53 protein-coding genes and 10 tRNA genes (2 of these 63 cut by a window edge) are annotated in these 57,671 nt (G+C 37.0%); 51 read left to right on the top strand and 12 right to left on the bottom strand.

From position 1 onward, the window contains the following. From IW15_RS13700 to IW15_RS13685, 4 genes are all read left to right on the top strand, one after another. Positions 1-437, top strand: partial view of a DUF434 domain-containing protein gene (locus IW15_RS13700; RefSeq protein ID WP_034712259.1) — the 3' portion only. Its footprint begins 277 nt before the window's first position; 437 of the gene's 714 nt are visible here — the last part of the coding sequence; its start codon lies beyond the left edge, outside the window; it ends in the stop codon at positions 435-437. A gap of 1 nt (position 438) precedes the next feature. Beyond that, positions 439-1,089: a hypothetical protein gene (locus tag IW15_RS13695; protein WP_034712242.1), complete on the top strand. Its 651-nt coding sequence runs from the start codon at positions 439-441 to the stop codon at positions 1,087-1,089. A gap of 75 nt (positions 1,090-1,164) precedes the next feature. Continuing rightward, entirely contained in the window at positions 1,165-1,485 is a 321-nt protein-coding gene (locus IW15_RS13690; RefSeq protein ID WP_034712239.1) for a hypothetical protein, read from the top strand. Next, positions 1,482-2,267 (top strand): TatD family hydrolase, encoded by a 786-nt coding sequence (locus IW15_RS13685; protein WP_034712236.1) that lies wholly within the window; start codon positions 1,482-1,484, stop codon positions 2,265-2,267. Before IW15_RS13690 ends, IW15_RS13685 begins: the two co-directional genes overlap by 4 nt. A 59-nt stretch (positions 2,268-2,326) precedes the next feature. Here the strand turns inward: IW15_RS13685 and deoD are convergent, their stop codons facing one another. Next, positions 2,327-3,037: a purine-nucleoside phosphorylase gene (gene deoD, locus IW15_RS13680; protein ID WP_034712234.1), complete on the bottom strand. Its 711-nt coding sequence runs from the start codon at positions 3,035-3,037 to the stop codon at positions 2,327-2,329. A 257-nt stretch (positions 3,038-3,294) separates the two neighbouring features. Between deoD and IW15_RS13675 the strand changes: the two genes are divergently transcribed. The 28 genes from IW15_RS13675 (at position 3,295) to IW15_RS13555 (ending at position 26,205) form a co-directional block, all read left to right on the top strand. After that, positions 3,295-3,942 carry a hypothetical protein gene (locus IW15_RS13675; protein ID WP_228384367.1) on the top strand — a complete coding sequence of 216 codons (648 nt, stop codon included), beginning with the start codon at positions 3,295-3,297 and terminating at the stop codon, positions 3,940-3,942. 87 nt (positions 3,943-4,029) lie between these two features. Further along, complete coding sequence (locus IW15_RS13670) at positions 4,030-5,163, top strand: AAA family ATPase (protein ID WP_034712231.1); 1,134 nt, start codon at positions 4,030-4,032, stop codon at positions 5,161-5,163. After that, positions 5,136-5,879 carry a hypothetical protein gene (locus IW15_RS13665; RefSeq protein ID WP_034712228.1) on the top strand — a complete coding sequence of 248 codons (744 nt, stop codon included), beginning with the start codon at positions 5,136-5,138 and terminating at the stop codon, positions 5,877-5,879. Before IW15_RS13670 ends, IW15_RS13665 begins: the two co-directional genes overlap by 28 nt. Then, entirely contained in the window at positions 5,870-8,254 is a 2,385-nt protein-coding gene (locus tag IW15_RS13660) for a hypothetical protein (RefSeq protein ID WP_034712225.1), read from the top strand. Before IW15_RS13665 ends, IW15_RS13660 begins: the two co-directional genes overlap by 10 nt. After that, the gene (locus IW15_RS13655) at positions 8,244-9,938 is read left to right on the top strand and encodes a hypothetical protein (protein WP_034712222.1); all 1,695 of its coding nucleotides are present in this window, start codon (positions 8,244-8,246) and stop codon (positions 9,936-9,938) included. The genes IW15_RS13660 and IW15_RS13655 overlap by 11 nt, the downstream gene beginning before the upstream one ends. Next, positions 9,931-10,950 carry a soluble NSF attachment family protein gene (locus tag IW15_RS13650; protein ID WP_034712540.1) on the top strand — a complete coding sequence of 340 codons (1,020 nt, stop codon included), beginning with the start codon at positions 9,931-9,933 and terminating at the stop codon, positions 10,948-10,950. The genes IW15_RS13655 and IW15_RS13650 overlap by 8 nt, the downstream gene beginning before the upstream one ends. A 126-nt stretch (positions 10,951-11,076) precedes the next feature. After that, the gene (locus IW15_RS22355) at positions 11,077-11,205 is read left to right on the top strand and encodes a penicillin-binding protein (protein ID WP_084681434.1); all 129 of its coding nucleotides are present in this window, start codon (positions 11,077-11,079) and stop codon (positions 11,203-11,205) included. 558 nt (positions 11,206-11,763) lie between these two features. After that, a tRNA-His gene (locus IW15_RS13645) sits at positions 11,764-11,836 on the top strand. 8 nt (positions 11,837-11,844) lie between these two features. After that, a tRNA-Arg gene (locus IW15_RS13640) sits at positions 11,845-11,918 on the top strand. 69 nt (positions 11,919-11,987) lie between these two features. After that, positions 11,988-12,059, top strand: a tRNA-Pro gene (locus IW15_RS22820). A gap of 99 nt (positions 12,060-12,158) precedes the next feature. Next, positions 12,159-12,232: transfer RNA gene (locus IW15_RS13635), tRNA-Ile, on the top strand. A gap of 7 nt (positions 12,233-12,239) precedes the next feature. Then, positions 12,240-12,311, top strand: a tRNA-Asn gene (locus tag IW15_RS13630). 493 nt (positions 12,312-12,804) lie between these two features. After that, positions 12,805-12,888 (top strand) — tRNA-Tyr (locus tag IW15_RS22815). 85 nt (positions 12,889-12,973) lie between these two features. Beyond that, positions 12,974-13,045, top strand: a tRNA-Glu gene (locus tag IW15_RS13625). A gap of 193 nt (positions 13,046-13,238) precedes the next feature. After that, a tRNA-Leu gene (locus IW15_RS13620) sits at positions 13,239-13,312 on the top strand. A gap of 42 nt (positions 13,313-13,354) precedes the next feature. Further along, a tRNA-Phe gene (locus IW15_RS13615) sits at positions 13,355-13,427 on the top strand. A gap of 49 nt (positions 13,428-13,476) precedes the next feature. Next, positions 13,477-13,549: transfer RNA gene (locus tag IW15_RS13610), tRNA-Gln, on the top strand. Positions 13,550-13,676: 127 nt separating this feature from the next. Next, complete coding sequence (locus tag IW15_RS13605) at positions 13,677-14,162, top strand: ribonuclease H-like YkuK family protein (RefSeq protein WP_034712219.1); 486 nt, start codon at positions 13,677-13,679, stop codon at positions 14,160-14,162. Positions 14,163-14,179: 17 nt separating this feature from the next. Beyond that, positions 14,180-14,560 (top strand): cyclic-phosphate processing receiver domain-containing protein, encoded by a 381-nt coding sequence (locus tag IW15_RS13600; protein WP_034712217.1) that lies wholly within the window; start codon positions 14,180-14,182, stop codon positions 14,558-14,560. Positions 14,561-14,562: 2 nt separating this feature from the next. Continuing rightward, positions 14,563-15,585, top strand: a complete 1,023-nt coding sequence (locus IW15_RS13595) for an RNA ligase, Rnl2 family (RefSeq protein WP_034712214.1) — start codon at positions 14,563-14,565, stop codon at positions 15,583-15,585. 40 nt (positions 15,586-15,625) lie between these two features. Then, the gene (locus IW15_RS13590; protein ID WP_034712212.1) at positions 15,626-16,576 is read left to right on the top strand and encodes an MBL fold metallo-hydrolase; all 951 of its coding nucleotides are present in this window, start codon (positions 15,626-15,628) and stop codon (positions 16,574-16,576) included. 235 nt (positions 16,577-16,811) lie between these two features. Then, complete coding sequence (locus tag IW15_RS13585) at positions 16,812-17,384, top strand: metallophosphoesterase family protein (RefSeq protein ID WP_034712209.1); 573 nt, start codon at positions 16,812-16,814, stop codon at positions 17,382-17,384. Continuing rightward, positions 17,374-17,931, top strand: a complete 558-nt coding sequence (locus IW15_RS13580) for a 3'-5' exonuclease (protein WP_084681433.1) — start codon at positions 17,374-17,376, stop codon at positions 17,929-17,931. Before IW15_RS13585 ends, IW15_RS13580 begins: the two co-directional genes overlap by 11 nt. Before the next feature lie 23 nt (positions 17,932-17,954). Beyond that, the gene (locus tag IW15_RS13575; protein ID WP_034712206.1) at positions 17,955-18,506 is read left to right on the top strand and encodes a 3'-5' exonuclease; all 552 of its coding nucleotides are present in this window, start codon (positions 17,955-17,957) and stop codon (positions 18,504-18,506) included. A gap of 439 nt (positions 18,507-18,945) precedes the next feature. After that, complete coding sequence (locus IW15_RS13570; protein WP_034712204.1) at positions 18,946-21,195, top strand: hypothetical protein; 2,250 nt, start codon at positions 18,946-18,948, stop codon at positions 21,193-21,195. A 116-nt stretch (positions 21,196-21,311) separates the two neighbouring features. Then, entirely contained in the window at positions 21,312-22,124 is an 813-nt protein-coding gene (locus IW15_RS13565; RefSeq protein ID WP_034712202.1) for a DUF7825 domain-containing protein, read from the top strand. 28 nt (positions 22,125-22,152) lie between these two features. After that, positions 22,153-24,846, top strand: a complete 2,694-nt coding sequence (locus tag IW15_RS13560) for a DUF6493 family protein (RefSeq protein ID WP_034712200.1) — start codon at positions 22,153-22,155, stop codon at positions 24,844-24,846. Between the two features lie 6 nt (positions 24,847-24,852). Further along, positions 24,853-26,205: an SWIM zinc finger family protein gene (locus IW15_RS13555; RefSeq protein ID WP_034712198.1), complete on the top strand. Its 1,353-nt coding sequence runs from the start codon at positions 24,853-24,855 to the stop codon at positions 26,203-26,205. A gap of 85 nt (positions 26,206-26,290) precedes the next feature. Here IW15_RS13555 and IW15_RS13550 read toward each other — a convergent pair whose 3' ends face one another. Continuing rightward, on the bottom strand, positions 26,291-26,737 hold the full coding sequence (locus IW15_RS13550; protein ID WP_034712196.1) for a VOC family protein: 447 nt from the start codon (positions 26,735-26,737) through the stop codon (positions 26,291-26,293). Positions 26,738-26,823: 86 nt separating this feature from the next. Beyond that, positions 26,824-27,708, bottom strand: coding sequence for a helix-turn-helix domain-containing protein (locus IW15_RS13545; protein WP_034712194.1), 885 nt, complete (start codon positions 27,706-27,708; stop codon positions 26,824-26,826). A 159-nt stretch (positions 27,709-27,867) separates the two neighbouring features. On the opposite strand from IW15_RS13545, the gene IW15_RS13540 reads away from it, so the two are divergent. Together IW15_RS13540 and IW15_RS13535 are read left to right on the top strand one after the other, a co-directional pair. Continuing rightward, positions 27,868-29,331 (top strand): TROVE domain-containing protein, encoded by a 1,464-nt coding sequence (locus tag IW15_RS13540; RefSeq protein WP_228384366.1) that lies wholly within the window; start codon positions 27,868-27,870, stop codon positions 29,329-29,331. Between the two features lie 209 nt (positions 29,332-29,540). Further along, positions 29,541-30,197 carry a hypothetical protein gene (locus IW15_RS13535; RefSeq protein ID WP_034712191.1) on the top strand — a complete coding sequence of 219 codons (657 nt, stop codon included), beginning with the start codon at positions 29,541-29,543 and terminating at the stop codon, positions 30,195-30,197. 1,315 nt (positions 30,198-31,512) lie between these two features. Here IW15_RS13535 and IW15_RS13530 read toward each other — a convergent pair. Then, complete coding sequence (locus IW15_RS13530; RefSeq protein ID WP_034712189.1) at positions 31,513-31,860, bottom strand: hypothetical protein; 348 nt, start codon at positions 31,858-31,860, stop codon at positions 31,513-31,515. 12 nt (positions 31,861-31,872) lie between these two features. Further along, positions 31,873-32,298 (bottom strand): transposase, encoded by a 426-nt coding sequence (locus tag IW15_RS13525; protein ID WP_034712187.1) that lies wholly within the window; start codon positions 32,296-32,298, stop codon positions 31,873-31,875. 664 nt (positions 32,299-32,962) lie between these two features. On the opposite strand from IW15_RS13525, the gene IW15_RS13520 reads away from it, so the two are divergent. Continuing rightward, positions 32,963-34,501 carry a SulP family inorganic anion transporter gene (locus tag IW15_RS13520; RefSeq protein ID WP_034712184.1) on the top strand — a complete coding sequence of 513 codons (1,539 nt, stop codon included), beginning with the start codon at positions 32,963-32,965 and terminating at the stop codon, positions 34,499-34,501. 68 nt (positions 34,502-34,569) lie between these two features. On the opposite strand, the gene fusA is transcribed toward IW15_RS13520, so the two are convergent. Then, positions 34,570-36,636, bottom strand: coding sequence for an elongation factor G (gene fusA, locus IW15_RS13515; RefSeq protein ID WP_034712182.1), 2,067 nt, complete (start codon positions 36,634-36,636; stop codon positions 34,570-34,572). Positions 36,637-37,120: 484 nt separating this feature from the next. Here fusA and IW15_RS13510 point away from each other — a divergent pair, with 484 nt between their 5' ends. The 7 genes from IW15_RS13510 (at position 37,121) to IW15_RS13480 (ending at position 43,054) form a co-directional block, all read left to right on the top strand. Then, entirely contained in the window at positions 37,121-37,792 is a 672-nt protein-coding gene (locus IW15_RS13510; protein WP_034712179.1) for an HAD family hydrolase, read from the top strand. Positions 37,793-37,794: 2 nt separating this feature from the next. Continuing rightward, complete coding sequence (locus tag IW15_RS13505; protein WP_034712176.1) at positions 37,795-38,619, top strand: phosphoribosyltransferase family protein; 825 nt, start codon at positions 37,795-37,797, stop codon at positions 38,617-38,619. Then, on the top strand, positions 38,609-39,163 hold the full coding sequence (locus IW15_RS13500) for a TerD family protein (RefSeq protein ID WP_034712175.1): 555 nt from the start codon (positions 38,609-38,611) through the stop codon (positions 39,161-39,163). The genes IW15_RS13505 and IW15_RS13500 overlap by 11 nt, the downstream gene beginning before the upstream one ends. Positions 39,164-39,168: 5 nt before the next feature. Beyond that, positions 39,169-40,251 (top strand): toxic anion resistance protein, encoded by a 1,083-nt coding sequence (locus IW15_RS13495; RefSeq protein WP_051882043.1) that lies wholly within the window; start codon positions 39,169-39,171, stop codon positions 40,249-40,251. Positions 40,252-40,291: 40 nt separating this feature from the next. Next, positions 40,292-41,209: a hypothetical protein gene (locus IW15_RS13490; RefSeq protein WP_034712171.1), complete on the top strand. Its 918-nt coding sequence runs from the start codon at positions 40,292-40,294 to the stop codon at positions 41,207-41,209. Between the two features lie 74 nt (positions 41,210-41,283). Further along, positions 41,284-41,892: a TerD family protein gene (locus IW15_RS13485; RefSeq protein ID WP_034712169.1), complete on the top strand. Its 609-nt coding sequence runs from the start codon at positions 41,284-41,286 to the stop codon at positions 41,890-41,892. Positions 41,893-42,025: 133 nt separating this feature from the next. Beyond that, entirely contained in the window at positions 42,026-43,054 is a 1,029-nt protein-coding gene (locus IW15_RS13480; protein ID WP_034712166.1) for a TerC/Alx family metal homeostasis membrane protein, read from the top strand. 156 nt (positions 43,055-43,210) lie between these two features. Here the strand turns inward: IW15_RS13480 and IW15_RS13475 are convergent, their stop codons facing one another. Then, the gene (locus tag IW15_RS13475) at positions 43,211-44,209 is read right to left on the bottom strand and encodes a catalase family protein (protein ID WP_034712156.1); all 999 of its coding nucleotides are present in this window, start codon (positions 44,207-44,209) and stop codon (positions 43,211-43,213) included. A 186-nt stretch (positions 44,210-44,395) separates the two neighbouring features. Between IW15_RS13475 and IW15_RS13470 the strand changes: the two genes are divergently transcribed. From IW15_RS13470 to IW15_RS13445, 6 genes are all read left to right on the top strand, one after another. Next, entirely contained in the window at positions 44,396-44,830 is a 435-nt protein-coding gene (locus tag IW15_RS13470; RefSeq protein ID WP_084681432.1) for an FKBP-type peptidyl-prolyl cis-trans isomerase, read from the top strand. A gap of 134 nt (positions 44,831-44,964) precedes the next feature. Beyond that, a complete protein-coding gene (locus IW15_RS13465) occupies positions 44,965-45,915 on the top strand; it encodes a hypothetical protein (RefSeq protein ID WP_034712154.1) in 951 nt (316 codons plus the stop codon). Between the two features lie 66 nt (positions 45,916-45,981). Then, entirely contained in the window at positions 45,982-46,392 is a 411-nt protein-coding gene (locus IW15_RS13460) for an Rrf2 family transcriptional regulator (protein ID WP_034712152.1), read from the top strand. A 58-nt stretch (positions 46,393-46,450) separates the two neighbouring features. Further along, a complete protein-coding gene (locus IW15_RS13455) occupies positions 46,451-47,104 on the top strand; it encodes an NAD(P)-dependent oxidoreductase (RefSeq protein WP_034712150.1) in 654 nt (217 codons plus the stop codon). A 16-nt stretch (positions 47,105-47,120) separates the two neighbouring features. Next, on the top strand, positions 47,121-48,296 hold the full coding sequence (locus IW15_RS13450) for an MBL fold metallo-hydrolase (protein WP_034712148.1): 1,176 nt from the start codon (positions 47,121-47,123) through the stop codon (positions 48,294-48,296). 178 nt (positions 48,297-48,474) lie between these two features. Beyond that, entirely contained in the window at positions 48,475-49,155 is a 681-nt protein-coding gene (locus tag IW15_RS13445; protein WP_034712147.1) for a hypothetical protein, read from the top strand. A gap of 79 nt (positions 49,156-49,234) precedes the next feature. On the opposite strand, the gene IW15_RS13440 is transcribed toward IW15_RS13445, so the two are convergent. After that, positions 49,235-50,263 (bottom strand): M23 family metallopeptidase, encoded by a 1,029-nt coding sequence (locus tag IW15_RS13440; RefSeq protein WP_034712145.1) that lies wholly within the window; start codon positions 50,261-50,263, stop codon positions 49,235-49,237. 228 nt (positions 50,264-50,491) lie between these two features. Here IW15_RS13440 and IW15_RS13435 point away from each other — a divergent pair, with 228 nt between their 5' ends. Then, on the top strand, positions 50,492-51,532 hold the full coding sequence (locus tag IW15_RS13435) for an NAD(P)H-dependent glycerol-3-phosphate dehydrogenase (RefSeq protein WP_051882042.1): 1,041 nt from the start codon (positions 50,492-50,494) through the stop codon (positions 51,530-51,532). 80 nt (positions 51,533-51,612) lie between these two features. On the opposite strand, the gene IW15_RS13430 is transcribed toward IW15_RS13435, so the two are convergent. Genes IW15_RS13430 through IW15_RS13420 form a run of 3 tightly spaced genes read right to left on the bottom strand, consistent with a single transcriptional unit; the run spans position 51,613 to position 54,340 of the window. Beyond that, positions 51,613-52,389, bottom strand: coding sequence for a hypothetical protein (locus tag IW15_RS13430; protein WP_034712142.1), 777 nt, complete (start codon positions 52,387-52,389; stop codon positions 51,613-51,615). 11 nt (positions 52,390-52,400) lie between these two features. Next, positions 52,401-53,222 carry a hypothetical protein gene (locus IW15_RS22065; protein ID WP_051882040.1) on the bottom strand — a complete coding sequence of 274 codons (822 nt, stop codon included), beginning with the start codon at positions 53,220-53,222 and terminating at the stop codon, positions 52,401-52,403. An 11-nt stretch (positions 53,223-53,233) separates the two neighbouring features. Next, positions 53,234-54,340 carry a hypothetical protein gene (locus IW15_RS13420; protein ID WP_131368558.1) on the bottom strand — a complete coding sequence of 369 codons (1,107 nt, stop codon included), beginning with the start codon at positions 54,338-54,340 and terminating at the stop codon, positions 53,234-53,236. 552 nt (positions 54,341-54,892) lie between these two features. On the opposite strand from IW15_RS13420, the gene mqo reads away from it, so the two are divergent. Then, complete coding sequence (gene mqo / locus IW15_RS13415) at positions 54,893-56,398, top strand: malate dehydrogenase (quinone) (protein WP_034712137.1); 1,506 nt, start codon at positions 54,893-54,895, stop codon at positions 56,396-56,398. 76 nt (positions 56,399-56,474) lie between these two features. Beyond that, a complete protein-coding gene (locus IW15_RS13410; protein ID WP_034712135.1) occupies positions 56,475-56,876 on the top strand; it encodes a hypothetical protein in 402 nt (133 codons plus the stop codon). A 28-nt stretch (positions 56,877-56,904) separates the two neighbouring features. On the opposite strand, the gene IW15_RS13405 is transcribed toward IW15_RS13410, so the two are convergent. Next, a protein-coding gene (locus IW15_RS13405; RefSeq protein WP_034712132.1) for a GMC family oxidoreductase N-terminal domain-containing protein crosses the window boundary here: on the bottom strand, positions 56,905-57,671 show its end. 811 nt of this gene lie beyond the right edge of the window; 767 of the gene's 1,578 nt are visible here — the last part of the coding sequence; the start codon falls outside the window, past its right edge — the gene reads right to left on this strand; its stop codon occupies positions 56,905-56,907.

The following is a 57,671-nucleotide window of genomic DNA, read 5'->3' as shown; positions in this document are numbered from 1 at the left end:
TAGATGGGTTCAATATTTTAATACTGCTTGAAAGTCTGCTTTCAGAGGCATATATTTTTGAAGGCTCAGATGGTTGTTACCGTGATCTTTCCGGAGTTCATGGAACCTATAAAAGAGTGAATCAGACGCAGCAATCGATAGAATGGGTAGATCTTTTCTTTCAAAAAGCCCAGCTCCAAAAATTGATCTGGATTTTTGATAAACCGGTTTCCAACAGTGGAAGAATCAAACAGATCATTCTCGAATATGCTCAGGGAAAAAACCTCAACTGGGAAGTGGAACTGGAGTATAATCCGGACCGTTTTTTAGCAGAAAATGCATTCATTGCCATTTCTTCAGATGCCTGGATTTTGGACAATGCCAAAAATTGGTTCAACCTTGTGGAGTTTTTAATTGAGGAAGAGAAATTACACGTAAATTTGATAACACTGCTATAAAATGGAACTGTTGAAACCCTGTATTCCGTTCATTTCAAATGTCTGGAAAGAAAAGTACAAAGCCCTTTTAGCAGAGCAACATCTGGAAAGGCTGGAAAATAATATAGAAAAGTATAAAGAAAATACGCTGGATTGGGAACTGCCTTATTTTAATGAAGAGCTTCCAACAAACCGTGAACAAAGCTTTAAAACAATCATCACTATTCTTGAAGCAGATGATTCTGATCAGACTAAAGCGCATAAATTAGAGCAAATTCCTTTTGAATATTGGCTGGACCTATTGGGTCAACGTTTGACCTCTGCCAGCATTCGTGATGAAAATGCGATTCCCCCACTTAGAATTACTTTGATAGAAAGCTGTATGACACCTTTTAATCATGAAATCACTATTGCCCAGAGAGCATGGGAAAAGCATGTAGGGCGGATGGATGATTTGTATTGGGGGAAAATCAGCGAAAATAATCAACAGAAACAGAAGAAAGTGATGGCGAAAATCAATGAGATTCTCAATCATACCACCTGGTGGAATGTTTTTTATCATTATAAACATGGACTGGTGTATGAAGTAAGAGAAAAAGAAGGCCATGGCATCCGATGGAGTCATGGCGGTAAACAATTGATCGGCTTTCTTGAAGTTTTCATTAATGAATAAAAATTTTTTACTGCGTAAAAAGATTGCGTATTGCTGTTATAATTTTGCCAGCTGGTATACTAAAACCATTTTGGGATGAAAAATAACTATAATAAAGGACCTTTCAGAGCTTATGAATACGGAAAAATCCCTCCTTATCTAAAAAAATATGGTAACAAAAAATGGCGGCGGACTGCAACATCTGAAATAAAAGATCATCTAACAGAATCGGCGAAATTTAGAAAGAAAAGGCGAAAACGAATTTGGATTAAAATTACAAGAGAAATCAATGGAGTAAAGCGTTCTGATTATAGAAAATATGCAACAGAAAAATCATGTAAAGATTCCATCAACAGAGCCCATATCATCTCCTATTATACAATGAATAACAAACAAAAAAATAACAAACAAAAATGAATACCTATATTGATATTGGCATTAACCTGACCAATAAACAGTTCTTTAATGAACACAAAGAAGTCATCAACCGCGCTCTGGACAACGGAGTAGAACAAATGATCCTCACAGGAACCAGCGTGCGTGGCAGCAAAGAATCCGCAGCAATTGCTGAGGAATATCCCGAAATTTTATTTTCAACGGCAGGAATTCATCCTCACGATGCAAAATCTTTAAATGAACTGTCTATTCCCGAGCTCCGGAAGTTACTACAACTCGATCACGTGATCTCCGTCGGAGAATGCGGACTCGATTTCGACCGTGATTTTTCACCAAGATCCGTTCAGGAAAAATGCTATCAGGCACAGCTGGAACTGTCCATTGAAACCAATAAACCTCTTTTTCTTCATGAAAGATCGGCTTTTAAAAGATTTAATGAAATCACAGATAACTACCGGTCTCAACTTCCCGAAGGAGTTGTCCATTGCTTTACCGGATCGTTAGAGGAAGCAAAAATTTATCTGGATAAAGGATTTTATCTAGGTTTTACCGGAGCAATCAGTGATGATAGGAGATTTAAACATTTGGAAGACGTGATCAGATATGTTCCGCTTGACCGGATGATGATTGAAACCGACGCCCCTTTCATGCTGCCGAAAAATATGCCGAGAATGAAGAACCGGCGTAATGAACCTTCTTTTCTTCCTTATGTCGCCCAAACCATAGCGCATCTTAAGAAAATAAGTATCGCTGAAGTGGCAGATGAAACGACAGAAACCGCCAGGAAATTTTTCAGGTTATAAAAAAGAGCTCTACTGATAAAGTAAAGCTCTTTTTCTTTGCCGAAAATCTGAATTGTCTTTTAAAGACTCTTCAATGCTGATTCCAATGCCAGTTCGATCATTGGTTTCAAAGCCGTTTCTCTTTGGTCAGCTGAAATTTTTTCATGCGTAGGAATAATGTCAGTTACCGTAAGAATTGTTGCTGCATTTTTTCCCAGATGTTTAGCATTGGCATATAATCCGAACGCTTCCATTTCTACAGCCGGACAGTTATATTGTGTGGCAATAGCAGGAATATTAGGATCTTTTCTGTAGAAAATATCACTGCTGTGAACATTGATAGCTTTTGTTTTTAATGATAATTCTTCTGCCGTTGCATTGATGGTATCGAAAATACTTCCCTGGTGGGGCAGGATATCCCCTTCAATTTCCCATGCATATTTTGCATATGTACTTTCACTGGCTGCATTTTCAACATTTAAAATATCAAAAACCTTCAGATCAGTCGTATAAGCACCACAAGTCCCGATTCTGATGATCGTTTCTACTTCATATTCTGTATACAGCTCAAAAGAATAAATACCAATACTTGGGAAACCCATTCCACTGGCTCCTACACTGATTTCTTTACCTTTATAAAGTCCGGTATAATAAAAAATACCTCTTGTTTTGCTGACTAATTTTGCGTTTTCTAAAAAGTTTTCTGCAATATATTGTGCACGAAGCGGATCTCCCGGCTGCAATACTACTTTAGCAATTTCTCCTTTTTTTGCACTGATGTGAATACTCATAATGTTATTTTCAAAGAGGACAAAGATAATAACTTTTGCTGATACCCTTTTGGATAATTACAAACTAAAAAGTGTATTCTGTAGTTTCAAACCTGTCATTGCGACGAACGCAGCGATGAAGCAATCTTACATTGTATGCAGTCAAAAAAGTGATTTATTTACACCCTTACATTGAATTTTATCTCTATCCTGTTATTTAATTGTCAATCATTCCATTAAAAATTTCATTCTTAAAGAAATAATTTTATTTTTGTTAGATGATGGAAAATAAATCCCCATTTTTAGATACCCTTTTTCTGCTCCGCAAAGAAGAATGCATTACTATTTTTTCGGATATCAAAGTTATTTCCAACAAAGAAGAGATGGACGCTGCAGATTATTTTGAAGGAGAATTTGAAAAAGAAAGACTGGAATTTTTATCCGATCAGATGGTGTGCAACAGAGAAGCGGCCGTTTGGGCTGCAAAAGTACTCTACCACAGTGCACAACTTCATTTGATCCGGGAAAATACAGCCAAAGATCTGGGTACACTCATTCCTCAGTTCAAAGGAGTGAGAGATGTTACTTCCATAGTGTCAGCAGATCTGTCGCTACGGTTTTTACCGCAGGTGATTGAAGTGTTGCAGGCAGCAGATTCAGAAGATCCTTTGGTGAAAATGCTTGAACAGATTTTGCAGCAGTTTCATTACTCGGGAGTGGGATACACGCTGGAACTGGGAAACATCAACTGGGAAGAAGAATTAAAAGACAAAACCTACCGGAAATTATACCTGGAAAGGATTGTGGAAAAGAAAGCATATCAATGGGCGGAAATTCCTTACCTTAATCAATTACTCATTGCAGAGTTTGGAATGTACAAAGATCTGTTTTGGAGAGAACTGAAAATAGTTGATCATGGAAATTAATTTCGTTAGATTGATCATTTCTCCAAAATTGCTTTACCGTTTACTGTAGTGAATGAACAGACTTGTATTGTTAAGAAATAAAGACCAATGACTCAAAATATTATAAAACTCAATACCGTTCTTACCTATGTAAAAGAGACATTTGTAGGAAAAAATGATGTAGTAGATTTACTTGGAATCTGCCTGCTGGCAAGAGAAAATGCTTTTTTATACGGCCCTCCGGGAACCGCAAAATCAGCTATCGTAAGAACATTGTCCAGTGCTGTAAAAGACGGGAAAAACTTTGAATATTTATTAACCCGCTTTACAGAGCCGAACGAAATTTTCGGTCCCTTTGATATTAGGAAATTAAAAGAAGGTGAACTTCTTACCAATACGGAAGGCATGATGCCCGAAGCATCAATGGTGTTTTTGGATGAAATTTTTAATGCTAATTCCGCCATTCTGAACTCCCTTTTGATGGCTTTAAATGAAAAGATTTTCAAAAGAGGAAAAGAAACAAAACACCTTCCTGCGCTCATGTTTGTAGGAGCGAGTAACGTTCTTCCTGAAGATGAAGCCCTAAATGCTTTGTTTGACCGTTTTCTGGTCAGAATCAATGTAGATTACGTTCATCCTGAACTCTTACATCAGGTATTGCTGGCAGGTAGGAAACTGGAAAATGCATGTGAAAATGATATTCCGGAAATCCATGCAGACGAAATCCGTGAACTTCAGAACCTGTGCAGAACCATAGATTTGAAGCCCATTTATGAAGTCTATTTAAATACTATTATCAGCCTTCGAAATACGGGTATCGGAATTTCAGACCGTAGAGCCGTAAAATTGCAGAATTTAATTGCAGCAAGTGCCCTGATCTGCGGAAGAAATGAAGCAGTCCTTTCAGATCTTTGGGTATTGAAACATATCTGGGATACCGAGGAGCAGATTGAAATCCTAGAAGGAATTATCAACAGGACCATTGAAAAAGACGATCATCCGAAATCCCATCCTCAGGCATTTCAGAATAAAGCGCCCAACCCCGAAGAAGTGATGAAGGACGTAAAATTGCTGGTGGAAAAATGGAATAGCGGAACTCTGACTTTTGAAGAACAGAATGTCATAAAAGATAAATTAAGATATCTTCAGACGCGTTGCGACTGGATCAAAAATCCTGAACAGAAAAACTATATTCAACAAGAAATTGAAAGTTTATGGCAGAAAATCCTTCAAAGCGTGTAAAAGAATTTTGGGCAGAACTTCCCAGGTCGGATGAAGATTTTCTGGGCTCCATCAGAGACTGGAAAAATGTTCAGGTGGCTTTGGATAATGAGGTGATCTGGCTCAAAGACTTTACCGAAGAACAGGCAGTTTCTCCGGAAATACAGCAGTTGCCTGATATTCTGCTGTATGAACTTCGGGAAGGTCTTCTATTCCGGAAAGAGGCACTGGTTCCCAGTAAAAAAATGAGGACGGCACTTTTGTGGTCATCCATTGATAAGGCGATGCGCCTTAGTTTTCCGGCTTCCAATCAGAATTATTTTGGAATCCATGAAAAAATAAATATCCAGTTAATCCCTAGTGATGAAGAACAGCCTGCAGCCGCTTTGCTGTGTTCTATAGCTTCCATTAAAGAAGAAATTCCTGCATTACCAAAGTTTAAACTGGAACCAATCCACTGGATGGTGATCGATGATCACGCACTCTTTGTCGGAACCCCGCTATTAAGCCTCCCCGGGAAAAGTTTCTGGACAAAAAACGGACATCTTTTACCCGCCGGTTTTGATTTTGAATTTAAAAATACGAGTTTGATTCTTCAGCAAAAATACAATCCAGAACTCGACCATTGGCTGGTATGGAATGAAAGCGGAAGCTATACGGCCATCCTTACAAATGATTTCCGTCCTCTGTCTGTAAGCTCATTTCGTCTCACTGAAAAAGCAAAAGAATGGAATTGACAGAGTATTTCCAATCCTATGAACATTATTTCTGGGAATGGGCAACCGATGAAGATGTTCCGGACAGTTCCGGATATCATGACAATAATCTGGTCATCATTCCAAATGAAGGTGCAGTGGCCTATAGACCCTATGTCATAGAAGTACTGAAAGAGCTTCAGCCGCAGGGCTGGCCGCCTTTTGGAGCATTGGTGATGATGTTATATGCTACCCAGGATGGCTATACCAATTTTGCCGATCCGATTACTGCTACCACCGATTTTTACAACACAGGTAATTTTGATTTTCATGCAGATCGTGCAATACGCTTTCTCGACAACCTGAAATCATTAGGGAAAACCTATACATATGGGCAAAACAGGATGGTGCTCTTACAGACTTTGTGCAAAAATATCCATAACAGTGTATCCTCCGGAAATGCGGAACTGATATTGAATGTTTACCATAAAAGACCCCAGAAGCTTTCGGAAGCAGCTTATAAAATTAATGCTTCACCCTCTGCTTTAAACAAAGATATGGCTGCATTAGCGCTGCTCTTTGAAAAATTTCCGACCACGCAGTCTATTATTGATGCAATGAAAGGAATCATGGCGGAACCAGAACTGGCAGATGAGGTAGCAGAAGAAGCAACAACCGTAGAAACGGAGCAGGATTTTATTCAGGAATTGATTGAGGAACCGAAGACCTTTCAGGTAGGAAGCTTAATTAAAAGAATCTGGAGCGGACTTAAAATTCCTATGCGGCATCTGTCTCCGGGAGATCAGCCGATTGGCGGTATTTCTGATATGACCAATAAAGGAGAACTTCACAGAATGCTCCTTTCAGAATTTGCCAATGAAGATGAAATATTCATGAGCCGCATTGCCAATAATGAAGTCCTCTATATCCAACGTGAGATACCACCAGAAGAAAACGTTTTTGAACGGATTATTTTAATAGATACCTCCCTTAAGAACTGGGGAACGCCTAAAGTACTGGCTTTTGCGTCTGCACTTGCCGTGATTAAGCATCCGAAGGCGCATTCACAATGCCGCGTTTTTACGCTGGGACAGACCAGTACACAGATTTCACTGGATACAGTGGCTGATGTCGTTGAGAATATGAATCAGGTAAGCTCTATATTGGAAGTATCCGCTGCTCTTGAAAAATTTCTGGAAGAAGAGCATACAGAAAAAGATCTGGAAATCTTCTTTATAACCCATCAGGAAAATATATCCAACGGGAAACTTCAGAAGCTGATCTTTCAAAACAGAGACAGGCTGAAATTTCTGGTGACCACTTCCTCAGACGGCGAGCTTAATTTTTTTAAACATGATAAAGGAACCAGAAAGCATCTCCAGAAAATAATTCTTCCGCTTCATGAATTATGGGCCAATCCGCCACAAAGAAGACGGAAGAAGGATGATAGCGGTTCCGGGAACAGTAAAAAGACGGAAGTTCCTATGAATTATCCTCTGCTGTTTCCAACACCAAGCAATAAAATTGCCGGATTTTTATATGAAGGGGAATTTTTTATGTTGAGTACTAAAAAACAGCTTCTTAAAACCTATTTTTCAGATAATTACTATAACCGGGATTATTACGATTATTATAAAACCTACCACGGTTGCGAAGTATTGATAGATGATATTTCGGTGAAACCCAGAGGACAGTTTGCATTAGCAAGGAATAAACAGCAGCAGTACATCCTGTGCCAGTATCAGCCGGACAAACATCTGCTGTCAAAACTGAACCTGAATACAAAAGAATACTCAGAGCTTAATTTAACCGGTAAGCAGATTCCCCTGAATATGAAGCTGATTTATTTTGACAGAAATTTCTATCTGCATCAGGCTCTAGTTCCTTCTGTTTTTAAAATGAATCTGGAAGGAACACTATCCATAGAAACTGTGAAAAACGAACCGGAGATAGAGAAAAACCATATAAAAGCAGAAGCTGAGACGGAAAAGCTTACCCATAGCGGGATCAGGATTTTAAACAATTTTAATACAGTAGGAATCAATGCCAACGGTAATCTGGTAGTTTCCAACCATGAACTTAACCAGATGGATGATTCTATCCGTTTTTATAAAAATAGTTCGGCAATCAAAATTCCTGCGGAACAGAATAAAAATAAGTTTTCTTTTCCCGATGGAAGTGAGATCATTACAGATTCCCGGGGAATGCTTAGTTTTAGAAGCAGCAATAAGAGTATTCCTGAATTTTATATGCCCTCGTCGGAGCATGGATATCTGTCTTTGGCAACCTACACAGAATTTGGAGGCTCAGAATATTATCTTCCGGAAACAACTTTGCTGAAAGTGAAAAAAATGGATGAAATGTATACCCAGTATCTGAGGGCATTTATTGATCAAATTATGGAATATGGAGCTTAGAATTAAACCTTTTCCGAAAAATACCTATCCGAAAAAAGGACTTTTAATTAAAGGTTCTTCCCCAATGTTGTGGCTTCATGAAATGGAAGTTTTAGGCATTGATCTGGAACAGGTAAGATCCTATGCTGTTCCTGCAAACGAACCTAATATCTTATACGGTTGTTTTTTGATTTTCACTCATGAGGCTCCAAAGGAAATTGGAAAGAATGCCTATTTCCAGGGGATTGATGATAAGTTATTCATTCCCGAAAATACCATTTTTTATCCTAAAATAAATCCTGAAGACTGGCAGCAGATGGATGCAGAACTGGTCATTATGCATCCTGATTTTGGAATGGTGAAAGCAGAGGAGCCTATCGACTGGATCTCACTGATCCAACAGCCTGAAAAAACAGAAGTCTCTGTCCTCAAACCCGTAAACGGCGTAAAAATCCCGAAAACCATCGAGAGTTATACCGTTGAAATGGACGATGATAAAATATTGGAAGCCCTTCAAAAACCAAAAATGGAAGAAGAATGGATGAAAAATCTTCCTTTCGACCTTAAAAAGGTAATGGCCGGAAATAAAAAGGAGATTGAAAAATATTTAAAGTACATTGAAAAATATCCGGACAGGGCAGTAGATCTTGGGGTTCCTTTAGATATTATGGGAACTTCCAGAGGGAACGGTTTTGGAAAATTTTCTTTTGATAAAGGATGGTTTGCCGGTTTATTCGGTGGCGGTGATGAAAATAAAGCAAGAAAAAATTTTCGTTGGGTATTTGTGACCGTGATTATTATGGCGGTTATTGCCAGAATAGCTTTTGATTCAGATAAAAATAATACACAAAAACAACTCCCGGAAACCTCATCAGGCACTATTGAAAATGGTGTTAAAAGCCCGTCTGATCTGGTCGCTTTTCAATCCGGATTAACAGAGATTGATCATGTTATAGATTCCATATACTGGGGAGAAAGAAGACGTCTGTCTACGGAATATATCGCTGCCACAGCGGTAATGTCAAAAACTAAAGAAGAACAGGACCAATATAAGAAATCCGGAGGAAGGCCGGTAGGAGAAGTGGGTAATGATCTGGAGAAAACCCATGCTAAAGAAAAGCAGAGCAGGGATTCCCTTAAAACGATTTATAATAAAAAAATCGCTCAACAGGTGGAAAATAAATCGGAGCAGATGAAACGCAGGCTCTCGGATTCCCTGAAAGAATATGTCAGAGGAAAACCATTGAATGGGGATGTGGTAAAATATCTGCTGACCAAGAAAAAAGCATTGATGGCTGATTCATTAGGCCGTCTTTACGGAACGATAGGGGAACCGGAAATGCCGTCGGCTTCCAATAAAGATTCAGGAATCAAAACCGTAAGCTCAGGAAAAGAGATTCAGAAAGGGAATATTTCGTTTATGGATATCATGTTTCTGATCCTCTTTATGGTAGGTGCTGTAGCTGCTTTTTCTTTTGTATTAAGAAGGAAATCAATGAATATCGGAGGAGAAAATGTGCCGGCCGGGATCAAAATATTTTTAATGATTGTACTCGTTGCCATGCTGGTCTATCTGTTTTATCCCTTAATACAATCTTTCGGGTACAATTGGTTCGTATGGATCCTTATTATCTGTGTGATTCTTCTGTTGTACCGCCTGTTTGCAGAAGATAAAACCATCTTAAAATCTGATGACCATGAATAAGCAGAAGTTTATAGATAAATTTTTAAGATGTCTTTTCATACTGGCATTTTTCAAAATCATTGCTATTATTGCACAGCTTTTCCATCAGAGCTTTTGGAATGTGATCGGTACTTTGATCCTGTTTCTGATCATTGCCGCCATTATATTTTTTGTTATTGTCGGGTTGTCAGATAAAGAAAAAGATGCGAACCATGGCGGAAGAAGAGGAGCTGGAGGTAATAGTTCTTACATTGAAGGTTCCCTTTTCGACAGGATAAGAAGTAAGTACGAAGAGCTTGCCGAGAAGTACATTGCCGAAAATGATTATAAAAAAGCCGCGAAAGTATACATGAACCTCCTTCAGGATAATTACAGAGGCGCAAAAACGCTGGAAGAAGGAGAATTCTATAACGAAGCAGCGGTGATTTATCTTAGAAAATTAAAAAACAAATCCGATGCAGCCTCCTGCTATGAAAAAGCAAGACAGTATAAAAAAGCCATTGATCTCTACGTAGAAATGGGACAGAAAGAAAAAGTGGGCGATCTGTACAGAGAAATCAATGAGATAAAAAATGCCAATACCTATTATCAGATGGTGGTGGATGACTACACCAAAAACAACCAGATGGTGAAAGCTTCTCTTATCTGCCGTAAAAAAATGGAACAACCCGAAGCAGCACAGAAAATTCTATTGAAAGGCTGGGAAGAAGATAATGATTCCTTCAACTGTCTTAACAATTATTTTGCAAATATTTTTAATATGCCAACATTGGAAAAGGAAATTAAAAATCTCTATGATAAAACTCCTGAATATAAAAAGATAACTTATCTGCAGGCACTGAAGCATGAATTTAAAAAAGATCCGGCACTGCATACCACTACCAGAAATATCGCCTACGAGATTATCGCAGAAAAAGTATCCAACCGTTCAGAAATCATTAATGAACTGAAATATTTCAATCCTGATGATGAGGTCATCTTAAAAGATATTTCGAGATATAAAACGGGAAGGAATAAAATGTTTAGACATTGAAAAATTCAAAAAGGATCAAACTAAAAAATATCTGTATTTCCAGTTAAATTATCCCCTTTCTTAAGCTGGAAAATATTGTTTTCAATGTTGAAAAGCAATTTTTCATATCTTTGCGCCAATATAATTATGACAAAACAAAGAGCACATATCAATGTAAACCTATGCGAAAGCCCTTCAGTAGAGGGATTATTCGGATATGATGAACTGATGTGTAATGAGGCGAAATGTGCTGACTTTGGAAATTATTTACGTTAAACTTGTAAAAATTTAATCAAAATACTGCAAAACGCCTCGACTACCGGGGCGTTTTTTGTGTTTTTAGGGCAGAAATTATTTAGAATGAAAAAAAATAACCATAAAAGTGAAAATTTATTAATCAACAATGAATATTTAATACGATAAATAAGAGTGATAACTAACCCGATGAGAGACAGTCATTTAGGTAATTAAAGTATCTGCAATACATTGCGGACAGGAATTTCTATCTCTAAATTTTACATTTAAAATACTGATAATCAGTAATTTGTGTTTTAAATTTATTTGCAGGTTAAAAAAAATCATATTTACTTTGCAACCGAAAATTGAAAGCAACAGGTTTTCAGGATTCAAAAACAATTTAACAAGAAATATAATGAAACAATTACATAACATATCTAATCAGTTTTCAAGTGTATACGGGATTCAGCCGCAAGGACTGGTATGTCTTCTTGATCGTGAATTTATGAATGAAAGGTGCTTATATACGTGGGTCAGTTAATGATCTGATACGTCAAAATATATACAGCACCTCCCAAAAAGAGGTGCTTTTTTTATGGTTTCTTTAGCTTATTTGGTAAAGCGCCGGTCTGTGGCACCGGAGAACAGGGTTCGATCCCTGGAGATACCCAAAGTAAAGGTTCTGTAGCTCAGTAGGATAGAGCGTTGGTTTTCTAAACCGAAGGGTAGAGGTTCGAATCCTCTTAGGATCACAAAAGGTTCAGCAAAAATTTGGCTCCGACTGTCTCTCGGAAAAGAATAGGAAACTGAACCTGAAAAGACTGGAAAGATAACGGAGGTTGTTTACCCGCCTTGGACGCGGGAGGTCGCAAGTTCGAATCTTGCTTTCCAGACAAACGTGCAAAAAGTGAATGGTGAATTTTGTTTCACAAGTGAATTTTTATAATGATCAGAAAAGAAAATTGATTATTTACCACTCACAAATGATAAATGATTTCGTAGCTCAATAGGTTAGAGTGTCGGTCTGATACGCCGGAGGTTGAAGGTTCGAGTCCTTCCGAAATTACAAAAAAGATTTTGTAGCTCAATGGTAGAGCGTTGGTCTGTTAAACCAGAAGTTGAAAGTTCGAATCTTTCCAGAATCGCACATAATGATGTTAATTGTTTCAGGGAGAAAAGTACAAGTTTGTCGAGCGTAGAAGTTCTTATATCAAACTAAAAAAATTAAGACAAGCTTTTCCTTTCTCTAAAAATGTAAGAAAATACATATCAGATACTACAATAGGATTTTAAAAGTCTGACATCTAGAATCTGATGTCTAATAAAACAACCTGATGGTTCGCTGAAGTGGAAGAGTCGGGGCGGTCTGCAAAACCGCTGCATATGCTGAGTGGGTTTGAAATGTGAAATATTCGCGAATTCATTAAAAAAATAAAATTGGTTATGAGTAATCCCATAGCCATCTCAAATAACTAAAATGAGATTAGTTCCAGAGAAAAGTACAAGTTTGTCGAGCGTAGAAGTTCTTATATCAAACTAAAAAAATTAAGACAAGCTTTTTCTTTCTCTAAAAATGTAAGGAAATAAATATCAGATACAACAATAGGATTTTAAAAGTCTGATATCTAAACCAAAAAAGGAAGTGCGCCGGAGTTGGAGAGCCGGGGCAGACTGTAACTCTGTTGCTTCATTGCTGAGTAGGTTCGAATCCTACCACTTCCACGAAAATCAACTGATAATGTAATGTCAGCATGCAGGAAATATACTCTTGTTGTTTAGGTTCAATTCCTAATCAGTTGATTATAACGCTCTATTCGTCTAACGGTCAGGACGCCTGCCTTTCGAGCAGAAAACAAGGGTTCGATTCCCTTATAGAGTACAAAAAGTGAATGGGAAATTTTACAATGGGAAATAATCATTCATACAAAAAATAAGGAAAGAGAAAAGTTTGTCAAGCGCAGAAGATCTTTACAAACACTAGCAGACATAGTTTATTTATAGACAGACTTTCTCAAACCTTACATGATGAGTGAGCATGACGAATGCTGAAATGCTAATTATTCAATAAACCTGCAGGAATGGCGGAACTGGCAGACGCACTTGATTTAGGATCAAGGTATTGGGGGTTCGACTCCCCCTTCCTGTACTCATAATGAATAGATTATCAATAATCAATCATTATCAACCCGGATTAGTGGTGTAGAAGGTCTGCACATTTGTCTGAAAAACAAGAGGTAACCGTTCAATTCGGTTCTGATCCACACAGAATGAGTCATCCACATATGATGACAGATCATTCATACTTTATCCTGATTCATAGTGTAATTGGATAGCACACAAGACTTTGACTCTTGTTGTTCAGGTTCAAGTCCTGATGAATCAACAATAAAATCAAAAGATCATAGCGGGCTGGTGAAAGCTGAACAATCAGTAAAAATAGACCGTCGATACAATGAATAAGAAAATATGACGTATACAACAGAAACGTAGAATTTTAAAAATGTAAAAAAATGGAAACGCAAGAAGAAACCTGGCAGAATATGGACGGAAAATTTTTCCGTCAACCTATCACACAGTTGGTAGAAGAAGCTATTATTCGTGAATTGGCTAATGGGCACAAGCTTAGAGTATGTGTGGGTTCAGACTCTCATGTATATGGTGAGGCTATTAATTATGCAACGGCTGTAGTATTTATTCGGGAGGGGAAAGGAGCGTTTACCTTTATCAGAAAAGAGAGAGCAATACAAACGATCAGTATTAAAGAACGTATGCTAAATGAAGTCAATAAATCAGTTGAAATTGCCTATGCTATCGGATCTGTACTGGAAATGTACAACGTAGAAATGGAAGTACATGCAGATATCAATACCGATCCTGAATTCAAGTCCAATGTCGCATTAAAAGATGCAATGGGATATATTATGGGAATGGGATATATATTTAAAGCTAAACCTTATGCTTTTGCAAGTTCCAATTGTGCCGATATGATGGTGTAATAACAATATAATAAGCGATGGAACTCACAAAAAGGCTTTTATTTCTGGATGATATAAGATATCCTCATGAATTATATCGCTATACAAAACAGGATATTTTCCTTAGAAATGACTGGTATATTGTACGGGATTATGAGGAGTTTATCACACGGATTACAGAGAAAGAACTTCCAGAATGGATTTCTTTTGACCATGATCTTGCATACCAACATTATCTGAAGCCGGATTCTTCAGACTACACTGAAAGAACAGGCTCTGACTGTGCAAAATGGCTCGTAGAATATTGCCTGGAAAATCATACAGATCTTCCGGAATTCTACTGCCACTCAATAAATCCTGTAGGAAAAGAGGATATTCTCAGTCTGCTGGAAAATTTTAAAAAATTAAAAAACGAATAAAAATGATTTTCAAAACATATAACTCAATAGAAAATGCTTACCAGGCCCGGGTGATCGATCAGATCAGAATACAGGGTTTCGGGGATGAGGTTTTCATTGTACAGGAGAAAGTTCATGGTGCTAATTTCTCTTTTTTTACCGATGGAAAGGAAATTAAGATTGCCAAAAGAACAGATTTTATCAAGGAAGACGAAAAATTTTACAATGCCCATCATATGTTGGAGCAATACCGTGAAAAAGTAATTGGTTTGTTCCAGAAAGTGAAAGCCATTTTTCCTGAAACTGAAACGGTAGTCATCTACGGCGAATTATTCGGCGGTGGCTATAAACATAAAGATATAGAACCTGTAAAAGGTGCTGTGAAAGTTCAAAAAGGGGTTGAATATGCGCCTCAAAACGAATTCTATGCTTTTGATATCAAATTGAATGGGATAACGTACCTGGATACAGATGTTTCCAATGAGATTTTTCAGGAAACAGGATTTTTCTATGCTAAAATTATATTCCAGGGCACTTTGGAAGAAGCGTTACGATTTCCCAATGCATTCGAATCTAAAATTCCGGGTTGGTTAGGCCTTCCTGAAATAGAGGATAATATGTGCGAAGGAACCATTGTTAAAACTTTGAAAACAAAGTATTTTGGAAACGGATCCAGAGTAATTCTTAAAAATAAGAATGAAAAATGGACGGAAAAATCTAAGATGGTCAGAAAAGACAGAACAGCCCAAAAGGAAGTGCATTTCTCTGAAGCCGCTCACGAAATTTGGAGTGAAATTCAGCAGTATGCAACCACCAACAGATTGCATGCCGTAACCAGCAAGATTGGTGAATTTGAGCCTAAAATAATGGGTAAGGTCATTGGACTTTTTGCACAGGATATCTTAGAGGATTTTGAAAAAGATTTTCCTAATGTTTTCAATACCATAGAAAAAGAAGAGCAGAAAAGGATCAACAAAAAGTTGAATAATTTGGCGATCACTTGCATTAAAGAAGAGTTTATGACTCTAAAAGTTGAGTTTCGGTAATCCATTACCGAAACTTTTTTATATTTAAAAACTAAAAACCATGTTACAAGCAACAATAAAAAGTCTTCCCAATGAAGACATCAGCATACTCATCAAAGTTCCCAACTCCGGTACCATGTACCTGTGTGATTGCGGTGAAGCCAGTTTATTAACAGTTAAAGAAGCACAGTCGATATCTGCGCTATTCATCAGCCATACCCATATTGATCATTTTTCAAATTTTGACGGAATTTTCAGACATCAGATCGGAAGCGGAGAAAAAGTAGTCATTTGCGGACCTGAAAATATTCAGCAGCAGGTTCAGTCAAGGTTACAATCTTACACCTGGAATCTGGTTGATGAAAATGCCATAGAATATGAAATTCGTGAAATTATTTCTCCCAAAGAAATTAAGGTGTACACGATTAAGCCTCCTCTTTGGAATCTTACATGGGTGAAAAACCAGGATTTTCTTTATGAAGACCAGTTTCTCGATGTTGAATGTACAGTTCTTGACCATAAAACCAATTCTATTGCCTATCTGTTTAAGGAAAAAGACAGTATTACCTTTAAAGAAAATGCTTCCTTATTCAAAAGAGGAAAATGGATCGGAGCACTGAAAGCAGCTTTTGAAGAAAATGATGCAGACCAAAACATAGAGATAGAAGGAATTAATCATAGAGCCGGAGACCTGTTTCATCTGTTGTTACGAACGGAAGGTTATAAACTTGGAGTAATTATGGACCATGCTGCCCAGGAAGAAAATTACATTAAAATCAGAACTGTTTTTAAAGAAGCCGATCTGGTCTATATCGAAACATTTTACAAAGATACGGACAGGGAATTTGCGAAAATCAATTATCATAGTTTTGCCTCTGCATCAGGAAAAATTATGCAGGAATCCAAAGTAAAAGAAGCGGTACCGATTCATTTTTCAAGAAGATATACAGAATCCGATATTGCAGAAATTGAAACGGCTTTTTATGAGGCATTTCGCAGTGATGAGGTGTAGATAATTAAATTTTTAACAACAAAAGTCACAAAAGGATTAGACACTTTAAAACACATGAGAAGTTAAAAATGGTGCGCATAAAGATCACATAAGAGAAAATTAAAGATTTTCTGAAGCTAAAGTGCTCTGTTTTGTAATCTGAAATTAGTATAAATTTTATGTGTCTTAAAAATAAAAGTGTTGAAAAATTCTACACAGCTTTTGTGGTTCAAAACAATTAAACAAATTAAAAAAAATGAAACCAAATATATTTTTTACGGCCGATCATCATTTCGGCCTCCCCAATATTATAAAATTTTCCGAACGGCCCTTTGAGTCGATGGAACAGATGAATGAAGAAATGATCCGAAGATGGAATGATAAAATTGGTGTTAATGATACCGTCTATCATCTGGGCGATATCAGTCTGGGAAAACCGGATTTTACCAAAGAAGTGTTAGACCAATTGAATGGCAAGATCCATTTGATCAAAGGAAACCATGAAGGAGCTGCACTTACCCATACCAAAAGGTTTGAATGGATCAGAGACTATCATGAATTGAGAGTTGAAGAACCCGATAACAGTAACGGAAAACAGAAGATTATTCTTTTTCATTACGCCATGCGTACCTGGAACGGGTCACACAGGGGAACCTGGCAGCTGTACGGCCATTCTCACGGAACACTTCCGGATGACGAAATGAGCCTGAGCTTTGATGTCGGGGTAGACTGTCACGATTTCTGTCCAATTTCTTATGAAGAAGTAAAAGAAATCATGAAAAAGAAGAAGTGGACACCGCCTTTTGCACCAAGAAACAATGAAGACTAAGATGGAAACGACCAATGAAATATTAATTGTCGATCTGGAAGCTACATGCTGGGAAAACGACAGAATTCCTGTCGGACAAAAAGTAGATATCATCGAGATAGGAATATGCGAATTGAATCTGACCACAAAAATTATTTCCAAAAAGCAGAGTATTTACGTCATTCCCGAAAGATCGGAAATCAATAGTTTCTGTACAAAACTAACAGGAATTACTCCACAATTGATCGAAGAACAGGGAATATATTTTGACGAAGCCTGTGAAAAAATTCAGGATGAATATCAATCTGCGAACCTTACATGGGCAGGATTTGGAAATTTTGATAAAGAGCAGATTTTCGAGCAGTGCGATTGGCTGGGTATCGAACCCCCTTTTTCTTATGATTACCTAAATGTAATGGAAGAATTCAGAAACCATTTCAAACTTCAGAAAATGATTGGATTAAAAAGGGCACTGGAATATCTCAAAATGGATTTCGAAGGGAATCACCACAGCGGGGCAGATGATGCCTACAATACCGCCAAGATTGTAAGAACACTATTGGGGTAAATTTTAAATTAAGTAATAAACAAATGAAAACAACAGATACTATATTAATTATAGACCTCGAAGCAACATGTTGGGATGGCAGGCCGCCGCGAGGTCAGGAAAGTGAGATCATCGAGATCGGAGTCTGCATGATGGATGTAAAAACTGGTAAGATTTCTCAAAATGAAGGAATTTTAGTAAAACCACAATACTCAAGCGTAAGTCCGTTCTGTACAGAACTTACTTCTATAACTCAGAAAATGCTGGATGAAGAAGGAATCCTTCTCGAAGATGCATTGGATATTTTACGTGCCGAATATGATTCCGAAGAGCTTACATGGGCGAGCTATGGCAATTATGACCTGAATATGCTGCAGAGCCAGAGCCGCAGATTCAATGTAGATTATCCATTAGGTGATCACCATATCAATGTGAAAACACTATTTGGTGAGCTGCATCCGGGTATTAGAAAAAGTGTCGGCATGAGCAGGGCATTAGGTGAACTCAATATCCCATTGGAAGGGACTCACCACAGAGGAGTGGATGACGCCAAAAATATTGCAAAAATCCTTTACTGGTGCCTGCAAAACAGCTAGATACAGCATGTGGATTTAAAAGAGCTCTCTTGAAAAAGGGAGCTTTTTTGTTGAGCATAATTCTTCCTGTCCTGCGCGAAAAACTGCACTGAAGTATAAATAGAATCACTTTAATTCCAATAATTAATCACATAACTGAAGGTAATCCTTACCTTTGCTTATCTACATAAAAAAATAAGCATGCAGACGCAATAATGAGTCCATGCGATACATAATAAGGTAGATCATAAATGAGAATAGAAATCCTGTTTTCAATTCCCTGCAGCAGAAATTATTTCAGAAAGAAAAGGCGATCCATTCCAGAAAGCTTCCTGCTGCCCATCATAAGAACATCATGAAGTATGACGAAGGGAAGAGACGGTGATAACTATGGATGGAACCCATAAATCTATAGGTTCAGATCATTCTGAACATACTGATTTTTATTATTTACACTACAATGAAAAAAAAGATACGATATACAAAAAGAGATAAAAAAACGACTCTTGATGAAACACAGCTTCATGAGAACATCACCTATCTTAAACACATATATACCGGTGAAAGACTGGAGAAGACAGAACATTACCATAAAGGTGTGATCTATTGCATTTCTTTTTATTTTGCTGATGAAAAGATAAACGATGAAGAAATTCTATTTGAAAATATTTTTCTCAACGGAGTCAATATTATAAGAGAAAAGCAACTCGGAACCTGTAAGCTAGTCCATGAAAGATGCTACAATAAATTACTGCTTGAAAAAGATTTTTTCAGGGTGGAAGATGCTCAGAGACGTGTCATTTCAATGTACCATCACAGCAAAGAAGAATATCACAATCAAAAAACAGTATATTCAGATTCCAATGAAAAACTGAATTTTTATTATTTTGACACTGGAATACCATTGCTTAAAAAAGAGGAAATCGAAAGACAGCTGCAGGAATTTTCAGCCCTCCATCAATTGGAAGTTTCCAGCTCGTATTACCTGAATTTTTTCCCCTTTACCCCATCAGGTGATACTCCGGAAATTGAAACCTGCACTTATTACTCCGGTTTTGGAGAAGAAAGAGAAATTACATTACAGCAGGCTTTTTTTGAAAAAAGTTTCATTAAAAAAGGATATACTAACGGTACTTTAAAGCGTATTGAGCATTTTGTAAAATTTAAAATTTCGGCCATCAGTTATTTCATTGAGGAAGGTGAATCTGTTGCTCTGACAGAACAATATACCGAGCTTCATTATGTAGAAGAGAAAAAAAATGGCTTTACAAAATGGAAGATTGAGCAGTACAGGAATGGTGTTTTAAATGAAACGCTCATTAAAGTTGTGGACCTGCTGGGGAAATGCATTTTCCTGAAATGTACAGATCAGCATGGAAATATAGAGTCGTGTACAAAATATGCCTATTACTATGATTCCAAATATTCACCTCTGGACAGTTTTACCTATGATTCAACCGGCCGGTTAGCATCAGAAACGATTTATGAAGAAGATGGCTGGCATGGTACAGATCATACAATTCAAGACCTTAAAGATTCAGGCTTCTTTGATTCCGAATATGGAAAATACTTCCTCTCTGCATCACCGGAGATCCCGGAACTTTTAAATCCTGTGGTTTCTTACCAATTGGTGTACAAAAATCATCTGGATGAAATCATCACCAAATCCGAAACAGAAAATCTTTACGAATATTCAGTAGAAAGCTTCGAAAATGGAAAACTGGTCAAAAGAATAAATGCTAAGGCTGTTTCTAAAGAAGATTTTAAAGACAAACACTACATTGAATACATAGAAAGCTATCATGATGAAGTAAAAGAAATTACAGATCTTGCTCATTTTACGGACGGAAGAAATAAAATCTATTACAATAAAAGAAAGCAGAATAACTATATAATATACGATTTTATCGTACGAAATGATGATACCTGGAGTATAGTTAAGTTTACAGGCACAGCTGTTTATGACAATTATTTCAGGCTGGTAAGCAGCGTAACCTATGATGCCGCTTCCGGTAATCTTGTTTCCGGAACCAAGATATTTTACCCACATATATCTCCATTATTGGGCTCGGATGGGATCACCGTCAACTTTAATAACAGGGGAGAAGCAGTAAGTTATACAGAAAGAAGTCTTGGAAGGCCACGTTTTTTTTCAAGAGAGTTATTTGAGAAAGAGTATTTCTTCAATGTCAGCCCTGTCAATAACGAATACTACAGAAATATAGAGGACCTCATTCCCGGGAAAGAGGCATTTCCTTTTTTTGATTTTAAGCTGGAAAAAATACAGTACGCTCAGGAAGGATCACATCTGCAGACCGTAGAACTTCTCACTCATCATTCCAAACTGAAAGTGGCTTTTCTGGGAACTTATAATATGTACTATTTTTTGGAGGATGGAGAAAAACTGGAAACTTATACCAATACACTTCACAAAGAATTTTCAAATGTTTTTTTCTATCATATTGAAAAGAAAAAGGGAATTATTGAAGCCGACTGTTTTTATCCGATGGGAATTGATGCCCACTTTACCATAGATGTGGAAACAAGAGCCATACACTGCGACATCATAACCCCTAAAGATGAAGTACGATTTAGATTATTTAAAACTACCGAATTTTCGGAGCTTTACAGCTTTTGGCACGGAGAAGAGCGATTATGGACTCTTGATTTTGAAGCTGAAATTTTAATTGAATTATTGTTAAAAACGTAAATTCTTTATCGAACGCGTAAAACGTTATCCGTCAAAGTTTTAATGTTTTGTTAAAAACTCACTTTTGTGGGATATGTAAATTGATTTTTGTTATTTTAGTTGCCAAGAATCAATTTATGCTCATTGAAGGCGAATTTAAAGCGATTTATTTACACGATAAGATTAAGGAAATTATTCTTTTTCTGGAAAAGCTGATCCCCAAAGAGAAAGAAAAAATTATTGTTATCTTAAAAAACTCCCTGAAAAAAGATCGGGGTCATAATGCTGTTTCTGTTCTGGCCACGTTAGGCTGCAGTAAAAATAAAGGTACGATTGAGCATCGCAAAGTATTGAAGTTTTCTTTGAATGCAGTTAATCTTACCTTCTCAAAAAATCATAGCAGAGTTTTTTTTGAATTGTTTACCTATCTCATTCCCACAGTCCGGAAAATTAGGATATTGGTGTTGAGAGCGAAAAAGCAAACTATCCCCGAAGTTGAAAAAAAATATACATGGAATGCTGTACTTCCGGACGATTGTATGAAACTTGGACTTCCATTTCAGAAAATATACAGTTTATTTATTTCTGCGGAGCTTTTTAGTAAAGATAAACCCTTTTCTGGTACGGCTTTTGAAGCCTTTATCAACAGGGCAGTTGTAGCTGATTTCGACCTCTCCGTATTTGGATTATTGGTCGGGGAAAAGATCAGTTTTGGACTCGCTCAGGTTAAAAAAATAACAAGCGTGTTGTCTCGTTATATTAATCTGAATCCCGAATATAACCAAACTTTTGAAAAACTAATAATTTCTATTCTTACAGCCATCAAAAATCCGGTTTTTAACCTGAAAAAATTGCTGGAGCTTTATTATGAATTAATGAAGCTGAATCATTCCGCGCCTGACAAGGCACTGATTGAAAACCTGAAAGCATGGGAAAAGAAAATAACCTGAAAAAAATTATTCATCAAATTAAAGACTAATGAAAGAGAGACTTTATGAGATCCTTAGTGAGGAAAAAACACATGAGATTATTCCCTTTTTAAAAACACTGAAAGCAAAAGATAAAAAAGAACTTGTTCCGGCGATCAAGAAAATGGATAGAGAGATCAGTAAAATAGTGATGACTAAAAACTCCTATCATACCAGCGGATCTGCTGAGCAACACTCCATCATTGATATTGCTTCGTTTGTCTGTATGGACCGGAAGCATTACGGAAAAGATTACTGGAGCCTGTTCAGGAATATGGAACAGACCAATGAAATTTTGGAATGGGGCTGCCCTGCCTGGTTTTCTGATTTCATCAATGAATCAGTAGATGCTGAATACACCGCTTTCAACTATCAGCATATTATAGAATGGTCTGCGAAAGGATATATCCAGCCTTCTCCCGAACTTTTAGGGAGTCATTTAAGTGATCATCCCCGCGATTTAGAAAAATATCCTGAAACGTTAAAGGTGCATTTCTGGCATCTGTGCGAATTTCCGTCCAGATCCCTGCCGTTTTATAAAGAATGGCTTCCTTTAATTCAGAAACTCATTAACGAAGAAAAAATAGAAAGAAAAAGATTTTTGAAAGAATGCCTGCTGGCTTCCAACAGAAATTTCAATAAAAATGTAACAGGATGGTTCATGGATGCTTTTACAGCATTAAAACCGTCAGACGAAGAACTGATCGAACTGCAGGATGAACTTTTTGCAGGCCTTCCTTCTGTACAGTCCAAAGCCGTCAATACCATTCTGGCCCATCTGAAAAAGATTGTTTCAAGTACCGACTTTAAGAGTGAGGAATTTTCAAACTTTCTCCCGAATTTATTAAGCTCGGAAGTGAAGGCAACTCTGATGGCAAGTTTGGTCCTTACAGAGAAACTGCTGCACAAAGAAGAAACGGATACCGAAAATTTAGGAATGGCTTTAAGTGCTGCATTTGTGAGTAAAGATGAAAGTATCCAATTGAGGACAGCAAAAATCATTCAAAAATATATTCCTGCTTCCGATGGGGTAAAGGTGGCCATTTCTCATTATTCTGAAAATATGCTTGCCAATGCCAGACTGATTCTGGAAGATTATCTGAGTAATGAAGATTATGAACTTGAGGAAGTATCTGTTGAAAGAATGGAATTGATTCATCAGGAAAATGAAGTTCAGGAACCTCAAAATTTTGAAGACCTTATGTTTTTCCTGCCACAGGCTATTGATCATTCCGGAACATATTATTACGATCTTGCATTGTCGGGATTAGTCCGTTTTGCAGGAGATGCAGATTCCGGATCAGTAAAATTAATGGAACCTGTTTTTCAAAAAGCATGTAAAACCATTGCCAAATGGGAAGTAGCTCCTTACAGTATTATTCTTTGCAATATGATTATCAATTATGGATTGATGCTCATAGAGAAATTCCCTTATGAACTGAGAAATCTTGATAAGATCTATAGAAAGATCTTTGACGAAGAAAGTACGAGAGAGCAGTATAAACATTATGATAAAAAAATAGGCCCTATTGAAGGAATTTCTTTTGGAAGTTTTACGATGAGCCCGTATAAAAAAATAGCCGTAGATGTTTTTGATAAAATTAAGAAGGGAAATACGATTCCACTTTTATCAACAGTAACCCATGAACCTTGCTGGATCAGCCCTGCTGCATTGGTAGAAAGATTTGAAATATACCAGAACGAAAACATAGTACCTAATGATTATGATGTGCAACTGGCATTACAGCGTTGTGCGTTGGATAATACTGATGAAGCACTGAAGCAAGCCGAAGAAAAGCTAAAAGGAGAATATAAAGAACTGCTGGTTTTCTTTTTTAATAAGAAAAATACCCCGAAAGGACCGTTTACACATCCTTCATGGTGGATGACAGCAGGAATTACGCGCTCCCCTGAGACGGTTTTTGAAGAATTTAAAGATTTTGGATACACTACAATACCTAAGGAATTCTTCACAGGTAACTACAATTGGATCACCACAGATAATAAAAAGAATTCTTACTATCCGGTTGAATTAAGCATCACCATTCCCAAATACCACTTTGAGAAAAGACAACATCCGCTCTTTTTAGAATATTGTATTGCAGAACAAAAAGACTCTTCCGATATTCCTGCATTGCTGTGGAGTTTCCCCAATACTCCTGCTCATGTAATCGCTAAAATTATTAAAATTGGACTCTTTTATTCAGGACTGTCCGAAGTCTATGAAAGAGGGCTTACCTTAAGAACGGCGCAGGCTCTTCATCAGATAAAAAAACCTTTGGATAGTATGGGATATCTGTTTTTGGGAACCACCTTACTGGATGGTGATAAAACGATTCGGAATACAGCCTGTGAGATCTGGCTGGAACATGTTTCCCTTCAGATAATTGATAATGTCAGGCTTGGGGAAGTAATAGGGTTACATGAAAAACTAGAATGGGCACCAGTAAAACGGTTTACAGATCTGATCCAAAATAATATGATGAATGTAAGCAGAAACCACAACCTTGCGTTAGAAGTAATGATTTCCAGCATACTGTTGCAGATGGAAACGCCTATTACCAACCTGAAAAAGCTTTTGGAAATTTATCACGAAATCCTCGCATTGAATCAATCTAAAATAGATGCAGGGTTACAGGATAAACTCGACAGCTGGAAAGAAAACTCAACCCTAAAGAAAGTCTGTAGTCTTTTATTAAAATAGTTACCCATGGAAGATACACTCATTTATACCTATTCAAGACCTTCGTCTTTGACTAAAAAAAATTCTTCAGAGGAACTTTTTTTATCCAAGTACAGCGAAATTCAGAAAAACACAGATGTACCCTGTTTCTTCTGGGGAAATATTGGCCAGCCTTTCATTGTAGCCCGGTGCCTGATAACGCTTTCCAATATTGTTAAATCCAGTTTTAACCTGTCACCGTTTCAGATGTCGCTTCTTAAAGATCCGATTGTCACTGCTGGGAATGAAAGACTGCGCTTTGAAGGATTTTCTCACTGTGCAGGTGTGTATGCCCGGGTAGACATTCTTCCGGATGCTTTAGACGGTGAATTTCTTGATAACGGAACTACCAATGTAGATTTCAATCAGCCTATGATTACTGCACTGGGAAGCATTCGCCAGAACGAGAAAATAATGCTTTCCGTGGGTGAAAAAGAAGTAGGACTGTATCAGGAAGATCATAAAACAATCGAAAGAAAAGTACCATTGCCTGTAAAATGGATCAAAGGATTGGGTACGGTTCAGATATATCTTTCCGAATCAGAAAAACGGCACACGTTCAATAAAATCCAGACCCAGCAATTGTTTAGGGGTATACCCAAAGGACCCGTAAAAACAGATTATTACCTTATTATAAGAGGAAACAAACCCATGTTTTCTCCTGTAAAATCAAATGATGCCGTTTGCATCGGGGGATTAAACCGTCTGCGCCTGTTGGAACCGTTACTTCCTTATATTGATGAAATGAAAGTATTTCCTCACCCTACTATGCAGTCGACAACCTGGCAGCTATATATGGGAAATGTCCGTTTTAGTTTTTCGTTATCCAGAGAAAACTGGCGGGGATTTTCAGGAGAAGGAGCAGTGCTGGAGAGCCATATTGATGATGTTTCTGATGAATGGACCGAAGCATTGGACCAGTACGCCTATGCTAATCAATCTTTTAATACAGCTGCTTTGGTGCTGGAAGAAAAAATGAGCATTACAAATGTTGAAAGTCTTACAGGGAGACTTGCTGCTATGGGATTATTAGGATATGACCTTGACGATAGAGAATTTTTCTACCGCAGGCTGCCTTTCAAATCTGACCGGATTTCCGGATTGAATCCCAGAATGAAAAATGCAGAAAAGCTGATTGAAGAAGGAAAAGTAGTCATTTTACATGATCAGTATGACAGAACAGAAGCCAGAGTAGAAGGAACCGGTGTACATCATACGGTAATCTTGGACCATGAAAAAGAAAGATGTACCTGCGAATGGTACAGCAAATATCAGGGAGAACGCGGTCCGTGCAAGCATGTCCTGGCTGTGAAGAAAATGATGAACTTAGAAAGTAAATGATATGTTACTATTTAGAAAAAGGGCCAATCTGTTACCAAGTTGGCCCTATAAATTAAAAAATAAACGAGAGAATTGGGTGAATTAATTAATTATTATTCAACCATTCATCATAAGAAATGACACCCAGATTGGGTTGGGATTTTCCTTCCAGAATAGAAATAAATTCCAGTTGATTTCCATCCGGATCATTAAAATAAATAGCTAGAGCCGGCATCCATGCAAAAACCATAGGTTTGTCCATTCCGTCTTTTAAAAAGTTGTAAGGTTTTAAATTCCTGTTTTTTAGATATTCGGCAGAATAATCTAAAATATCCTGCAGATCACATGAAAAAGCGAAATGTCTCGGCTGTAGATTCTCCTTTTGTTCCCATAATCCTAACATAAAATCTTTATCTTCCCCAATCCATAAAAATGCAATAGGTCTGGTTTCATCGAGATGGGCGAGTTTTAATCCCAACACTTCCGTATAAAATTGAATGGCATTATTCAGATTGCTTACCTGAATATGGGTTTCGTATAATCCTTTGATCATGATGTTGTTATTTGAAATTAATACAACAAAGATAGACCAGTCCTTCAAAAGATAGAATAGACGGATTACGGTTTATACAGCCTATTTTACGGTTTTTTTCTAAAGTCTGTCGGAGTTTTTCCTGTATGTGACTGAATGAACCGTGCAAAATGGGCAGGACTCCCGAAGTTTAGTTCATTGGAGATCTCTTTAATGCTTTTTTCTGTATAGCTCAGCGAAATTTCAGCTTCCTGAAGAATCCTGTTCTGGATAACTTTTAACGCAGAATGGCCTAAATGTTCAGCCACACATTCGCTGAGGTATTTCGGGCTGATGTGTAACTGTTGTGCATAGTCGGCAACCATTTTATGCGTTTTAAACTGTTCATCCACCAATTTCCGGAAGCGGTGCATGATCTGAAACTTCCTGTTGATGGTGGTATCTGAGTTAAGAAGACATATTTCACAAATCCGGTTGTATTCATATAAAATCTGTAGCAAGTATAAACGAATCATTTCCATTCCGAAAGCTGCCTGTCTGCTGACTTCCTCAGCAACCTTACCGAATTGGTATACAAAATCTGCCACCTGTTTGCGCTTCAAAGGAAATGTAGGCGGGTAATGGGGATTGATAAACAGAAGATCATTAAGGATTTCATGATTGGCCAGACCTTTTTTAAGGAAATCCTGATCAAATAAAATAACCTGTGCTTCAAATGCTTCCGCGGTTTTTTCCATACCTATCCACGTAGCAGCCGGAATGATAGAAATGCTGTTGGCTTTTATTAAAAATTCATGAGAACCTGCTTTGATCTTACATCTTCCTTTGAGCCCTGCAATAATCATATAAAAGTGGATCTGAACACGTTCTTCCGGGAAAGTATGGTTTTCATCCAGACATAAAAACACAATTTCATCACCCTTCTTCGAAAGATCAGAAGGAAAGTAAGATGCCATGAAATTTTTAATGGAAAAATGTTTTTCGGTTTTCATACAAATAATCCATTACAAAAGTAAACAATAAAAAAATGAAAACTTTTTAGAAAAAATAAAACTGCGCAAAAAGACTGCGTAATTGTGGTTTTACTTTGCATCAGAAATCAGAGAGGAACGATAATCCTTATATGTTTAACAATAAAAAAACAGTAACTCATGAAATTTAATTTTTTAAGAAAAGAGAAAAATGTAGTAATGAACTACGAAGGTGCAAAAGCATATACAATGACTCCTGCAGAAGAACTATATACTGCTGTTGTTACCACAGGATTATCCAATACTACGTATGAAAAAGGGAATGAAAGACTGAACAGAATTCAATCTCTGATTACGAAGAATGATCCTGAATTCGTTGCAAAACTGGCCGTATATGCAAGAAAAGAAATGTATCTGCGTTCCATTCCATTGGTATTGACTACCGAATTGGCAAGACAAACCTCTGGTACCGATTTGGTAAGCAAAACTGTGGACGGAGTGATTCAAAGAGCTGATGAAATTACAGAATTGCTGGCCTATTACCAATTGGCCAACGAAAGAACGGAGGTGAAAAAACTGAACAGACTTTCAAAGCAGATTCAGAAAGGTCTGGTAAAATCTTTCAACAAATTTGATGAATACCAGTTTGCAAAATACAACCGGAAAGCTGAAGTAACCCTGAAAGATGCCTTGTTTTTGGTTCACCCGAAAGCAAAAGACGAAAATCAGCAGATCATTTTCAATAAAATTGTGAGCGATTCATTGCAAACGCCTTATACATGGGAAGTAGAGCTTTCTGTGTTGGGACAGACCCGGTTTGCCAGTGAAGCAGAAAGAAAATCCGCTTTCAAAAACAAATGGGAAGAATTGATCTTCAGTAACAAGCTTGGTTATATGGCAACGCTTAGAAACCTGAGAAATATACTGGAAGCAGGCGTTTCTCCGGATGCGATGTCCAAAGTCTGTCATTATCTGGCAGATGAAAAAGCAGTAAGAAACTCAAAACAATTGCCATTCAGATTTTTGGTAGCGTACAGAGAATTGAAAACAATCGATTCACCCTATCTTTCTACAGTGTTGGAAACATTGGAAGAAGCTGTATTGGTAAGTGCTAAAAATATCAAAGGTTTTGGTTTCGGTACTTCAGTGGTGATTGCGGCAGATGTTTCAGGTTCGATGCAGCAGCCGGTTTCCCCGAAAAGTAAAATTTTGCTGTACGATATCGGACTTTTGATGTCGATGATTCTTCAGTCACAATGCAAAAATGTAATCACCGGAATGTTTGGTGATCGTTGGAAAAGAGTTTCGATGCCTAAAAACAGCATCCTGAGAAACGTTAACGAGTTCTACAAACGCGAAGGTGAAGTAGGGTATTCTACCAACGGATATTTGGTGATCGAAGATTTGATCAGCAGAAGAGAAAATGTAGATAAAGTAATGCTGTTTACCGACACGCAAATGTGGAACAGCAATGGAAATACACATTCATTTGAAAACTCCTGGAACCGATACAAAAGTATCACAATCCCAATGCAAAATTGTATATTTTTGATTTGGCGGGTTATGGAAGACAGCCTTTGGATGTTAGAAAAAATGATGTATACCTTATCGCAGGCTGGTCCGACAAAATTTTCGATGTACTGAATGCCTTGGAAGACCGGAAATCAGCGGTACAAATGATAGAAAAAGTAGTGCTGTAAAAGGCACTGCTTTTAAATAAAAACGAATAACCATTAATTTTTTAGAAGCTATTTCCCGCTTTTCACTGTATCTTTTTCGCCAGCGCTTTTTCCAAAGCCATTGAGAAAAAGGATGCCGTTACAATCGGGGCTAGGAATATAAAACTGCATAAAATGATACAACTTTTTAATGTTATTGAAATTAGCCCACTGAAATATTCCAAAGAAGAGTATGGATTGCCAGAAGTTTCAGATCTACCAAATCCTGAAGAATGGTATAAACAGTGGATAAAAGCCGTTTCTACAATTGATCTTGATTTCCATACAATAGATGGAGAATCTTATTTTGTTGATATTGAAACAATTGATGATAGAAATTTAAAAATTATTTTGGAAGTCGATCTTCAAGGAATTGATTTAGATGATTTTAAAGATCAGATTATGCCATTTGATGGCGGGATTGTTTTAAAAGAAAATGATAAAATTTTAATAAAACCAACTTGTTGTGGAGATATTGGAAATATTAAAGAATGGCAAAGGATTTTAGAAAATGAATCAAAAGAATGGTCAGATCTATGGGTAGGTCACCCTTTTGTTTTCTATAAAAAAGAAAATGGAAAGATCCAATTTTCAGATTATTCAGATTTGAATTTAAATGAATTTTTAGATATAAAGCCAATTTTTGAAATTGATGAATCTAACTTGAGAATTGAATTCGAAAAAGTAAAACAACAACAAATAAAATTTAAAATTAAAATCTCAGAAATTCTAAAGAAAATGAAGATTGATGATTCAGAAAGAATTTCAGAATTAATGACAGGAGTAAAATAATCGACATAGGAAATGCAGGCGTTAAGAAAATAAGATATGCGAACGTTAAGAAAATTCTAGTGTCTGAGCGCAAGTGAAATTTTGAAAACAAACAACAATAGCTAATTTGCGCGAGTTTAGAATTTTTAGAGAGCATACCTTATTTTTAGCCGGAGTTTCCAAGTCTTGAATTTTTGGTTCTTTTGCTTCAAGGCAAAACGAACAAACATAAAAAATTGAGATTGCTTCGTCACTGCGTTCCTCGCAATGACCTAAAAAATAAACCGATGCCGTAAGAAAAGAAATCCTTCGACTTTTAATTGAATATGAGTCTTTTCGCTGAGTTGCTCGGTTTTAAATAACCAATGTCGTTAGCATAAGAGTTTCATCGTCAAACTTCCAATTTGAATATCATTCAAAACTCTTATAACCTGTTACTTGGTTTTTTAATTAAAATAATTTCAACTGCGTAAAAAGAATGCGTACTAAAGCAATAATTTTGCTGTAAGAAAAAACAATAACCATAAAAATTTAAAAAAGTAAGTGTCGTAAAATAGAATTTCTTCGTTTAAGGGGTGGCGATACAGGTTCAAATCCTGTTCTGCAGAAGCAGATGGTGTAAAAAGTAGCACGCTACCAGCAAGTCTCTGTTTGATTTTTTACCTTACTTATAATCTATCGATGCCGTAAGAAAGAGTTCCTTCGAATCCAAATTGAAAAAGCCTCTTTCACCCAATTGCTCGATTTTAAATAAAATACATAACAATAAAAATCAGGTGTCGTTATAGAATCATACCTCGGGATTTGAACATTGGGTCGCAGGTTCGATTCCTGCCCATTCCCTCGAAAAGGAAAGGTAGCTCAGCTGGATAGAGCAAATGCACGGAAGATTCTGCTATTGTTACCTTGATTTATATACAAAGAGTGCCGTAGATAAGGCGTACTTCGGTTATCATTGGTTCGACTCCAAAAATAGATCTGAAAATGATCTATAGTTAACGTCTTCTCGCATTCGCCTCTTTAAAAAACAAACAAGTGCCGTAGGATAATGCTACTTCGCTCATCACGACGCGGTCGCGGGTTCGAGTCCCGTCTCTTCCACAAAAAACACAAAACCAATCGGAAGAGTAGCTCAGCAGGTAGAGCACGATTGCATTTTCAGTATATTGCCTTGTTTTTAATTTATTAAGTGTCGTAAGGAAAAGTTCCATCGTCACCATATTGGGGAGGAACAGCGCAGTCGGTATTACCGGCAAGGCTGTCCGGTTCGACTCCGGCAAAGACAAAGCCCCGCTCTTTTCCTGTTTTTTACCTTATTATAACCAATGCCGGTACATTATGTATCGGCATTTTTTGTTTCATTGATCTCTTCTTCAAACATCTTTTTCCATTTCGCAAGCGTCGTTCGGCTTATTTTATATTTCCTTGACATATAACTTGTCGAAAATTCATGTTTTTTTTGATACTGAAGAAGCTTAAGCATTGTTTTTTTATCGTACGTTTTCAGTTTCTGATTATTTTGTTGGCTTTCTCTCGACTGCTCAAACAATTTATCATTAAACTTCAATACGTCTTCAGTGGTATTCAGCTTTTTGAGAAGCGTTAAGATTTTAGGATCTTTTAATTTGTCCGGGTAATCCTGCTTCAGCATATCCTCATAAATTTTGGTGTAATTGGGGCGCATGATAGAATAGATTTATCCGTTATTACTGTTTTTCTGAAGCCATCGGTGAAGTGTACTTTTAGGAATAGAATACTCCCTGATAACATCATTTTGAGTCATTTCACCGGAATGAATCTTTTTCATAATGAATTCTTTAATCTCCTGAGTATAAATATTTTTCCTGAAGTAAGGAACCTTTTCAGATTTCTGCTGATTTTTGTTAACTGCCGCCGGCGGGGCATACAAGATGAGGTGAGAGCTGTAGGGTCTGAAAAAATCATACTCCAATAATTTGCTCCATCTTAAAAGAAGATCTGTATCTAATGATTTGCTGGTATATACATTTTCAATGAATTTTTCATCCTTATTCAGAAAATTGCAGATCCTTTCCATAGGGATTTCTTTTTCATCAACCCTCTCCTTAATTAATTGCCCTATATATATATCTTTATATAACATGTGTTGAATACTGTTTTTATATTAAACTTTGCACCAAAGAAAAATAGAAGATATATTATTCCTGACGGGAATAACCTTGCTTACCAAAGTAAAGCGTGGTCAGAAATTTTGATAGTAGAGTAAGTAATCACCGGTATTGTAATGATAGCAACATTGTGCTCATTAACCAGTTTTTTGATACAATCATTGATGGTGTCAGATCTTTGTCTGACAATGGCCCTTATTTCAGGTTATTTTATAAAGGTTTCCCTCTATTTTCATCCAATCCGTTTACTAAAACCCATATTTTTCAAACTTTCTATTCGGTTGTCAAGTATGAATAACATATAACCTATTAAAGCTCTCTCATGCCATTTTATTTTGTAATTACTAATTAGTAACCTAATGATGAGTGTATTAGATTACGGTACTTCTAACTATTTAATTATAATAAATAATTGTCTTGTCTGTTTTCAAATTTAGAGAAAAAAAATAGAAGTTAATTCACAAAATGGGTTAAAAATTTCATTATAAACGTAAATTAAAGAAATATTTACGCAATAACTATATGAATATGTGAATTATTTCAACGGTGTTTTGTTTGATAAATAGCAATATAAATAGCAAAAGAGTATGGATAATAAAAATTGTGTACCATCGTACAAGTGCCTACCTTTGTGCTTCAATGAAAAATACGATCAGCTTTTTCGACCTTTCGAAAAAAATAAATTATAAGAATGAATTGCTTGCAGGCTTTACAGTAGCCATGACAATGATTCCGGAATCTCTTTCCTTTGCTATTCTGGCAGGACTTTCTCCGTTGATAGGATTGTATGCAGCCTTTCTGATGGGAATTGTGACGGCTGTTTTAGGTGGCCGCCCGGGAATGGTTTCCGGTGGAGCAGGAGCAACCATCGTTGTACTCATAGCCCTGATAAAATCTCATGGTACTGAATATCTTTTTGCTACAGTAATTCTTGCAGGAATTTTCCAGCTTCTGGTAGGAGTTTTTAAGCTTGGGAAATTTGTGAGGCTCATTCCGCAACCGGTTATGTATGGTTTTTTGAACGGGCTTGCGGTGATCATATTTATGGCACAGATCGAACAGTTTAAAATTACAGACAGCAGCGGAACCGTAAGCTGGATGCAGGGAACTACCTTATATATAATGGCTGGTCTGGCAGCGCTTACAGCAGCGATTGTTTACTTTTTTCCTAAAATAACAAAAGTGGTTCCTGCTTCTTTAGCTGCTATTCTGATTGTCTTTGCTATTGTTGTAGGCTTTAATATCAATACCAAAACTGTGGCCGATATTGCTCATATCAGTGGTAGTTTGCCAAGTTTTCATATTCCTAAAATTCCTTTTTCACTGGAAACATTACAGATTATTTTTCCCTATGCCTTAATTATGGCAGGAGTGGGCCTTATAGAATCACTTCTTACTTTATCGATGGTAGATGAAATTACCAACTCTAAAGGAAATACAAACCGCGAATCGATTGCGCAGGGAGTTGCCAATATGACGAACGGCTTTTTCGGAGGAATGGGCGGATGTGCTATGGTGGCTCAAACGCTGGTAAATCTTAATGCAGGTTCAAGAGCCCGTTTATCAGGGATTATTGCATCAATCACCATTCTGATAATTATCCTGTTTGGTGCCCCTTTTATAGAAAAAATTCCGATGGCTGCGTTGGTTGGGGTAATGATGATGGTTGCCATCAGTACTTTTCAGTGGGTATCCATTAGAATTGTAGGTAAAATGCCGAAATCCGATATTTTTGTAGGGGTTTTAGTCGCCTTGATCACCATTGTTCTGCATAATCTTGCATTAGCTGTTTTGGTGGGAGTTATTATTGCCGCTTTGGTTTTTGCCTGGGACAATGCCAAGAGAATCCGTGCGAAAAAATATATTGATGAAAATGGAATTAAGCATTACGAAATATCCGGTCCCTTATTTTTTGGATCTGTAATGGCTTTTTCGGATAAATTTGATCCTATCAATGATCCGGATGAAGTCCTGGTAGATTTCAAAGAAAGCCGGATTGTAGATATGAGTGCTGTTGATGCTTTGGATAAACTTTCGAAAAGATATCAGCAACACAATAAAACCATTCGTTTACGCCATTTGAGTGAAGATTGCCGTGCTATATTAAAAAATGCAGAAGCAGTTATTGAAGTGAATATTCAGGAAGATCCTACCTATAAAGTGATGCCTGAAAAATAGAAAAATAGAAATAACATAGAATATAATAGCCAAACGAGGACTGTAAATTATTTTACAGCCCTCGTGTTTTAGGTTATTATTACATTGGAAATGAAATCAGGTACTATAACATAGTGTGATAATTTCATGCTGAGCGTAGCTCTTCCGCTCGTCAGCGTTCTCAGATCCGAAATATATCCGAAAGTAGAAGCTAAAGGAACTTCTGCAGTGAATATTTTTCTTCCCGATTTTTCATCAATAGAATTGATGATTCCTCTTCTTTTGTTGATATCCGCAGTTACAGCGCCCGTATATTCCTCTATACTCTGAATTTCAATCTGCATAATCGGTTCCAATAGTTTTGGCTTACAAGTTTTAGCCGCCGCTTTGAATCCGTCTCTTGCCGCCAGTTCAAAATCAAATGCTGCAGAATCCTGAGCATGTGCAGAACCATCAAGAAGCGTAATTTTCATTCCTTCAAGAGGGTAGCCGTTCAATGGACCATGTTCCATCGCTTGCCTGAATCCCTTTTCAATATAAGGAATAAACTCGCCAGGAACTGCACCTCCCTTAATGAGATTAATGAATTCCAGTCCAGGCAGATTATTGTCACTGGGACCTATTTCAAAAGTGATATCCGCAAACTGCCCATTCCCTCCATTTTGTTTGGAAAGCTTTTCTCTATGGATTCTCGTTTCTGTTAAAATCTCTTTGTAAGAAACTTTAGGTTTGCCCTGATTAATCTCAATGCCATGGTTCAACCTGATCTTTTCCAACGTAACTTCAAGATGCAATTCTCCCAAGCCACTCAACAAAGTTTCGCCTGTTTGCTTGTCTCTTTCAACAACCAGCGAAGGATCCTCTTCCTGAATTTTGGCTAGCACCAACCCGAAAGACTTTTCGTCATGATTCGTTTTGGGTTCTATGGAAACCCGGATCACAGGAGCAGGAATCGTAATAGATTCAAGGAGGATAGATTTTCCGATAGCAGATAAAGAATCCCCTGTCTTGGCATCTTTTATTCCGGTTAAAGCTACGATGTCCCCTGCTTTTCCTTCATTCATAGATAACGTTTTGTCAGACTGCATCTGTAAAATCCTTGACACTCTGTGAGTTTCCCCTGTTCTTACATTTACGATCATATCCCCGGATTTTATGTTTCCTGAATAAATTCGCAGCATAGCCAGTTTTCCCATATGTTTATCGATAACCACTTTAAAAACCAATCCTGCAAAAGAAGCCTCTTCATTTCGTTCCAGTTCCATGGTTTCTCCTGTCATCGGATTTTTCCCTTGTATGAAAGGAAGCTGGTCCGGAGACGGCAGATAATTAACAATAGCATCGAGCAGCGGCTGAACTCCTTTATTTTTAAATGCAGATCCGCATAAAACGGGAACTACAGCTCTTGACAAACAAACTCTCCGGATACTTTCAAAAATAAATTCATCAGAAACTGTATTTTCAGAAACCATACATGCTTCAAAAAATATCTCGTCAAACTCTGCTAATATTTCCATCAGTTTCATTCTGTATTCATCCGCTTCTACTTGGTAGACTTCAGGAATTTCTTTTTCAAGGATTGTTTCTCCATTTTCATTGGCCCAATACAGCGCTTTTTGAGTAAGCAGATCAATTACACCTTCAAAACTGTCTTCAGAACCCATGGGAATTTGTAAAGCCAGGGGTGTAGTATTCAGCTTCATTTCAATCTCTTTCAGAACGGCAAAGAAATCGGCGCCTATCCTGTCCATTTTGTTGATAAAGCAAATTTTTGAAATGCTATGTTTTTCAGCCTGAAACCATACATTTTCAGTTTGTGGCTGAACGCCTGAAGAAGCACAGAACACCGCTATAACGCTGTCTAAAACTCTTAATGAACGCTCAACTTCCACCGCAAAATCAATATGCCCGGGAGTGTCGATAATGTTGATATTATACACCTGCTGATCCTTTTTCCATTGCGTAGAAATAGCTGCCGATGAAATGGTAATTCCTCGGTTTTTCTCCTGAATATCTTTATCCATCGTTGTATTTCCATCATCTACGTTTCCGAGTTTATGAATTAATCCGGTGTAATACAGTAAGCGTTCCGTTAAAGTTGTTTTTCCAGCATCTACATGTGCTATGATCCCTATATTTCGAGTATTATATTTCATTTTTTTTAATTAAATAGTTGATTTTAAGATTCCTGGAATGGAATCCCTTTAATGTGAGAATCGGGAAATAGGGTAGCAAAAAAGACCTATCTGGATAGAAAGGCCTTCAATATATTTTTGGATGTATAAAGGTCGATTACTATTCAGATAAATATTCAGTGCTACCAAAGTACACAGCTCTGATAGGATTGTTTAAAGTAATAATATTTATCATTTTTGTTGACATTGTTGATTTTTAATCGGTTGCGAAATTATAAAAAAAAATGAAATAATCAAAAAAAATATTTTTTTTGAAATAAAGGAAATAATGGACACGATCCGTCTTTATCTGTGAAATCATAAAATATCATAAAACAAAGGATGAACCCTGTGACGTAATGATAAAAATTTTATCTTTGGGAGGAATTGTAAAATTCAACGAATTGATGATGAAAAAACTAAACTCTTTTTAAAGAAAGAGTTAAAACTTTTAACCTATACCGTTTTGAAAGTAGATATTGACATTCATAACCACTATCATTTTTCTTTTGATCTGTGGCTCACCTTAATAAAATCTCATCCTGAATTTAAAGCAAAAAGAGTTGGGCTGTTTGCCTCGTTTTTTGATATTGACAAACCTGTTGAAGAGGTTGCGAAAGTCGTAAAATATTACGATGATTTGTGTAATACCATTAATGAGGTTGTCGGAGGTAATATAGATACCTTTGAGATGTATTTATTAATCTTAGGTTCATTGAATGTAGATGTAAAACAATTAGATAAACAAAAATTAAATCAGTTTTACACAAAAAGCGAAGAGCTGTTTTTAGAATACAAACCGGTTGTTATTTTTGAAGATATTCACCAGTTTTTTGAGGAAATAAAAAATCAGGGAAAAACGATTAATATTCTGAGTAATACAGGATTTATCAAAGGAAGAACAATGAAGAAATTTCTGATTGAAGAAAACCTGGATCAGTACATTGATTTTCATATCTATTCTGATGAAATTAATTGTTCCAAACCCAATCCTCTTGTATTTCAGGAGGTAAGAAATAATATGAAAAACCAGGATCTTCCGATGCACCAGATTCTGCATGTAGGAGATAATCCCATTGCGGATTATAAAGGGGCAAAAGATTTTGGATTCAGTGCACACTTATTAAAATACCAATAACGATGAATAGAAGGTACAGCTTACATCACATTCATTCGGCGGATGAATTTACTTTTTCACCCACAGAATACAGCTATTTCAAGTACGGAGATAAGTCGTACGCTGAGAAATTTGCTAAAGAGCTGTTTGATGGATTTGTTGCCAAGCATGCAGATCTTTTACATACAGATAAAGAGATATTAATTCTGCCGAGTCCGTATATGGCGATTCCGACAGCTTCCAATTTTTTATGTTTTTACTTTAAAAAACATCTGGATTATTATTTATTTCAGAAAGGAAGAAAATCCACGGTGTTGTCAAAAATCAATAGAAATCACACCTACATTACAGATTATGGAAATCTTAGTTTTGAAGACCGTAAAAATCTGATTGCCAATGATACCTATTATATTGATAAAGATTTTTTAAAGGAAAAACTTTGTATTTTTATAGACGATATAAAAATCACCGGAAGTCATGAATATACAGTGAATAAAATTTTGAATCAATATGAGGTCAATGCGGATTTTGTTTTCCTGTATTATGCCGAACTGATGAATTTTGAACTTGATCCCAAGATTGAAAACTTTTTTAATTATTATGCGGTAAAAAACGTGGAACACGTCGCAGAAGTAATGCTGAAGCCAAGTTTTCAGTTCAATACAAGGATTGTGAAATATATTTTAGGCCTGGATTCAGAAAAATTTGATTATCTTAACTCAAAAGTTGGAAAACAGCATATGGATGACCTTCTGGAGCTTGCTATCAGCAATAATTACCATTTAATAAAAGAATACGAAAACAATATAAACACTTTAACGAAAACCGAATTATATTATGGCTATTAACTTACAAAAAGGACAGAGAGAAAATATTAACGCCCCTAAATTTACTGTAGGTTTAGGGTGGGATACCAATAATACTTCTACAGGAACTGCTTTTGACCTGGATGCTTCTTTATTTTTATTAGGAGAAAACAAAAAATTGGTCTCAGACAACCATTTTATTTTTTACAATAATCTTGAGTCGCCTGATAAAGCGGTGATTCACACAGGGGATAACCTAACAGGGGAAGGTTCCGGAGATGATGAGCAGATCAAAATAGATTTAACGAAAATTGATCCTGCAATCCAGGAAATCACTGTGGTAGTAACGATTCACGAAGCGGATGCAAGAAAACAAAATTTTGGACAGGTAAGAAATTCTTTCATCAGAATTTTCAATACAGATACGAATGAAGAGATTTTAAAATATGAATTAGACGAAGATTTCTCCATAGAAACAGCAGTAGAATTCGGAAGAATCTATAACAGAGGTGGAGAATGGAAATTTGAAGCGGTAGGAGCAGGACAGAGAGACGGTCTTGAGAAATTTGTAGCAATTTATCAATAATCAACATGTCAGATATCATCCCAAATACAAACATGACGCTGGTAGATAAAGACGGAAACGTCAATCTGACCCAGCTGCAGGTAGAAGAACGCCAGAAATATGAAGTGCTTGCCAATTCCATCGATGAAACCAATCCTGGTTCTATCGTTAATTATGGTGCTGAGCTTCAGAAAACACTTTCTAACCAGAGTGACAGCTTCTTAGGAAATGTAAGAAGATCGAATTCCGGTGAAGTAGGAGAGCTGATCAATAATCTATTGGTGGAGCTTAACTATGTAGACGTAGATGAGCTTCAGGGCAATAAGATGAAGAGCTTTTTAAGTAAACTGCCTTTCATGAAGAAAATCATGACGCAGGTGGAAAACCTGTTTGCGAAATATGATAAAATCATCAATAATATCGATCAGATTTCCCATAAAGTAAATGCGGGAATCATTACTTCTACGAAAGATAATGCTGTTTTACAGACTATTTTTGAGAGTAATGTAAATTCTATCAAGCAGATTGAAGATCTTGTTATTGCCGGAAATGTAAGAATGGAAAGAGCTTCTGCAGAACTTGCAACAATGGAAGCTGCCCCGCAGAATTACCAGGATTACCAGATTGCCGATAAAAGAGATTTTATTGCGAGATTAGACAGAAGAATGGCTGATCTTAAAGTCGTACGTGTGATCATGATGCAGTCACTTCCGCAGATCCGTTTGGTGCAGAATAATAACGTTTCTATTGCTGAAAAAGCGCAAACCATCCTTACCACTACATTACCGGTTTGGAAAAACCAGCTTTCACTGGCGGTGGCGATGTATAGACAGCAGCAGAATATTGAGATCCAGCAGAAAGTATCTTCTACGACAGAAGAAATTCTGAGAAAAAATGCAGAACGTCTGGGACAGAATTCAGTGAATGTAGCTAAAGCCAATGAGCAGACTATTGTATCGGTAGAAACATTGAAAGAAACCACTTCAATGTTGATCAACACGCTGAACGAAGTGAAACAAATCCAGAAGCAGGGTGCAGAAAACAGAAGAAAACTGGATCAGGACTTACAAACATTGGAAAGCGAATTAAAAGCAAACGTCAGAGCATAATTAATAGGATATAAAGGTGGATGATGAAGCTGTAGCCATAATGTCTCAAAGCAAAAGAAGAGTAACAAAGCTTAAACTTCTTGCTAATTTTTTTGAAAATATTGATATAATATCCATTTACATCAAAACCGATATTATACACAATCTCTTTCAGGAAAATAAGGCTTTGGATTACAGTAAACTTGAACTTTTTCACCTTCAGTATACAGACAGTCTGATAGAATTGCTGACAAAGATTAAAAGGCAGAAAGAAAGTGATATGCTGGCGGTGATCAATGAAATTGATGTCAACAACAGATACGTCGTCAATTTTGAAGAAAGAAGGGTCGACAGTTTTGAGACAGACCGGAAAATGTACAGTGGTATATTTTCCCAACATCTTGCCAATCTGTATAAAGATCTTACGGAAGAGCGCTTCACCATAGATTGGAATAATGTCCTGTATTTTAATAAGAAATATGCGACTGAATTTTACCGGGAAGCAGATGAAGAACTTTTGAAATCTGGTCCTTTGCCGTCTTATCACTATCAGGACTATGAAATAGAAAGGAAACTGTTGGGCAGGCTGAATATACAGAACTTTAAAGTACGTTTTGTATGCGGCTATCTTATCGGGAGAAATGAATATGAGCTCTTTAAAATTTTTCAGTCGGATGACCATTTTATTTTTAATGTAGAAGAAAAAAAGATGTACTTAATAGATGAGCAGCTTGAGAAACTGGATATTTCAGAAAATCAATCCAATCAGACGACAATCATTAATCAGTTGAAAAAGAAAAATGAATATCTGGAGCAGACTATGAATGAAAAAAAACGTACCCTGCCGGCTGAAGTAGAATCTGTATTAAAAGATTATCTTCGGAATCTGGAAAATATGGATATCATGAGCAAAATATTCGATTTCAATGAAGAAACCAATATCCTTCGGGCAATGCTTAATCTGAATTTAAATAATTAGTGAAAGAGAAATAGGAGCAGATGAAGTGCTTATTCTTTTCACAAAAATGAATAATAATAACTAAACATAAAAAAATGGCTATTAACTTACAAAAAGGTCAAAGAATTAATCTGAAGAAAGAAAACGGTACAGACCTTACGCAGGCTTGTGTTGGGATCAACTGGGGTGCAATTGAGAAAAAAGGTCTCTTTGGAACTAAAAAAGAAGCGGTAGACTTAGACGGAAGCTGTATTCTTTACGATTCAAATAAAAACGTTACCGAAGTAATCTATTTCGGTAACCTGAAATCTAAAAACGGCTCAGTAAAGCACAGCGGAGATGACTTAACAGGTGATGTAGACGGAGATGACGGTCTGGATAATGAAGTGATCACGGTAGATTTTAGTCAGCTTGATGCTAACGTAGAACATGTTGCGATGGTATTGAACAGCTATAAAGGACAGGATTTTGGAACCATTCCTTTTGCCTCTATCCGTATTTATGAAGGTTCACCTACCAATGTAAGAGAAGTATTTGCAAAGTATGACATTGCTAATGATGCGTCTTTCAAAGGACATGTTGCAATGGTAATGGGAGTATTTTATAAGAGAAACGGAGAATGGAAATTCAACGCTATCGGAGATCCTACAGCAGACAGAAAATTAGAGCAGACTATACAGACCGTTCAGCAAAATTATCTATAAATAAACTGATAATCAGTCATAATGGGCTTTATACAAAAATGAGTAAAGTATCATTTAAAATTAAATACATACAAAACAGCAATAGCCGTACCCCGTACAACTATTGCTTTTGTTATAATAAAACATAGCTTACGTGGAAAAACATCAAGGTATTTTAGACCTTCACCCTGGTTTGGTGGTAGGATTTGCGATAACGGTCGTTATCATGTTACTTCTGGATTTAGGAGTATTCAATAAAAAAAGTCATGAGGTCTCTTCCAAAGAAGCGACGATCTGGTCTATCGTATGGATTTCATTATCTATGATATTTTCAGGAGTCGTGTACTGGGTTTTCAACACCGATGGATCTCCTGAGAGTCATCAGATAGCGATTGAAAAATTCACGCAGTATCAGGCTGCATATTGGGTGGAGAAAGCACTTTCAGTAGACAATTTATTTGTATTCATCCTTGTTTTCGGATTCTTTAAAGTACCGAAATATCTGCATCATAAAGTTCTTTTCTGGGGAATTATTGGAGCGTTGATATTTAGAGCGGTATTCATCTTTGCCGGAGTTGGACTGATCAATTTAACCTATTTACCGGAAATGACTGTTTTCGGAAAAGCTGTTCAAATCAATATTGTGATGGCTCTTTTCGGATTGTTCCTTGTGTACGCAGGAATCAAATCCTGGGGCGGTGGTGATGAAGACGAAGACGAAGACTTCAGCAATACAGCCGGAGCGAAGCTGGTAAAAAGTTTCTGGAAGGTTTCCGATAACTACGACGGAGATAAATTCTTCACCATTCAGAATGGAATTAAAATGGCAACCCCACTTTTAGTGGTAGTAGGAGTTATTGAATTCACGGACGTTTTGTTTGCGGTAGATTCTATTCCTGCAATTTTTGCCATTTCAAATGATCCTTTCATCCTGTATACATCGAATATCTTTGCTATTTTAGGTCTTAGATCATTATATTTCCTTCTGGCCAATTTCATCCATATGTTCAGCAAACTGCCTTATGGTTTAGCCATTATCTTATCTTTCATCGGAGTTAAGATGTTAATTGCACCTTGGATTCACATTTCATCACCGGTTTCATTAGGAATTGTTGGTGGGGTATTGGTAATCTCGGTTCTTTTATCCATCCTATTTCCGGATAAGAAAGAAGAAGCGGAATAAAATATTACATACAATTACAAAAGAAAGGCTTTACAGATGTAGAGCCTTTTTTTATTTTCAGTTAAAATCTGCTATTTATTTCTTTAATTTCCCCATCTATCTATCTCAAATATTCACTAAACACCAAACAACCATAAACTAGCAACCATCACCCAATCACCCATGCAGCAGCTTATTAATCTTAGTCCTCGTCTGCATAGAAACCTTGTAGGCTTCCTCCCGAAGCTTTTGGATCTTCCCTACAGGATGGAAAAACGGTTTGCTTTCAAAAGGATTAAATGAAAGAAGCTCATTGCTGCAGTCACGTGGATTCGGTAAAGAATTTTTTTTAATGTTCACTTCTCCGATTTTAATAAAAGGAGCATTTTTCCATTCCGTATTCAGTGTATTGATCGGCTGATCTTTGATATCACTGCAAAACTGGATCAGGACATCTGCGGTATAATCATTTGTACTGAAATACTCTTCCAAAGCTTTTCGGGTGGTAAACTTCTTTCCAAAGTTCTTTTCAACAGACTGCGGTTTTAGCTTGATCTTAATCATATAATCACCCATTCGGTAAGCTCCCACAGAATAATAATCAAAAGACAAAAAGAAATCATTTCTTTTACCAATAAAATGCAGGGTACTCTTTATAAATGAACCGTTAAGAACAGAAGGAATAACTTTTACCATCTGAGCGGCTAAAGAAGGAAGATGACTCCATTTTTTAATATAAAACTGGTTAATTGAAGTAAATAATTTCAAAAACGTGCTCACAGAATTTACCGGAAACAAAGGAAAATTCACCAATGGATAATTGGCAATTAAAGACCCTTTATCATCTATTATTTTCACCGCAAATCCATAAGCGGGAATCTCTTTTTTTGATGAATTAATAACAGGTTTTGCATTCGAAAACCGGATTACCAGATCAAATTTCTTTTCCTCAAAAAAGGGCTGTAGTTCGTGTGGAAGGGCATTTGATACCACAAATTCGCCATTGATTACGGCATAGGTTTTGGCGTGAACATTTCGAGTGGCATAATTTACGTCACTCAGCAAAGAGGACTGTTCAACAAAATCGGCGATGCTTTTTTTGTTAATCTCGAGAAGTATTTTTTCCTCTTCATTGAGTTCATCGAACTTCCTGTGGTATGGTAATGGATTTGGCATTTAGTTTTTAAATTCAATTATAACGCCAAGTTTTGGATCCTGTGTTAAAATAATATTAAGCTTATTTGAATTTTTAACCGAAATACTAAGGATTGATCTAAGTGTATGGAAAGTAGTGCTTTAAGTCGGGACTTATTGCGGCATACTTAAAAAGGTAAAATTGTATCTTTGCAAAAAAAGAATACTATGGGAGTAGCAGATATGTTATTTAAACGTAAAAAAGAACTGGCAGAAAAAAACCTTAACGATGGGAAGGAATACATGGAAGAGTATGGGAAAAGAGAAAGCGTAGTGCAGTTGCCAAGCGGTTTGCAGTACGAGATCATTACCGAAGGAGACGGTGAAAAGCCGGGTCCTAAATCTATGGTAAAATGCCATTACCACGGAACGACCATTGGAGGTAAAGTTTTTGACAGCTCTGTAAAAAGAGGAACACCAGCTTCTTTTCCTTTAAACAAAGTAATTAAAGGATGGACGGAAGCATTGCAGCTAATGCCTGTTGGAAGCAAATGGAGATTGATCATTCCTCCTCATTTGGCATATGGAGAACAGGAAATCAGCAAAGAAATAGGTCCAAACAGTACCCTTGTTTTCATCGTGGAATTGTTAGGAATAAAATAAATCTTCTTCCTTAAAAGATTAAAAATTTACTTGATTTCAGGTAAATTTTTTTATTGGAAGTAAATTAGTATTTTAGAGTGAAAGTTAGTTGAAAACCTATTTCAGCTACCCGGATTCTATCAAAATATGACTGAATGAAAAAAATATTTTACCTTTTTGCTGTCCTTTTACTTCTGGTTTCCTGCGTTTCCAAAAAAAATCAGGTGATTCAGCAGAATATCCTGACGCTAAAAGACAGCTATTGTAAAGCCCCTTTTAAATATAATTATGCCAATAAACTGCCGTCTTACAATTCAGATTCTATATTGGCGGCCAATAAAGAACTGAGAGGGATGTTTTCGGACCAAAGTATTTTGATTTTAAATGCATTGGAGAACCTGGACGAAGTCCATAAAATCATTGATCTTAAAAAAGATTCATCACTGACATCACAGGTGAAAGTGTTACAGCTTAAAAGCATCATTAATAGTAAAATAACCATCTCCCTCACAGAATTGGATGCGGTAGCCGCAGAATTCGATTGTGAAGGCGAGCGCGTTGCACAAATCGGTAATTATGTGGATAACCTAAACAGTTCCAGAAATAATAAACTGATCCTGTATTCCATTGCGGCAGGAGCCATGGCTTCCATAGCAGGAGGAATTGTGAGTGATAATGCCTGGAGTAACGCAATAGATATCGGCGGTGGAGTATTGGGAGCCGGTTTAGGACTGGCCACTTTAAATCCGAAAGGAAAAAAAGTTGAATTTATCCATCAGAGAAATTTATTAAGAGATATCTGGCGGGAAAAACTGGAATCTCCAAACTTCCCACCATTTATCTGGTATATGTACACCGAGAAGAAATTTTCGAACAAAGAAAATCATTCCATTATCCAGAGCATGAAAGAAAGATGGCTTCATTACCAGTTTGATGACAATAAGGTAAAAGCAGACCAATCCGTTATTTTTAGTGATGGCGGATACTACAGGGCAGACGATCTGCATAACCGGGCTGCAATGCTGAACCAGATGCAGTCGGCGACCAGAACAATTAATCAAAATATCAATTATCTTCTCCTGGATCTGGATAAATTAATTCTTTAAGAAAATTTTAACTGTAATAAAATTTGTTACATTTAAAATTTATTCTATCTTTGCGGAGTAATTATAATGAACAATACACGATTTGCTACGGCAGTACATATTATGACCTTATTGGCTAAAAGTCCTCAGGAGTGGCTTACTTCTGAATGGATTGCCGGAAGCATTAACTTAAATCCTGCAATGGTGCGTAAAGAGATCAGTGTATTGAGAGAAGCAGGTTTGATCGCAAGCAAACAGGGAAAAGAGGGTGGAAGCCAGCTTGGGAAAGATGCAGAGAATATCAGTATTTCTGAAATGTATGCAGCCGTAAAAAACACGGAAGTATTAGGAAAGAAAAACAATAATCCCAATCCTGCGTGCAGTGTAGGAAAAGAAATTAATGTTCATTTAAATACATTATTTGAAGAAACAGATCGCTTGGTGATCAACTTTTTAGGAGATAAATCATTGAAAGAATTCAGTGAACAGTTCGAATAAAATTTTTTAGCTACAAATGTAACAAAAGTTATTACAATTAATTAAAATAAAAATTATTATGAAAAAAGTAGCAGTAATCGGTGCAACAGGATTTGTAGGGGCACAGGTAGTAAAAGAACTTACCAACAGAGGATATGCAGTAGAAGCTATTGTAAGAGATGCTTCTAAAGTAGAGCAGAATAATAACGTTACAGCAAAAAGTATTGATGTAAACAATGTAGCGGAATTGGCAGATGGATTGAAAGGAAACGATGCCGTAATCAGTACATACAATGCAGGATGGACAAACCCAAACCTTTACCATGATTTTCTTACAGGTTCTGAGAATATTGAAAAGGCAGTTGAAGAATCTGGCGTGAAAAGATTAATCGTTGTAGGAGGAGCAGGAAGTCTGTATACACCGGATAATATTCAGATTGTAGATACACCGGATTTCCCCGAAGCTTACAAACCTGGAGCCACAGCAGCAAGAGATTATTTAAACAAAATTAAAGAGAATACCACCTTAGACTGGACATTCTTCAGCCCTGCGATTGAAATGAATCAGGCCAATGTAGGAACCAGAACAGGAGCATACAGAACTTCTCTGGAGACTCCGGTTTTTGATGAGAACGGAAGAAGCATTCTTTCTGTAGAAGATGTGGCAGTAGCATTGGTAGATGAATTGGAGCAGAATAACCACATCCGTGAACGTTTTACAGCAGCATACTAATTAAAAATAATATCTGATGATCAGAAAAAAAATAATAGGGTTAATGACTTTACTGGGTTTCGCAAGTGTTGTATGGGCGGGAACTCCAAAAATTAAAGTATATAATCCTGGAACGAAAGCAATTTTCCCTATCACTTCAACCATAATTTATGGTGAAAAGGATGCTGTACTTATTGATGCACAGTTTCAGAAGCAATATGCGGAACAGCTCGTTAAAGAAATTAAAGCAACCGGAAAAAATCTGAAAACCGTTTTTATTTCCCACAGCGATCCCGATTTTTATTTTGGATTGGATGTTATTAAAAAAGCATTTCCAAATGTGAAAATCATATCAACTGCTCAGACTGCTTACCTTATTTCAGCATCTAAGGATGAGAAAATGGCAGTCTGGAAGCCTCAGTTGAAACAAGATGCACCTTCAGAAATTATCATTCCGGAGGCTGTGAATTCTATTCCCGATCTGGAAGGAAATACCATAGAGATCAAGCAGAATCCTGAAGATCCGGCACACAGTTTCCTTTGGATTCCTTCATTGAAAACCATAGTGGGAGGAATTTCAGTTTCAGTGGATTCGCATCTCTGGATGGCGGATACAAAAGATAAAGAAGCGATAAATAAATGGATCGCGCAGATTGATGCGATGAAAGCACTTCACCCAACACAAGTAATTCCTTCTCATTTTGCAAAACAGTCTTTCGCTCCGGCATCCCTTGATTTTGTTAAGAATTATCTTGAGAACTATAAAAAGGCAGTGACAACAAATTCCACTTCGGAAGGTATTGTGAAATTGATGGTTCAGCAATATCCGGATCTTCCGGGAAAAGATGAGCTGGCAATGGGCGCTAAAGTTTTCCTAGGAGAAATGGACTGGGAATTAAAATCTCCATACCCAGCGATCGGTCATAAGGTTGAAGTGGATTTTGGAGGTGTAAAATTCCTTCTGGATTTTAAAGATAATAAGACAATGACCTTTACCGGAACAGCCGGAAGTTCAAAAAACAGCACTGATACCGTAGAATATACTGCTGTAGAAGTTGCAAAGAATGTTTTTATGGTATACTGGCATGAACCCAATCTTGGCTTCAATGTAACCCATATTCAGGATTATAATAAAAATATAGTATATTCAAATATTGCAGGTTCTGACGGTACGTTTACCCATCCGAAAGGAACTCTTAAGATTTTGAAGTAAAATGATAAGAACCAAAAGTACATGTAAATTTCACATGTACTTTTTTTAGGTCTATCAATAGAACTAAGGCACAGAAAGATTTTTTATATATCCATTTTTGTTATATTTGGCTTTGCAGAAATCTTCTTTTATGAAGTTAAGAGGATCTGTGATTTATTTTAAAATCAAATAATAACCAATGAAGTCAATTAAAATTCTGCCCCTTCTTTTGCTCCTGTTTTTATGCAGCTGCGGTAAACTAGCTACAACACCCGAAGATAAAAAATCTGTCGACGAAATTCTTAAGTTTTATGGAGGCTATGTTGAAACGATGAAAGGAGTGCAGACATTGAATGGAAAAACCAGTGATTTTTTTGAAGTGGAGATTAAAGAGAGTAAACTCATTAATAATCAGCCTCAAAGAGCGATATCCAATGCCGCTAATATTGCATTTATAGTTTTTCAGAATCAAAAGCCTGGAGAATATGATGTTATCAAAACAAAATTACTTTTATCCGATGGTGCCAGTTTTACAAAATCATTCACTCAAAAAGAACTGCAGGAAGTAAAAGACATCTATCCGGAAGTAGAGAAGATCAATTCATTTCTACTTAATAAAAACTACAGTGGAATTCTTGAAATGTTTGATCCTAAATTTAAACCTAAGGAAGAAGTGGCAAAAGAGGCACTTTCTGGAATGGATTCCAAAGGAGGATCGATAACAAAAATACAGTTTCAGGGATTTGAATTTATTGATGATGCCAATTTAGGGAACATCGTTGTAATAAGAGAAGTCGGAGTAAGAGATCATGTTTTCCCTTTTATCAATATCGCATTCGACAGAAAGACAAAAAAACTGTTGAATATTGAATTCCCATAAAATATAAATACATCAAGAAATTCCCATAATTTATGAGGAGTAAAATAAAAAGGCCGTTCCATGTGAACAGCCTTTCTTTTTATAAATTCATAAACAATTTCGGATTCACCGGCGTATTGTTTTTGTGTACTTCATAATGAAGGTGAGGTCCTGTAGAACGTCCGGAATTCCCGGATTTTGCAATAACCTGTCCTACTTTTACTTTATCATTTACTTTCGAAATTAATTGTGATAAATGGCCGTACAATGTTGCCAGCCCGTTTCCATGAGAAACAATCACACAGTTTCCATAACCTCCTTTTTGCCCGGAAAAGATGATCGTTCCCGCAGCAGCAGCTCTTACGTCAGAACCAAAAGCAACGGCAATATCCAGTCCTTTGTGGAACTGCATTTGATCAGCTTCAGCAGGAGGATTATTTCTTTCCATCGGTGTTTTTGAAGTGGTAGTACCTGAAACAGCTTTTGCAGACGCCATTGCAGGAGCTGGAGCAGCAGGGGCAGCTTTTGGAGTTACCATCACTTTTACTTCTCTTTTATTTCCGTAACTATCAGTTAATTCAATGATTTTTTCAACCGGTTCAGCTTTTATTTCCGGTTTGGGTGCCGCAGCAACGGCCGCAGGTTTGGCATCTGATGATCCGGTAGATTTTACAGAAGCATACACCGTTTTAAAAGGAATAGGATTTTTTCTGATGCCGAAATTTGAGGAAATATATCCGTCGGTAGGCATTCCCAGTGGGACCTGCATTAATTTCTTTTGAAGATTCATCAGATACTGGCTGTATCGGTTAGCCTGCTTGGCAAGATATACAGAATTGGAAATGCTGTCTTTGCTTAGAATCATCAGCTTTTCATTGGCGATATCTTTAGATTTCAGGAATGAATTAAGCTGTGCTACAGTTTGATCTACCAGGGTAAGATCTGTTCTCATTTTTAAATAATCTACACTGTCTTTTTCAGTGTTTATTTTTACAAGGTTCACTTCATACGTCTTGTCATCTTTTTTAGAAAATAACGTGGCGATAAAAATCCCTTGTGCAAAAACTACTAGTAAAAGTCCTCCTAGAAGAATGTTTACGTTCTTTCTGCTGTTTAGAAATTTCTTCATTTTTCTTCTCTTAGTATATTAAAAAAACGGTTTTAAGCTTGCAAATTTAACTAAAAATAGGATTTAGGGGCAGTTTTTAACGAAAAATTTAGTTATTTCTGTATTTAACGTATAATTAGATATTTAATTGTATTGAAATGTTAATTTTTTCAGAAAAAGAGTTTTATCATCATTTCAAAAGTGTGGCTAAGCCTTTGTTTTAATATATTTGTAGTTCATTTTCTCATTATGGCTAAAAAGAAAACAATTTCAGAATCTCCCCATCCAAAAAAGAATAAAAAGGACATTTCTGTAGGAGTTGTAGGAAGCGGAAGTTTTGCGACCGCTATCGTAAAAATGCTTGTTGAAAACTGCAAGGTAGTACACTGGTGTGTACGAAGTGAGTTTGTAAAAGGAGCCATAGAGCTTCGCGGACATAACCCAACTTACCTTACTGCGGCTCATTTTAATCTAAAAAGTTTAAAACTGACAACTGATGTCAATGAATTAGTATCGGCCTGTGATGTAGTGGTGCTGGCAACACCTTCCATTTATCTTTCCGACACGCTGGATAAAATGACCTGTGACTATTCGGATAAGATTTTTGTTTCGGCAATTAAAGGGATTATCCCTAAAGTAAACGACGTGGTAGCGCATTATCTGAGAGACGAATTCAAGATAGGATTCAGAAATCAGGCAGTAATTGCAGGGCCTTGTCATGCCGAAGAAGTAGCCATGGAAAGACTGTCTTACCTTACGATTGCTACCGTAGAAGATGAAGTTTCTGATAAGCTGCAGAGCATATTCAATTCAGACTTTATTAAAGTACATTCCAGTAAGGATGTTTTAGGGAATGAGTATAGTGCTATTCTTAAAAATATTTTTGCCATCGGAGCAGGGATTTCCAGTGGATTAGGCTATGGTGATAATTTTACCGCAGTTTTTGTGTCGAATGCGATCCGTGAAATGGAAACCTTTTTGGAAGCTATTTATGAAGCGCCAAGAGATGTCAATGAAAGTGCTTACCTTGGAGATCTTCTGGTAACAGCGTATTCTCTTTTCTCAAGAAACAGGAATTTAGGAAATCTTATCGGAAAAGGATATACGGTAAAATCTGCCATCCAGTCTATGAATATGGTAGCAGAAGGATATTATGCTGCAGATTCCATCTATAAGACGGCCAAGCAGAAAAACCTTAAACTTCCCATCATTGATACCATCTACGGAATTCTGTATGAAGGGAAAAATGCTGAAAAGCAATTCAAAAAACTAACAGCAAAACTGAATTAATAGAAAAGAAGGCTTTACTCATGTAAAGCCTTGTCTTTTTAAATATAAATTGAAAACTTAAGTCAAAAGCTTAAGTTTTTTTATTGGCTCATTTTAGTAATAAGCAATGCAAATGAAGCTCTTACTGTCAGATTACTGCTCGTAAATCCGTTACCCGTGTCGAATTCAAATTTTTGTCTGATTGTAGTGGGAGCAGCCAGCTTCAGATAAAATGTTCCCTGAAAAAATGTGAAAGAACTCGACAGCTGGCACATTCTGTTAACCTCGGTGATGGTAGCACTCGTTGCTGAATTAATCAGATAAGACCGGGTACAAGTGAAATTTTGAGATAAATATTGTGTGTTGGCCGGGCCCGTATTATTGTTGGCATTATTAGTATCCACAGAATATCTTAGCATATAGGTTCCTGCAGGCAGTGTAATAGTAGAGTTATCAGCCGCCAGTGAAGCTCCTGTGATTTTATTGGATGCCACTGTGAAATTCGCAATAGTATTATTGGTGCTGTTTACAGGAATTAAAACGCTGGGAGCGATAACCAAAGATAGAGTCTGTGGCTCCGATCCTGCAAGAATAGTGCGCTGCCATTGATTGCGCACCCATATGTAATATCCTTTGGAATAAGTGGATGCTCCTCCTTTATTGTAGATGATTAATCCATCAGCAGGATTTACGACAGGAGTCGAGGTGCTGTTAAGTACCGTAAGATCGTACTGTGGAAAAATAACCCCTTTATTGGATGAATTGATATCAAGAATACTGCTCGCGTTAGGATTTGAAGTATTAATACCCACTTGCGCTTTTGTGAATGTACCTAATGAAAATAGAGTCATGCAGGTGATATAGATAAGCTTTTTCATTTCTTTGGTTGTTATTGATTAAGGGCAGATCGTTGAATATCAACTTTTGCATTTGTAATAATAATTTCTCCGTTATTAGGAGCATTTCCGCCAGCTCCGGACTGATAGGTACCTCCTGCATCATGAGCAATGGAAGGCATCAGGTTAATGGGAGTTGCTGAAGTTGTAACGAAAGAAAAACTCAGGTTCAGCGTATGCGTTTTGTTGCTTGCTATAGATTGGGCATTCAGGCTGATCGTTTTCCCGTATTGGGTTCCTGTGGCAGGATCAATCAGTTTCACAAGATACTGATGAAGATGGATCTGGGTTCCGCCAATACCGGCAGTGGTACTTTCAATGGCCGTTCTTATATTTAAGCATACATTCACAAGGTAGCCGCTATTTCCCGGCAGGGTAATTACCCCCGTTGCAGTATTATAAGAAGCACCAATATCATTGGAAACCACATTAAATGCTGCATCATTGAAATTTTTGAATATACCGTTGGCCAGTCCTCCCAATATAGTATAATCGGTAGTTCTCTGGAGCATCAGATAACTTGCCAGATTATAGGTGTCAGCAATCTGGCTCCAACGGTTGTTTTTCCAGATATACAGCCCGGGGCTGATAGAATTTCCTTTATTATAAACCAGAAGACCTTCAGTAGGATTGCTTACTGGAGTAGTGTTGCTTAAAATGTCTATAATATCCACTCTGGGAAGCAGGACCCCTTTATTGTTGGATTCTGAAACCTCTAGTATAGCAGAGCTGTTCATCGTTGATTTCCCAATAGCAACCTGGGCAAAAAGACTATTAATAATGCATAATAACAGCAGAATATAAGTTTTTTTCATGATTTGTTTTTTTAAAGTTTTGATATTTTGATATAAGAACCCGTCGGAATTACATTCACAAGATCATAAAATGTACTGTTCTGCATTCTTCCAAGGTTTAACCTTAGCCCTCCGATAATATTGGAATTCGCGTTGGTGGGGACGGTATAGTAATACGACCACGTAGCAAGATGGTTGGTACTTACTTTAGAGACAATAGGAACCTCTTTTCTTGAAGAGGAGACCGCTGTAAAAGTATTGGTGGAATTATTATAAGTGTCATTATAGAAATCTATAAAATATCCCATCAAATAATAGGTGCTTCCAGGTAAGGGAGCCGTTCCACCTTGTCCGGCAGGGCTTTCCTGAGGCGAATTAAGATTAAGGTTTACTTCAACTAAATAATTTCCCTGCGGTAAAATCAGTGAATATCCTCCGGAAGAACTGTTAAACTGCACCTTAAAGCCGTTGATATTGGATACTCCGGATATGGAAGGCGGATTTACCAGCAGCGGAGAACTGGCTCCTGCTATTGCATTGTCTAATAATGACAGAGAACCGGTAAAATCCAGATATCCTACTTTTGGGGTATCTTCAGCGTCTATTGTACTTTGCCACTGGCTAGTTGTACCGTTGAAAAAATGCAGGGCTTTATTATTACTGTTGGTCCCTCCATTATAGCCAATGAGGCCATCGGCCGGAGAAGCCACAGGGGTCGTCGTACTGCTGAGGTTTGCAATATTCAGATTGGGAAATAAAACTCCTTTATTTCCTCCGGATATTGTTACCGTAGGTATTGATGTATAGCCCGTTCCACCATTATTAATGGTAATACCGGTAACAACTCCGCCTGAAACAGTCGCAGTAGCTTTTGCTTTGGTACTTCCGTTGACGATTGAACCTCCACCATAAAAATTCACAGTAGGTACCGTGGTGTATCCACTACCTCCATTGGTAATCGTAATTCCTGTGATAGCCCCTCCTGATATGGTAGCTGTAGCCACAGCAGGGATCCCCTTGAAGTTTTCAATATGTAAAATTGCACTGGGGTCCGGATTGGACGTGTTAATTCCTACACTTCCGCTTTGGGCCAAAGCCACTGTAGCGAATAGTGTACTCACGATGTTGAAAATTTTCATCTTTAGTATGTTTATTCGAAATATTTTGAATTAATAGTTATTGGAATATGTATTAATTTCATACCAAAGTAAGGAAAATATGCGTAGAATAATAATATTAATTGTAATTTTTTAATGTTTTATTTGATTTATTTTTATTTAATTTCACTTAATATTGAATATTATTCATAATTATCACTATTAATTGATAAATAATATTATGGCTAGCAACTACTGTTGCGATATTCTACATGGCCAACTTAAAAAGACATAAATAAACTTAGATTTAGAAAAAAATAAATGTGTTGAAAATCTTTGATTAATTTTTTTAATTAAAATTTTAAAATCCTAAATTTTACTCGTAAAATGAACGTAATTACTGGCAAATTTTGAAAATCATAAACAAAAAAGTAATTTCAATACCGAGTATCGATAGTATAAGATTGATAATTTCCATGATAAATGATGAAGAATTTATTAATTTATTTTGGACCAAAAATTAACGTGTTAAAATCGTTAAAGAGGGCAGAGGTTCTAAAAACTTTTCCCGAAATTTGAGTAAAATTTAGAATTATGTCACAATCCCTTACAAGCAGAACGCCAAAACCAAAATACGACGTTGTACTGATAGGTGGCGGAATTATGAGTGCCACTTTAGCTACATTGCTTCATGAATTTAACCCCGATCTGGAAATTGCCATATTTGAAAGGCTGGGAAGGTTTGCCAAAGAAAGTACGGCAGCATGGAACAATGCAGGAACCGGACACTCAGCCTTTTGTGAACTTAATTATACCCCGGAAAAACCCGATGGCTCCATCGATATCTCTAAAGCAGAAAGTATTGCAGAGCAGTTCGAAATGTCTAAACAGTTTTGGGCCTACCTTATTAAAAAAGGCTATGTAAAAGATCCTAAGGAATTTATTAATTCATGTCCCCATATGAGCTTGGTATTTGGTGAGAAAGATGCCGAATACTTAAGAAAGCGCCACGAAAAAATGTCAGGATCTGTCCTGTTTTCAGGAATGAAATATTCTACAGATCATAATCAGCTGAGAGAATGGATTCCGCTTGTCATGAGCAAGCGAAACGATTCTGAAGTGATGGCAGCGACTAAAATGGATTTGGGGACCGATGTAAATTTTGGATCCCTGACCCGCAAAATGGGAAGACACTTACTGGAAGATTCCAATGTAGAGGTTTTCTTATACCACGAAGTAAAAGATGTAGATCCAAGAGAAGACGGCACCTGGGGAATGAAAGTGAAAGACAGGATCAATAACCATAAACAGGAAGTTAATGCAGACTTTGTATTCATAGGAGCAGGCGGATACGCGCTTCCATTGCTTGACAGCTCTGATATTAAAGAAAGTGAAGGATATGGCGGATTTCCTGTTTCAGGGCAATGGCTCGTATCGCACAATCAGGAACTGGTAGAAAAACACCAGGCGAAAGTGTATACACAGGCTACAGTAGATGCTCCGCCGATGTCGGTACCGCATTTGGACCTTAGAATTATCGATGGTAAAAAAGCACTTCTTTTTGGTCCCTTCGCAGGATTTTCAACAAAATTTTTAAAAGAAGGAAGTTACCTTGATCTTCCCGAAAGTGTAAATACCAAAAATTTACGCTCTCTGTTTGGAGCGTGGTGGCATAATATTCCTTTGACCAAATATCTGATCCAGCAGGTTGCGATGACAAAATCTCAGAGAATGCAGCATTTGAGAGAATTTATCAAAGATGCCAATGAAGAGGATTGGGAACTGAAACTTGCAGGACAAAGAGTTCAGATCATTAAAAAAGATGAAAAAGACGGTGGTAAACTGGAGTTCGGTACTGAAGTAGTGGTGAATAAAAGCGGTACTATTGCTTCATTACTGGGGGCTTCACCAGGAGCTTCAACAGCAGTATACGCCATGGTGAATGTTCTTGAAAAATGCTTCCCGGATAAGCTCCAGGGAGAATGGAAAGAAAAACTTCTGGAAATGATTCCTTCTTATGGTCAGAAATTGGCAGAAAATCCTGAACTTACCGAGAAAGTAAGAAATTACACCAAAGAGACATTAGAATTAGAATATTAAAAAAAGAAATTGTCAGTGGTGAACGGTGAATGTAAAATTAACCATTCATCACTGATGATTCATAGTAACAAAAAAAGTGGAAGAAGTCGTTGTAAAGCCAATCATCGTAAAAGAGCTCCTGGAATCTCTTCAGACAAAAATAGAAGAAGAGAAGCAGGTTATTGTACACTGTTGTTTTCCGGCATCGCCGTTTTTAGGAAATCTCATCAGGATCTGGCAGTCAACCTATCTTTTTGATAATCAATCCGAGCATAAAAGTAAACTGATCCATGTTGAGAATATTACCATGTCTCCCAATTGGACGGTGGTTCCTTTCATGAAAGATTTTTGGTTTACCCTTATATTTTCAGGACTTCCTAAAGACTGTAAGAGTTTTGATCTTAAGGAAGTTATTCCTGAAGAAGGCGGATTTTATGTCAATTCCATTAAACGAAATTCGTTGGATGTCTATCGGGTTAAAATTGCAGAATCATATTAAATACTGATACATAGTAGCTTTTCTTAGGCTACGCAAATTCATTTGTCCGGATTAAATTTTCAATACAAAATTCTGCAATGGCGGTGATCGTAACAAATGGATTCACTCCAATAGTTCCCGGAATTAATGAGCCGTCCAACACATACAGATTTTCATGTTCTTTAAGCTTGCCATACTGATTGGTAGCCTGTCCCAAAACACAGCCGCCAAGCGGATGATAACAAATATCAGCTCCAAAGCCATTATTAAAAAGAAAATGACTGCGGGTTCCACCGTTAGCTTTGTTCATTTTTTTGATAAAATAATTGGCATTTTCTTTCATTGTAACGGTATGACTTTGATCCCAGTTCAGAGTCAATTTTGTCTGTGCTGAATCATAAGTAACCTCACCTTTTTTATCAACCCTGTTAATGAGCAGATACAAAGCGGTGGCTACATCCATTCCCATGGGAAGCGGAGCAATCTCGGTAAAAAAAGGATGCTCTGGATCATCCCAGTTATCAACTCCACCCACGGGAATGGTAGACTGCTGGGCACCTGTTCCGCCGGACAACGGTTTTACCCAGTTTCTGCCTGTCATGAAATTTCCATTGTTCCCCCAGTTTTTACCGACAAGTTCATGAACAGGAAAGTTATGTAGAGAATGAGAACGCAGTAATAATTCTAACGTTCCCATCGTTCCGGCCGAAAGGATTAACTTTTTACAGTGAAAAGTTTTATCAGCAATGGTTTGCCCTGCTGTATCGATCTGCTGGATAGCTAACGTATAACTTTTATCTTCATTGAGCTTAATGT

Source organism: Chryseobacterium soli, from assembly GCF_000737705.1.
In the GTDB taxonomy this organism is placed as follows: Bacteria; Bacteroidota; Bacteroidia; order Flavobacteriales; family Weeksellaceae; genus Chryseobacterium; species Chryseobacterium soli.
The sequence above is the reverse complement of the archived record's forward strand: the minus strand, read 5'-3'. Positions and strand labels throughout refer to the sequence as shown.

Excerpts from the sequence above, each read along its gene's own strand:
- IW15_RS13605 (WP_034712219.1), top strand. The coding sequence starts at position 13,677 with ATGGAAACGCAAGAAGAAACCTGGCAGAATATGGACGGAAAATTTTTC.
- IW15_RS13685 (WP_034712236.1), top strand. The coding sequence starts at position 1,482 with ATGAATACCTATATTGATATTGGCATTAACCTGACCAATAAACAGTTC.
- IW15_RS13570 (WP_034712204.1), top strand. The coding sequence starts at position 18,946 with ATGAAAAAAAAGATACGATATACAAAAAGAGATAAAAAAACGACTCTT.
- IW15_RS13665 (WP_034712228.1), top strand. The coding sequence starts at position 5,136 with ATGGCAGAAAATCCTTCAAAGCGTGTAAAAGAATTTTGGGCAGAACTT.
- IW15_RS13560 (WP_034712200.1), top strand. The coding sequence starts at position 22,153 with ATGAAAGAGAGACTTTATGAGATCCTTAGTGAGGAAAAAACACATGAG.
- IW15_RS13475 (WP_034712156.1), bottom strand. The coding sequence starts at position 44,209 with ATGCCAAATCCATTACCATACCACAGGAAGTTCGATGAACTCAATGAA.
- IW15_RS13500 (WP_034712175.1), top strand. The coding sequence starts at position 38,609 with ATGGCTATTAACTTACAAAAAGGACAGAGAGAAAATATTAACGCCCCT.
- IW15_RS13585 (WP_034712209.1), top strand. The coding sequence starts at position 16,812 with ATGAAACCAAATATATTTTTTACGGCCGATCATCATTTCGGCCTCCCC.
- IW15_RS13530 (WP_034712189.1), bottom strand. The coding sequence starts at position 31,860 with ATGCGCCCCAATTACACCAAAATTTATGAGGATATGCTGAAGCAGGAT.
- IW15_RS13670 (WP_034712231.1), top strand. The coding sequence starts at position 4,030 with ATGACTCAAAATATTATAAAACTCAATACCGTTCTTACCTATGTAAAA.
- IW15_RS13455 (WP_034712150.1), top strand. The coding sequence starts at position 46,451 with ATGAAAAAAGTAGCAGTAATCGGTGCAACAGGATTTGTAGGGGCACAG.
- IW15_RS13435 (WP_051882042.1), top strand. The coding sequence starts at position 50,492 with ATGGCTAAAAAGAAAACAATTTCAGAATCTCCCCATCCAAAAAAGAAT.
- IW15_RS13495 (WP_051882043.1), top strand. The coding sequence starts at position 39,169 with ATGTCAGATATCATCCCAAATACAAACATGACGCTGGTAGATAAAGAC.
- IW15_RS13485 (WP_034712169.1), top strand. The coding sequence starts at position 41,284 with ATGGCTATTAACTTACAAAAAGGTCAAAGAATTAATCTGAAGAAAGAA.
- IW15_RS13440 (WP_034712145.1), bottom strand. The coding sequence starts at position 50,263 with ATGAAGAAATTTCTAAACAGCAGAAAGAACGTAAACATTCTTCTAGGA.
- IW15_RS13650 (WP_034712540.1), top strand. The coding sequence starts at position 9,931 with ATGAATAAGCAGAAGTTTATAGATAAATTTTTAAGATGTCTTTTCATA.
- IW15_RS13445 (WP_034712147.1), top strand. The coding sequence starts at position 48,475 with ATGAAGTCAATTAAAATTCTGCCCCTTCTTTTGCTCCTGTTTTTATGC.
- IW15_RS13470 (WP_084681432.1), top strand. The coding sequence starts at position 44,396 with ATGGGAGTAGCAGATATGTTATTTAAACGTAAAAAAGAACTGGCAGAA.
- fusA (WP_034712182.1), bottom strand. The coding sequence starts at position 36,636 with ATGAAATATAATACTCGAAATATAGGGATCATAGCACATGTAGATGCT.
- IW15_RS13580 (WP_084681433.1), top strand. The coding sequence starts at position 17,374 with ATGAAGACTAAGATGGAAACGACCAATGAAATATTAATTGTCGATCTG.
- IW15_RS13505 (WP_034712176.1), top strand. The coding sequence starts at position 37,795 with ATGAATAGAAGGTACAGCTTACATCACATTCATTCGGCGGATGAATTT.
- IW15_RS13660 (WP_034712225.1), top strand. The coding sequence starts at position 5,870 with ATGGAATTGACAGAGTATTTCCAATCCTATGAACATTATTTCTGGGAA.
- IW15_RS13600 (WP_034712217.1), top strand. The coding sequence starts at position 14,180 with ATGGAACTCACAAAAAGGCTTTTATTTCTGGATGATATAAGATATCCT.
- IW15_RS22355 (WP_084681434.1), top strand. The coding sequence starts at position 11,077 with ATGACAAAACAAAGAGCACATATCAATGTAAACCTATGCGAAAGCCCT.
- IW15_RS13430 (WP_034712142.1), bottom strand. The coding sequence starts at position 52,389 with ATGAAAAAGCTTATCTATATCACCTGCATGACTCTATTTTCATTAGGT.
- IW15_RS13595 (WP_034712214.1), top strand. The coding sequence starts at position 14,563 with ATGATTTTCAAAACATATAACTCAATAGAAAATGCTTACCAGGCCCGG.
- IW15_RS13555 (WP_034712198.1), top strand. The coding sequence starts at position 24,853 with ATGGAAGATACACTCATTTATACCTATTCAAGACCTTCGTCTTTGACT.
- IW15_RS13520 (WP_034712184.1), top strand. The coding sequence starts at position 32,963 with ATGAAAAATACGATCAGCTTTTTCGACCTTTCGAAAAAAATAAATTAT.
- IW15_RS13545 (WP_034712194.1), bottom strand. The coding sequence starts at position 27,708 with ATGAAAACCGAAAAACATTTTTCCATTAAAAATTTCATGGCATCTTAC.
- IW15_RS13490 (WP_034712171.1), top strand. The coding sequence starts at position 40,292 with ATGTCTCAAAGCAAAAGAAGAGTAACAAAGCTTAAACTTCTTGCTAAT.
- mqo (WP_034712137.1), top strand. The coding sequence starts at position 54,893 with ATGTCACAATCCCTTACAAGCAGAACGCCAAAACCAAAATACGACGTT.
- IW15_RS13695 (WP_034712242.1), top strand. The coding sequence starts at position 439 with ATGGAACTGTTGAAACCCTGTATTCCGTTCATTTCAAATGTCTGGAAA.
- IW15_RS13575 (WP_034712206.1), top strand. The coding sequence starts at position 17,955 with ATGAAAACAACAGATACTATATTAATTATAGACCTCGAAGCAACATGT.
- IW15_RS13420 (WP_131368558.1), bottom strand. The coding sequence starts at position 54,340 with ATGAAAATTTTCAACATCGTGAGTACACTATTCGCTACAGTGGCTTTG.
- IW15_RS22065 (WP_051882040.1), bottom strand. The coding sequence starts at position 53,222 with ATGAAAAAAACTTATATTCTGCTGTTATTATGCATTATTAATAGTCTT.
- IW15_RS13535 (WP_034712191.1), top strand. The coding sequence starts at position 29,541 with ATGATACAACTTTTTAATGTTATTGAAATTAGCCCACTGAAATATTCC.
- deoD (WP_034712234.1), bottom strand. The coding sequence starts at position 3,037 with ATGAGTATTCACATCAGTGCAAAAAAAGGAGAAATTGCTAAAGTAGTA.
- IW15_RS13525 (WP_034712187.1), bottom strand. The coding sequence starts at position 32,298 with ATGTTATATAAAGATATATATATAGGGCAATTAATTAAGGAGAGGGTT.
- IW15_RS13450 (WP_034712148.1), top strand. The coding sequence starts at position 47,121 with ATGATCAGAAAAAAAATAATAGGGTTAATGACTTTACTGGGTTTCGCA.
- IW15_RS13565 (WP_034712202.1), top strand. The coding sequence starts at position 21,312 with ATGCTCATTGAAGGCGAATTTAAAGCGATTTATTTACACGATAAGATT.
- IW15_RS13540 (WP_228384366.1), top strand. The coding sequence starts at position 27,868 with ATGAAATTTAATTTTTTAAGAAAAGAGAAAAATGTAGTAATGAACTAC.
- IW15_RS13460 (WP_034712152.1), top strand. The coding sequence starts at position 45,982 with ATGAACAATACACGATTTGCTACGGCAGTACATATTATGACCTTATTG.
- IW15_RS13690 (WP_034712239.1), top strand. The coding sequence starts at position 1,165 with ATGAAAAATAACTATAATAAAGGACCTTTCAGAGCTTATGAATACGGA.
- IW15_RS13550 (WP_034712196.1), bottom strand. The coding sequence starts at position 26,737 with ATGATCAAAGGATTATACGAAACCCATATTCAGGTAAGCAATCTGAAT.
- IW15_RS13465 (WP_034712154.1), top strand. The coding sequence starts at position 44,965 with ATGAAAAAAATATTTTACCTTTTTGCTGTCCTTTTACTTCTGGTTTCC.
- IW15_RS13590 (WP_034712212.1), top strand. The coding sequence starts at position 15,626 with ATGTTACAAGCAACAATAAAAAGTCTTCCCAATGAAGACATCAGCATA.
- IW15_RS13655 (WP_034712222.1), top strand. The coding sequence starts at position 8,244 with ATGGAGCTTAGAATTAAACCTTTTCCGAAAAATACCTATCCGAAAAAA.
- IW15_RS13675 (WP_228384367.1), top strand. The coding sequence starts at position 3,295 with ATGATGGAAAATAAATCCCCATTTTTAGATACCCTTTTTCTGCTCCGC.